The 57,671-nt window shown below is 35.9% G+C and carries 41 protein-coding genes, 3 tRNA genes, 1 pseudogene and 1 riboswitch (2 of these 46 running past the window's edge); of the genes and pseudogenes, 36 read left to right on the forward strand and 9 right to left on the reverse strand.

What is annotated here, in order from left to right:
* Nucleotides 1–267: the end of a serine--tRNA ligase gene (gene serS / locus BUB90_RS11115; protein WP_073287666.1), read on the forward strand. It extends 1,011 nt beyond the left edge of the window; 267 of the gene's 1,278 nt are visible here — the last part of the coding sequence; its start codon lies off the left edge, out of view; its stop codon occupies nt 265–267.
* Nucleotides 268–417: 150 nt separating this feature from the next.
* On the opposite strand, the gene BUB90_RS11120 is transcribed toward serS, so the two are convergent.
* From BUB90_RS11120 to BUB90_RS11130, 3 genes are read right to left on the reverse strand one after another with little or no spacing between them, the layout of a single operon-like run.
* Complete coding sequence (locus tag BUB90_RS11120; RefSeq protein ID WP_073287668.1) at nt 418–951, reverse strand: hypothetical protein; 534 nt, start codon at nt 949–951, stop codon at nt 418–420.
* 26 nt (nt 952–977) lie between these two features.
* Nucleotides 978–1,820 (reverse strand): DUF5685 family protein, encoded by an 843-nt coding sequence (locus BUB90_RS11125; RefSeq protein ID WP_073287670.1) that lies wholly within the window; start codon nt 1,818–1,820, stop codon nt 978–980.
* Between the two features lie 12 nt (nt 1,821–1,832).
* Nucleotides 1,833–2,582, reverse strand: coding sequence for a J domain-containing protein (locus BUB90_RS11130; RefSeq protein WP_073287672.1), 750 nt, complete (start codon nt 2,580–2,582; stop codon nt 1,833–1,835).
* Nucleotides 2,583–2,880: 298 nt separating this feature from the next.
* Between BUB90_RS11130 and BUB90_RS23090 the strand changes: the two genes are divergently transcribed.
* Nucleotides 2,881–3,870: a polysaccharide deacetylase family protein gene (locus BUB90_RS23090; protein WP_170865480.1), complete on the forward strand. Its 990-nt coding sequence runs from the start codon at nt 2,881–2,883 to the stop codon at nt 3,868–3,870.
* 159 nt (nt 3,871–4,029) lie between these two features.
* Here BUB90_RS23090 and BUB90_RS11140 read toward each other — a convergent pair.
* Nucleotides 4,030–4,416 (reverse strand): annotated as a pseudogene (locus tag BUB90_RS11140) (peptidoglycan-binding protein); the annotation flags it as partial.
* A gap of 58 nt (nt 4,417–4,474) precedes the next feature.
* Nucleotides 4,475–5,494, reverse strand: a complete 1,020-nt coding sequence (locus BUB90_RS11145; protein ID WP_073287674.1) for a LacI family DNA-binding transcriptional regulator — start codon at nt 5,492–5,494, stop codon at nt 4,475–4,477.
* Nucleotides 5,495–5,886: 392 nt separating this feature from the next.
* On the opposite strand from BUB90_RS11145, the gene BUB90_RS11150 reads away from it, so the two are divergent.
* From BUB90_RS11150 to galE, 3 genes are all read left to right on the forward strand, one after another.
* Entirely contained in the window at nt 5,887–6,804 is a 918-nt protein-coding gene (locus BUB90_RS11150; RefSeq protein ID WP_073287676.1) for a nucleotidyltransferase family protein, read from the forward strand.
* 78 nt (nt 6,805–6,882) lie between these two features.
* Complete coding sequence (locus BUB90_RS11155) at nt 6,883–8,007, forward strand: phosphotransferase enzyme family protein (RefSeq protein ID WP_073287679.1); 1,125 nt, start codon at nt 6,883–6,885, stop codon at nt 8,005–8,007.
* Nucleotides 8,007–9,020, forward strand: coding sequence for a UDP-glucose 4-epimerase GalE (galE, locus tag BUB90_RS11160; protein WP_073287681.1), 1,014 nt, complete (start codon nt 8,007–8,009; stop codon nt 9,018–9,020). Before BUB90_RS11155 ends, galE begins: the two co-directional genes overlap by 1 nt.
* A 9-nt stretch (nt 9,021–9,029) precedes the next feature.
* Here the strand turns inward: galE and BUB90_RS11165 are convergent, their stop codons facing one another.
* Nucleotides 9,030–9,944 carry an AraC family transcriptional regulator gene (locus tag BUB90_RS11165; protein ID WP_084139210.1) on the reverse strand — a complete coding sequence of 305 codons (915 nt, stop codon included), beginning with the start codon at nt 9,942–9,944 and terminating at the stop codon, nt 9,030–9,032.
* Nucleotides 9,945–10,120: 176 nt separating this feature from the next.
* Here BUB90_RS11165 and BUB90_RS11170 point away from each other — a divergent pair, with 176 nt between their 5' ends.
* From BUB90_RS11170 to gnpA, 5 genes are all read left to right on the forward strand, one after another.
* Nucleotides 10,121–11,515: a carbohydrate ABC transporter substrate-binding protein gene (locus tag BUB90_RS11170; RefSeq protein ID WP_073287683.1), complete on the forward strand. Its 1,395-nt coding sequence runs from the start codon at nt 10,121–10,123 to the stop codon at nt 11,513–11,515.
* A gap of 90 nt (nt 11,516–11,605) precedes the next feature.
* Nucleotides 11,606–12,496 (forward strand): carbohydrate ABC transporter permease, encoded by an 891-nt coding sequence (locus BUB90_RS11175; RefSeq protein WP_073287685.1) that lies wholly within the window; start codon nt 11,606–11,608, stop codon nt 12,494–12,496.
* 12 nt (nt 12,497–12,508) lie between these two features.
* Nucleotides 12,509–13,387, forward strand: a complete 879-nt coding sequence (locus tag BUB90_RS11180; RefSeq protein WP_073287687.1) for a carbohydrate ABC transporter permease — start codon at nt 12,509–12,511, stop codon at nt 13,385–13,387.
* Between the two features lie 19 nt (nt 13,388–13,406).
* Nucleotides 13,407–13,571: a DUF6903 family protein gene (locus BUB90_RS24420; protein WP_408605931.1), complete on the forward strand. Its 165-nt coding sequence runs from the start codon at nt 13,407–13,409 to the stop codon at nt 13,569–13,571.
* A gap of 116 nt (nt 13,572–13,687) precedes the next feature.
* Nucleotides 13,688–15,859 carry a 1,3-beta-galactosyl-N-acetylhexosamine phosphorylase gene (gene gnpA, locus BUB90_RS11185; protein ID WP_073287689.1) on the forward strand — a complete coding sequence of 724 codons (2,172 nt, stop codon included), beginning with the start codon at nt 13,688–13,690 and terminating at the stop codon, nt 15,857–15,859.
* Nucleotides 15,860–16,012: 153 nt separating this feature from the next.
* Here the strand turns inward: gnpA and BUB90_RS11190 are convergent, their stop codons facing one another.
* Entirely contained in the window at nt 16,013–17,464 is a 1,452-nt protein-coding gene (locus tag BUB90_RS11190; RefSeq protein ID WP_073287691.1) for a recombinase family protein, read from the reverse strand.
* A 147-nt stretch (nt 17,465–17,611) separates the two neighbouring features.
* Between BUB90_RS11190 and BUB90_RS11195 the strand changes: the two genes are divergently transcribed.
* From BUB90_RS11195 to nagB, 3 genes are all read left to right on the forward strand, one after another.
* Complete coding sequence (locus tag BUB90_RS11195) at nt 17,612–17,821, forward strand: hypothetical protein (RefSeq protein WP_073287693.1); 210 nt, start codon at nt 17,612–17,614, stop codon at nt 17,819–17,821.
* A 63-nt stretch (nt 17,822–17,884) separates the two neighbouring features.
* Nucleotides 17,885–18,394: a DUF4358 domain-containing protein gene (locus BUB90_RS11200; protein ID WP_073287695.1), complete on the forward strand. Its 510-nt coding sequence runs from the start codon at nt 17,885–17,887 to the stop codon at nt 18,392–18,394.
* 120 nt (nt 18,395–18,514) lie between these two features.
* A complete protein-coding gene (gene nagB, locus BUB90_RS11205) occupies nt 18,515–19,228 on the forward strand; it encodes a glucosamine-6-phosphate deaminase (RefSeq protein ID WP_073287697.1) in 714 nt (237 codons plus the stop codon).
* A gap of 48 nt (nt 19,229–19,276) precedes the next feature.
* Here the strand turns inward: nagB and BUB90_RS11210 are convergent, their stop codons facing one another.
* A complete protein-coding gene (locus BUB90_RS11210) occupies nt 19,277–19,615 on the reverse strand; it encodes a DUF1292 domain-containing protein (RefSeq protein WP_073287699.1) in 339 nt (112 codons plus the stop codon).
* Between the two features lie 350 nt (nt 19,616–19,965).
* Here BUB90_RS11210 and BUB90_RS11215 point away from each other — a divergent pair, with 350 nt between their 5' ends.
* The 3 genes from BUB90_RS11215 to BUB90_RS11225 all read left to right on the forward strand — a co-directional run bounded on the left by BUB90_RS11215 (nt 19,966) and on the right by BUB90_RS11225 (nt 24,047).
* Complete coding sequence (locus BUB90_RS11215) at nt 19,966–20,649, forward strand: hypothetical protein (RefSeq protein WP_139241749.1); 684 nt, start codon at nt 19,966–19,968, stop codon at nt 20,647–20,649.
* Nucleotides 20,650–20,854: 205 nt separating this feature from the next.
* Nucleotides 20,855–23,272 (forward strand): ATP-dependent DNA helicase, encoded by a 2,418-nt coding sequence (locus BUB90_RS11220; RefSeq protein ID WP_073287704.1) that lies wholly within the window; start codon nt 20,855–20,857, stop codon nt 23,270–23,272.
* Between the two features lie 103 nt (nt 23,273–23,375).
* Nucleotides 23,376–24,047, forward strand: a complete 672-nt coding sequence (locus BUB90_RS11225; protein ID WP_073287706.1) for an HAD family hydrolase — start codon at nt 23,376–23,378, stop codon at nt 24,045–24,047.
* Between the two features lie 103 nt (nt 24,048–24,150).
* Here BUB90_RS11225 and BUB90_RS11230 read toward each other — a convergent pair whose 3' ends face one another.
* Entirely contained in the window at nt 24,151–24,789 is a 639-nt protein-coding gene (locus BUB90_RS11230; protein WP_073287708.1) for a VanZ family protein, read from the reverse strand.
* A gap of 638 nt (nt 24,790–25,427) precedes the next feature.
* On the opposite strand from BUB90_RS11230, the gene BUB90_RS11235 reads away from it, so the two are divergent.
* The 20 genes from BUB90_RS11235 to BUB90_RS11330 all read left to right on the forward strand — a co-directional run.
* On the forward strand, nt 25,428–26,051 hold the full coding sequence (locus BUB90_RS11235; protein ID WP_073287711.1) for a YczE/YyaS/YitT family protein: 624 nt from the start codon (nt 25,428–25,430) through the stop codon (nt 26,049–26,051).
* Nucleotides 26,052–26,402: 351 nt separating this feature from the next.
* On the forward strand, nt 26,403–27,554 hold the full coding sequence (locus BUB90_RS11240) for an exonuclease SbcCD subunit D (RefSeq protein WP_073287714.1): 1,152 nt from the start codon (nt 26,403–26,405) through the stop codon (nt 27,552–27,554).
* On the forward strand, nt 27,551–30,661 hold the full coding sequence (locus BUB90_RS11245; protein ID WP_073287716.1) for an AAA family ATPase: 3,111 nt from the start codon (nt 27,551–27,553) through the stop codon (nt 30,659–30,661). Before BUB90_RS11240 ends, BUB90_RS11245 begins: the two co-directional genes overlap by 4 nt.
* A gap of 230 nt (nt 30,662–30,891) precedes the next feature.
* Nucleotides 30,892–37,326: a carbohydrate binding domain-containing protein gene (locus tag BUB90_RS11250; RefSeq protein ID WP_073287718.1), complete on the forward strand. Its 6,435-nt coding sequence runs from the start codon at nt 30,892–30,894 to the stop codon at nt 37,324–37,326.
* A 145-nt stretch (nt 37,327–37,471) separates the two neighbouring features.
* Nucleotides 37,472–37,544, forward strand: a tRNA-Val gene (locus BUB90_RS11255).
* Between the two features lie 47 nt (nt 37,545–37,591).
* Nucleotides 37,592–37,665: transfer RNA gene (locus BUB90_RS11260), tRNA-Met, on the forward strand.
* A gap of 199 nt (nt 37,666–37,864) precedes the next feature.
* Nucleotides 37,865–38,431, forward strand: a complete 567-nt coding sequence (gene ispF / locus BUB90_RS11265) for a 2-C-methyl-D-erythritol 2,4-cyclodiphosphate synthase (protein WP_073287720.1) — start codon at nt 37,865–37,867, stop codon at nt 38,429–38,431.
* 491 nt (nt 38,432–38,922) lie between these two features.
* Nucleotides 38,923–39,594 (forward strand): serine O-acetyltransferase EpsC, encoded by a 672-nt coding sequence (gene epsC / locus BUB90_RS11270; protein WP_073287722.1) that lies wholly within the window; start codon nt 38,923–38,925, stop codon nt 39,592–39,594.
* A 90-nt stretch (nt 39,595–39,684) separates the two neighbouring features.
* Nucleotides 39,685–41,082, forward strand: a complete 1,398-nt coding sequence (gene cysS, locus BUB90_RS11275; RefSeq protein ID WP_073287724.1) for a cysteine--tRNA ligase — start codon at nt 39,685–39,687, stop codon at nt 41,080–41,082.
* A complete protein-coding gene (locus BUB90_RS11280) occupies nt 41,067–41,540 on the forward strand; it encodes a Mini-ribonuclease 3 (RefSeq protein WP_073287726.1) in 474 nt (157 codons plus the stop codon). The genes cysS and BUB90_RS11280 overlap by 16 nt, the downstream gene beginning before the upstream one ends.
* A 92-nt stretch (nt 41,541–41,632) precedes the next feature.
* On the forward strand, nt 41,633–42,373 hold the full coding sequence (gene rlmB / locus BUB90_RS11285; RefSeq protein WP_073287728.1) for a 23S rRNA (guanosine(2251)-2'-O)-methyltransferase RlmB: 741 nt from the start codon (nt 41,633–41,635) through the stop codon (nt 42,371–42,373).
* 372 nt (nt 42,374–42,745) lie between these two features.
* Complete coding sequence (locus BUB90_RS11290; protein ID WP_073287730.1) at nt 42,746–44,059, forward strand: condensation domain-containing protein; 1,314 nt, start codon at nt 42,746–42,748, stop codon at nt 44,057–44,059.
* A gap of 118 nt (nt 44,060–44,177) precedes the next feature.
* Nucleotides 44,178–45,527, forward strand: a complete 1,350-nt coding sequence (locus tag BUB90_RS11295) for a methyl-accepting chemotaxis protein (RefSeq protein WP_073287732.1) — start codon at nt 44,178–44,180, stop codon at nt 45,525–45,527.
* Nucleotides 45,528–45,708: 181 nt separating this feature from the next.
* A tRNA-Thr gene (locus BUB90_RS11300) sits at nt 45,709–45,781 on the forward strand.
* Between the two features lie 825 nt (nt 45,782–46,606).
* Nucleotides 46,607–48,598 carry an oleate hydratase gene (locus BUB90_RS11305; protein WP_073287733.1) on the forward strand — a complete coding sequence of 664 codons (1,992 nt, stop codon included), beginning with the start codon at nt 46,607–46,609 and terminating at the stop codon, nt 48,596–48,598.
* A 379-nt stretch (nt 48,599–48,977) separates the two neighbouring features.
* Nucleotides 48,978–53,132: a DEAD/DEAH box helicase gene (locus tag BUB90_RS11310; protein ID WP_073287735.1), complete on the forward strand. Its 4,155-nt coding sequence runs from the start codon at nt 48,978–48,980 to the stop codon at nt 53,130–53,132.
* A gap of 71 nt (nt 53,133–53,203) precedes the next feature.
* A riboswitch (purine riboswitch) is annotated at nt 53,204–53,305 on the forward strand.
* Between the two features lie 55 nt (nt 53,306–53,360).
* Nucleotides 53,361–54,701, forward strand: coding sequence for a uracil-xanthine permease family protein (locus BUB90_RS11315; RefSeq protein ID WP_073287737.1), 1,341 nt, complete (start codon nt 53,361–53,363; stop codon nt 54,699–54,701).
* Between the two features lie 2 nt (nt 54,702–54,703).
* Nucleotides 54,704–55,276, forward strand: a complete 573-nt coding sequence (locus BUB90_RS11320) for a xanthine phosphoribosyltransferase (protein ID WP_073287739.1) — start codon at nt 54,704–54,706, stop codon at nt 55,274–55,276.
* 375 nt (nt 55,277–55,651) lie between these two features.
* On the forward strand, nt 55,652–56,812 hold the full coding sequence (locus BUB90_RS23965) for an AMP-binding protein (protein WP_073287741.1): 1,161 nt from the start codon (nt 55,652–55,654) through the stop codon (nt 56,810–56,812).
* Nucleotides 56,697–57,671: the 5' portion of a non-ribosomal peptide synthetase gene (locus tag BUB90_RS11330; RefSeq protein ID WP_073287743.1), read on the forward strand. It continues 966 nt past the right edge of the window; only the first 975 of its 1,941 coding nucleotides appear in the window; the start codon lies at nt 56,697–56,699; the stop codon falls past the right edge of the window. Before BUB90_RS23965 ends, BUB90_RS11330 begins: the two co-directional genes overlap by 116 nt.

The following is a 57,671-nucleotide window of genomic DNA, read 5'->3' on the forward strand; positions in this document are numbered from 1 at the left end:
ATTGACGTGGAAGCTTGGTCACCAAGACAACAAAAATACTTCGAAGTTGGTAGTTGTTCAAACTTAGGAGATGCACAAGCTCGTCGTCTTAAGATTCGTGTCGTTGGTGAAAGAGGTAAATACTTTGCGCATACACTAAACAACACAGTAGTAGCTCCACCAAGAATGTTAATCGCATTCTTAGAAAACAACTTAAATGCAGATGGAACAGTTAATATTCCAAAAGCATTGCAACCTTATATGGGTGGAAAAACAGTTATTAAATAGATATGACCCACTATAGTTGTTTCGCTATCGTTTCTTAGTCATTGTATGTTAGATAAGAAGCAGTAGACAATGTTGTGAGTTTTGCAAACTTAGTATTTGATATAAACTAAAAAAGTTATAACTGAAAATTATCAGTTATAACTTTTTTGTTTATGAGATCTTCGACCTTACATCCCGTCTATAATAATACAAACATCGTCCATACATATAATCAAACAAGAAGATAAAAACTTCCACTACAGGAATGAATAAGATAAAAGATGGTATTTTTAGTGATACAAACAGTTCCTTGCAGGTAAAATATATTGTAAATACACTGATGTTCGCCACGAGATAATTTATTGCATGTACAAGGTATCTATACTTTGTTTTCGTAAACCAATAATACCAGATTCCATAGTGTCCAAAGAATAAGATATAAGGTACAATTGCAAGCTTATTTGGTAATACCAGTAAGGCAAGTAAAGAAGACGCAACATAAAAAGCGATACCAGCTCGTAGGTTACTCTCTTCTAGAATAATAATTACGAATATTGAGCTTAGACAGTAGGATATCATCTGGATATTCGATATACTACCTGCCAAGAATAAAAACAGCAAGGTGAATACTAAGAATATACCGCATAGACTGATGGTCTTAGTGGAAAACTTCGAAGAATGATTTGTTGAATTCGTCTTAGCCATGGTTTTATTCTCCTTATATAATATAGTTAGTCGCAAGTTGTACAATGATATCTTTTGTATATTGCATCTGTTTTTTCACGAATGGCAATACATAAGATATTGAATACAATTCCTTTGTAATCCACAAAATCCATCTCTGTATAGAGATAAACAATCTGAAGTAATAAGGAATTGATATGTTGTTCCACTTCTTTTAGGAATGTTTCTTTATCCTCTTGATAAGCTGCAAGCATTGGATTGAAAGCATGTTCTTTTGCATCTTTCACTAAATCATCTAATGCATCAATACAATAGACCCATTGTCCAAGATAATCGAATAGCTTACTCACGGAATCTTCCTGTACAGTAATTACTTGATTGAACATATCACGAAGTGTTTGACCAAATAATTTGCCAAGTTCAATATAATCAGTACAGTTTGCAGACTCCATTTCATGAAGCCTTTTGGTGTATTGCTCAAAACATTTTACCTCATTTGGATACTCTTTGCAGATCTTTTTGTAATTTCTATGATAAACTAGCTTACTAGTTCTGGCTTTCATTCCACCTTCGTCATGTAAATTATCTTGTATTTTACCATAAGCAAATATCACATTCATATCTGCCATGAATTTGGTATAGGTGTTTAGACGAATGGGCTTTTTTTGATAAGCATGAAGAGCACAACGGTGAGTAGTCTCTACAGTATTCGTATCTGCAAGGGATGACAGTAAGAGAGCAAAGAAGGCCACGTCATTACTGAGGAGTAATCTTGGTAATTCACCTTGATGTTTCTTTAACTCAACGCAGACGCCACAGTAGAAGGAACGGTATTGTTTATATTCATAAACACGAAGATCATCTACCTTCGGTTTTAGATATCCTATCATCTCATGCCTCCGTTAACAACAATTCATACAGTCGCAACACATCATGCAAGTGAGGCATTGGCAACAATCGTCGCACCCATCATTTCTAGGGGGATAACTAGAATTTTGACCGGAGCCATAGAAGCCACGATTACCACCATAGAAAGCACCGCCAGATTGTTTTGCAGCGAGAATCTGATCTTTTACGGTATTACCAACAGCACTATATAGGTCACCAAGTTCTTGATCTAGATTGTGACCATATTGTCTACATGCAGATTCATAAGTCTGTTTCGTAGTACGGCGAACATTCTCAAGTTCACTCATAAGACCGATGAATTGATAATTAGCTTGAGCAGCAATAGGAGTTCTTTGCATCTCTTCGTAAGCTACTTTTAGCACGGTAGGTATATCATTATAGATACGAGCTGGATCATGAGCGATTAATTTATCATATTTTGATTGAATGGCTGGGTAGATACGTAATGCTTGGAGTACAACTGTGATGGTTTTGTTCATCTCTTGTTCGATAATAGGACGAACCATGTTACTGAAATCATCAGTTGAGGTATAGGCGTTGTTATTGCCATATCCAGAATAAGACGAATAATCAGAATAACCAGTAGCGCCTTTTTCAAAACGATCACATAATTCATTGTATTCCACATTGATTTCTTGCATCTTATCTAAGTCACCACCATTATCGGGATGGTAAACACGTATGAGAGCTTTATATTGTTTTTTGACTTCATCCATAGAAGTCGGATTATTAAACCATTTCATGGAGATTCTCCTTTATTTTAACAATTGGGGTTGCCCTTATTGGAAAGCATATTTGATTATAACATGACATTGAAATGTTTTGGTAGTAACAAATGTCATATTTAATAAAATTATAAGATATATCAAGAAGGGCAAAAAGCCAAAAGTGAACGATTGATAAGTTTTGCACTTTTATACAGTTAGTGTTTACATAGTGTAATTGTAATATTAAATAGAAGCACAATTAGAATCTAACTCATGATGTGACTTCTTTTTGCATACAATGAGAGTAAAGAAGGTTACTAAGGAAGTAAGAAATATGGGAGAGAAAAGGATTATCCTTATATTAGTTATTATCCTACTGCTTATAATGGGTAAATTGTTTAGAGGAGATATCTTTGAACCAACGATGCAGTCGGATACAATAGAGGATTCAGCGATAGAGGTGGAAAAGACAAAACAAGAAGTAAAACAAGAAGCAAAACAAGAAGCAAAACAAGAAACAAAACAAGAAGTAAAACAAGAAACAAAACAAGAAGAAACCGTTAAGAAGGAAGATAGTGCTGAGATTGCGCATAAAGAAGAGTATATGGAACTATACCCTGATATGTATGTTAAAAGCAGTGCTAAGATTCCATTAGCAGCAATTGATACAAATGTTCTTGATTATAGAAAGTACATATTTAAATACCCAATGAGTGATATTCAAAGTGATAAGAAAGTAGCTTATCTTACATTTGATGATGGACCAAGTGAGAATACACGTAAAGTTTTAGAAATCCTTAAAAAGTATAATATTAAGGCTACTTTCTTTATGATTGCGGGGTCAGTAACGCCAGAACGCTATGATCTTATTAAAGAGATGATTGATCAAGGACATGTGGTTGGCATCCATACATATTCGCATAACTATAAGAAAATATATGCTTCTGTTAAAGATTATCTTGACGATTTTTATCTTGCTTATACAAGAATGTATGAAGTTACTGGAGTACAACCAATTGTATTTCGTTTCCCTGGTGGCAGTTACAATAAGTATATGAAGGGAATAAGAAAGCAAGTAATGGCAGAGATGGAGAGACGTGGATTCACATATTATGATTGGCAAGTATCTGCTGAAGATTCCATTGGTAAACCTACAAGAGCCTCTATAACTAGGAATGTGTTAAAGGACTTAAAGAGGTATAGAAAACCTATTATACTTCTACATGATTCTTCTGTAAACAAGGCAACAGTACAATCCTTAGAGACTATTATTCAAACAATTAAAGAAGAAGGGTATACCTTTGATACTGTGGATAAGAGATAAGAGAAAGATAAATTTAAGTTATTAAGTATTCTGCTTTAGATGACTTTAAAGTTATATAATATATAAAATTAAAACACGGCATATCCGCATGTTACTTATATAAGTTACATAGGGAATGTGTCGTGTTTTCTTTTTAGTACTGCATCACATTAATCTAACTTAAACGAGTTCAGCGATTCTTGACACACCAACATAGATTTGTGAAATCTTATACCAAGTTGGAAAATCAACAACTCCAGTAGCAGGAAGATTGAAGATTCTTTGGAATTCTGCTACGGAATCTTTTGTCATTTGACCAAAGATTCCATCAGCAGCAATCTTTGGAATTAATGGATAAGCTCCAGCGATAACATTCAATTGTTCTTGCATTTGTTTTACTTTAGCACCACTACTACCTACTGTTAAATCGTAACCTGGCCAAGAAGAAGGAACGCCAGCAATCTCGTCAGCAGTATTAATGTACATGTTTTCTCCATAGAAATTACGAAGAATTTCAATTGCAGTATATCCCTGATCTCCAAGAGTTTTAGAGCCCCATTGGGTCAGCCTTATTGCAATAAGGGGCGTAATAGTAGAAGTGTCCTTATGTTGAAATAGCTCTGTATCAGGTCGAGAATCTTTCAACAAAGTTTGTTGGTAATATAATTTTTTGTGGCAGTGATTGATATCCTTTGATTCTTGAAAGAAGTAAGTTCGCTGCAACCGTTCCAATTTCTTCTTTCGGTACATGAAAAGTAGTCAGTGGAGGATTGGAATATTGGGACATCTCAATATCTGACATACCAATGACAGCAACTCTTTTAGGAACAGGAATTTGATTGGTATAGAAGCTTTTCATTGCAGCCATAGCCATTAAGTCACTTGCAGCAAAAAATGCTGTTGGATAGTGGTCACTTTTACATAATGCATCTACTTTCGCAACACATTCATCTTCATTCCAGTTACAATCAATGATCCATTCATTATGGATAGGTAAGCCAGCTTTATGCATAGCAATCAAGTAACCTTGGTATCGCTTACTATCTTTGATATCTTGGGACTCACCGCTCCCTCCGATAAATCCGATTTCTTTATGTCCTTTCTTGATTAGATGATTGGTAGCTAAGATACCATTCTGCAAATGGTCATACCCAACATCATCAATATCATCTCTTAAAGTATCAATACCTACAATATGAGGAACACGCTTTTTAATATAGTGGTAGCTATCATCGTTTAAAGGGTCCATTAGAATCAAACCGTCTAAAGAGTCGCTGAAGGTTGTAATCAAAGAATTCTTATCATTTAATACTGTTGATGATTTAATAAAAGCTAAATCAATTCCTACAGATCGCAACTGTTTCTCTACGCCCGCTAGAATAGACATGTAGTAGGGGTCGTTATACCCTTTTTTGGTAACTCTTAAGATGCAGCCGATCTTTACTGTAAGTTCAGTAGTAGGGAGGGAATTTGATGATTTCTTATGCTGTGCCTTGGTAGGTACATAATTTAATTGTGTAATGGCATCAAGCACTCTGGCTTTAGTTTCCTCGGTCATTTTATATTTGGTATCTTGATTTAGAACACGAGAGACGGTAGCAATGGAGACATTTGCTAGTTTTGCAACTTCTCGTATAGTACTCATAACTGAAAACACCCTTCCATTTCGTATAGTCTATATATAATTTACCTTGTGTTACGTTATGTTTACTTTACCTTATCTATAGTAAATTGTCAATGAAAAGTAGTAGATATCAGTCTGGTAATAGCGTTGATTTTCGTTATTAGCCTTATATAATTCATTGTACTAATTATGTAACAAGAAAAAACACTTTGATTATCGATGTTAAGAAAATAATTTATGAATTCACATTTTAACTGTTTACAAAGCATGTAACAAATGCTAATATAAAAGCGTAACAAATGAAAATGATACGTAACAGAACAACTGTATGTTACGTAATCTGTTCTAAAATTTAGTAGAGGATAGAGAAAACGATACAGTGAGTAGAGGCTAAGTAGAAAGGAAGTAAGATTATGGAAAAACCGGTTTTAGTAATTATGGCTGCGGGTATGGGAAGTAGGTACGGTGGTTTAAAGCAGATTGATGCTGTTGATGAACAAGGACATATAATTATTGATTTCTCGATCTTTGACGCAATACGAGCAGGATTTAGAAAAATAATTTTTATTATTAAGCATGAGATGGAAGAAGAGTTTAAAGAAGTAATAGGAGATCGAATTGAAAAAATTGTAGAGGTTGAATACGTTTTTCAAGAGGTTACAAAAGTGCCAGATAACTTTACTGTTCCAGATGAGAGAGTGAAACCATGGGGGACTGGTCATGCAATCTTGTGTTGCAAAGACAAAGTCAAGGGACCTTTTGCAGTAATTAATGCAGATGATTTCTATGGGAGAGAGGCATTTACTAAGATTTATGATTTCTTAGATACGATCAAAGAAAATCAGAGTACTGTTTATACCATGGTTGGTTATCAGTTAGAAAACACTTTGACGGAAAATGGCTCTGTTGCAAGAGGAGTATGTGATGTTAATGAAGAAGGCTTCTTAACAGAGATTACGGAACGAACGAAAATCGAAAGATTTCCTGATGGTGCGAAATATTTTGATAGTGAGCAGGATACTTGGGAAGATATTCCTTTCGACAAAACAGTATCTATGAATCTCTGGGGATTCAAAGAAGATATTATGAAGGAACTTGAGGAAGAGTTTAATAAATTTCTAGAGAGAGAAGTTTCGATTAACCCGACAAAAAGTGAGTTTTTCTTACCAACGGTGGTTCAGCATATGATTGAGAAGCAAAAGGTACAAGTAAAAGTATTGAATTCGGATGATAAATGGTTTGGTGTTACCTATAAAGAGGATAAAGAGGTTGTCCAAAATGAAATAGCGAAGTTAAAAAAACAAGGAGTTTACCCTACGAACTTATGGTAGAAAGTAAACTCATAGTGTAGATACTAGGTAGAGAAAAGATGTAAGTATCAGGACTTTGGAAAGGGGTATAGTAATTTTATGGCAAGTGAAATAAAGGTAGAGTTAATTGAGAATGCAATCACACAGTTTTGTGTAGAAGGAGATGTTGTGAATTATGAAAGGTATGGTAACGGGCATATTAATGATACGTTTGTCGTAGTCTTTCAGAAGAATTCTGAACAAACAAGGTACATATTACAACGCATCAATAACAGTATATTTAAGAATCCAGAGCAATTAATGTTTAACATTACTCAGGTTACCTCATTTTTAAAAGATGAAGTGAAAAGGCTTGGAGGAGATAGTAGAAGAGAAGTGATAACGGTGATTAATACGAAGGAGGGAGCCTCATTCTATCAAGATACTGAAGAAAATTACTGGAGAATGTATCTATTTATAGAAGATGCAAGCTGTTTTGAGCAGGTAAGTAGACCAGAAGACTTCTTTCAAAGTGCAGTTGCTTTTGGGAGATTTCAGAAATTATTATCTGACTTTGATGCATCAAGTTTGTATGAGGTAATACCAGATTTTCATAATACACCGTTACGTTATAAAACATTTCTACAAGCTGTGAAAGAAGACAAATGTAATCGTGCCAAAGAAGTACAGGATGAGATTATGTTTTTTATCAAAAGAGAAGAGGATATGGAGTATTGTAAAAGATGTTTAGAAGAAGGCAAGCTCCCACTTCGTGTAACCCATAATGATACGAAGCTTAACAATGTAATGATTGACAATAAAACAGGGAATGGTCTATGTGTTATTGACTTAGATACCGTAATGCCTGGATTATCTATTTTCGATTTTGGGGATTCTATTCGCTTTGGGGCCAATACCGCTACAGAGGATGAAAAGGATTTGACCAAAGTTAATTTGGATCTTGAATTATTTGAAGAGTATGTTAAGGGCTATCTAAAAGGCTGTGAAGGAAGCTTGACAGATGCAGAAATTGCTATGTTACCTTTTGGAGCAAAAACAATGACATTGGAATGTGGTATGCGCTTTCTAACAGATTATATAGAGGGTGATGTGTATTTTAGAATTCACAAACCAGAACATAATTTAGACCGTTGTCATACACAGATGTCACTGGTACTTGATATGGAACGAAAATGGAATGAGATGAATGAAATCGTGTCAAAGGCAAAAGGAGGTAATTTATAATGGCTATATTAGTTACAGGTGGAGCAGGATACATAGGAAGTCATACCTGTCTTGAGTTGTTAAGCAAGGGTTATGATGTAGTAGTAGTAGATAATCTCAGCAATTCTTCAGAAGAGTCACTGAAGAGAGTAGAAAAGTTAGCGGGTAAAGACTTAACATTTTATCAATTCAATGTTGAAGATAAAGATAAGTTAATTAAGGTATTTGAACAGGAGAAGATTCAAGCTGTAATTCATTTTGCAGGTCTAAAAGCAGTTGGGGAATCCGTACATAAGCCACTTAACTATTATTATAACAATTTGGTTTCAACTCTTGTGCTTTGCGAAGTGATGACACAGTTTGATGTGAAGAAGTTAGTATTCAGTTCTTCTGCTACCGTATATGGTAATCCGCAGACAGTTCCAATCAAGGAAGATTTTCCGCTTTCTGTTACCAATCCATATGGTAGAACAAAGCTAATGCAGGAAGAGATGTTAAGAGATTTGGTGGTTGCTGATAGGGAATGGAAGATTATCTTATTGCGTTATTTTAACCCAATAGGTGCAGATCAAAGCGGTATGATTGGAGAAGATCCACTTGGTATCCCTAACAATCTAGTTCCATATATTACGCAAGTGGCGGTTGGTAAGTTAAAAGAACTTCAGGTATTTGGTGATGATTATGATACAAAGGATGGTAGTGGGGTAAGAGATTATATCCATGTTACAGACCTAGCAATTGGTCATGTGAAGTCAATTGAGAAACTTAGTCAGATCGAAGGTGTTAAGACGTATAATCTAGGTACCGGTAAAGGTTATAGTGTATTAGAAATGGTTGCTGCTTTTTCGGAGGTTTGTAAAAAACCGATTCCTTATGTAGTGAAAGAAAGAAGGCCAGGCGATATCGCAACCTGCTTTGCAGACCCAAGTTTAGCAAAAGAAGAACTTGGATTTGTCGCAGAGAAAAAGCTTTCCCAGATGTGCGAGGATGCATATCGCTGGCAGTGTAACAATCCGAACGGATATCGAGATTGAGAAGGTTCCCTAACGCAAAACGGATATTGAGGCTTGGCACATTCGCTTATATTCCTGAGGAGTAGTATTGGTCATCTTCTTAAACGCTTGTGAAAAATAGCTTGGTGACGAAAATCCAACGATTTGAGAGATGGACGATAAGGAATGGGAAGTATTTGCTAAAAGGTGTTTACTTTCTTCAATTCGTCTTTTATTCAAGTAATTAATCGGTGAGGTACCAAATTGTTTTGAAAAGTTATGTACAAAGTAATACTTATTTAAGTGAACCAGAGAACTTAGCGTATCTACCGTGATATTCTCTCTGAAGTGTTCCTCGATATATTTTTTAGCTATATTACATTCTCTAGTTAAATTGGGACCTGTGACCATGGAAATCTTAAAAGCTTCATTACGAAGGATAAGTGTGAAGATGATATTTAATAAATTCTGACAAACAAAGTCACGATATGGCTGGTCGCGTTTCATCTCATGAGCAAGCGTATTGAAGTACAGATGCAAATCAGTTTTATAGGTAGAACTATTTAAGATGATATAATCTTTGTCCTCAGCTTGAAACTTAATTCCCTCTACTCCTAATACAATATACTCCATTGGCTTAGCGGAATTGGAGATTTCAGTATGTACAATGGTTGGGTTAAGAATAATTAAGTCATTTGCTTTGACATCTAAGATCTCCGACTCTACGGAGAACTGCCCTGTACCATTTGTAATATAGAAGAATTCTGTAAAGTTATGAGAGTGTGGGAGACTAACCCAGTCATTCCCGTATTTCGATAGTGCAACATAGAGCAAATTTACATTAATTGATTGATTACCATGCTTGACATCAGGGTTAAACGTATAGGAAAGGGTTGAATCATCTTTGTGAGTTATGGACGCTTCACAGTCATTATCTGTTGTAAAATTGTATCGACTATTACTCATATATTACCTCCTACTTATTATGTGGAAAATATACAAAAAGATTCCTTTAATGTAATGGTTGGTTGTTTATATTATATATTATACAGCAAGATTCATAAAGAAGAAAGCAATATTTCTATTGTTTATTTAATTAAATATTGTATACTACTAACATAGTCATAAAGGAGGATAAATATATGAAAAAAATTGGTAGTATTTTATTAGTACTTGCATTGATGATGAGCTCCCTTGCTGGTTGTTCTAAAAAGGACACAACAAACAACGGAGCTACAACAACACCTGCAACAACAGAATCTACGGATACGTCTCAAACGGAAGAAACTACTTCACCTGAGGAAACAAAGAAAGATGTTACAATAAAAGTAGCAGCAATCGAAACCGCTTATGGTGCTGAGATGTGGACAAAGGTTTGTGCAGCATTTGAGGCTAAGACAGGAATTAAAGTGGAACTTACAACAGATAAGTTATTAGAGGATGTTATTGGAGCAGGAATGAAAGCTGGAGATTATCCAGATGTTGTACATTTGGCTACAGGCCGTCCAGCAGCTTTAACAGAGACTTTAATTAAAGAAAATGGTTTAGAAGACATAACAGATGTATTAAGCATGACTGTTCCAGGGGAAGATAAGAAAGTTATTGATAAGATTGCTGGTGGGTTTACAGAATCTTCTTTAACAAATCCTTATAACGATGGAAGAACATACATGGCACCTATGTTTTATAGCCCATGTGGATTATTCTTTAACCAAGGCTTATTCAATGAAAAAGGCTGGACAGTTCCAAAAACTTGGGATGAGATGTGGGAACTCGGAGAAAAAGCCAAAGCAGAAGGTATTGCATTGTTTGCATATCCAACAGCAGGATATTTTGATGCATTCTTCTACGCTCTTCTATACGAAGCAGGCGGTGCAGACTTCTTCGAAAAAGCAACTACATATACAGAAGGCATTTGGGATACTCCGGAAGCAAACACAGCATTTGACATAGTTGAGAAGTTGGCTTCTTACACAGAGAAATCAGTTCCTTCCAATGCAAACAATGATAACTTTGTAAAGAATCAGCAATTAATCTTAGATAACAAAGCATTATTCATGCCAAATGGTACTTGGGTTGTTGGAGAAATGGCCGATGCTCCTCGCGCCGATGGCTTTGAGTGGGGGCTTACAGCACTTCCAGCTATTACTGAGGGAGGGGATGCTTATTCCTTTACTTGGTTTGAACAATCATGGATTCCAGCAGCAGCAGAAAACAAAGATGCCGCAAAACAATTTATAGCGTATATGTATTCTGATGAAGCAGCTCAGATCTTTGCAGAATCAGGTGCTATCCAACCAATTGTTGATTTTGCTGATACACTAGAAGGCGACAACAAGATGTTTTACAGTATCTATGATAATGGTGCTAAAGCTGCTTTAGGTGGCTTCGCAACTACCGATCCAGTTGAGGGTGTTAATTTCTCTGATACCGTATTCGGTACAGTAAACTCCTTAGTAAGTGGAGATAAAACAAAAGCTCAGTGGATAGACTTAATTAAAAAAGATAGTGACTTGCTCCGTGCTGCATTAAAATAAAACATAGAAGGTATACTTCTTAGTAACAAGTAGGCGAATACAAAACGGCGAGCAGAATTTTACTCGCCGTTTTTTAAATAGGAGATAGACATGAAAAATAGAGAAAAATCTATATTTATATTCTTATGTGTAGCACCTGCAGTAATTTTGTTTACGATCTTTATGATCGTGCCAACGATTAATATATTCAAAATGTCTCTATATAAATGGGGTGGATATTCGCCGGATAAAACCTTTGTTGGTTTTGATAACTTTAAAAAACTTGCGAAAGATATGAAGTTCTTGCAATCCTTTGAGAATACGGTGCTATTAATTATAATTGTTAGTGTAGTAACGATAGCGTTAGCGCTTGTATTCGCCGCAATATTAACTAGAGAGAAAATCGTTGGTCAGAATTTCTTCAGAATAGTTTTCTACATACCAAACATCTTATCTATTGTAATCATCAGTGCAATTTTTAGTGCAATCTTTGATTCACAAAATGGATTATTTAATAGTATTTTATCTTTGTTTCGGGATAAAGGCAGTGAACCAATTTATTGGTTAGGAAATCAGAAAATAGTTATCTTCTCCATTGCAATTGCAATGATATGGCAGGCCATCGGTTATTACATGGTTATGTATATGTCTAGTATGGCAAGTGTTCCAGAAAGCGTATATGAAAGTGCTAGTATTGAAGGTGCTAGTCGCATTCGTCAGTTCTTTACATTAACAATTCCACTGATTTGGTCCAATATCAGAACGACATTAACGTTCTTCATTATCAGTAGTATTAACCTTAGCTTTATGCTTGTAAAGGCAATGACAAGTGGTGGACCAGATGGTAGTACCGAGGTGTTCTTAAGCTATATGTACAAACAAGCTTACACCAATTCTAGTTATGGATATGGTATGTCGATTGGTGTTGTAGTATTCTTGTTCTCGTTCGCATTAAGTGGAATAGTGAACTTGATTACTAAGCGCGAAACGATAGAACTGTAGGAGGTGGGGCACATGAAAAAAAGAAATAACCTTTCATTAACGAAAATAGTTATTTATATCATACTGGGTTTATTAGCAATTTCAATAATTGTACCAGTAGGCTGGGTATTCATAGCTTCAATTAAGCAAAATAGCGAATTTTATCAAAGTCCATGGAAACTCCCTGCGTCCTTTTACTTAAAAAACTTCAGTGAGGCTTGGAACAGTGCTCATATGGGAGAATATATGCTAAACAGTGTGATTGTCACAGCTGTTGCGCTTGCCATACTTTTAGTCGTAGCTCTACCAGCTGCTTATTGTTTAAGCAGATTTAAATTCAGACTTCGTAAAATATTAAATATACTTTTTATGGCCGGACTTTTTATCAATGTGAATTATATTGTAGTTCCAATCTTCTTGATGTTTATTGATGCAGATAAGGCACTCAAAAGCTTCGGATTGTCTCCACTTTTCTTGAATAATATATATGTGTTAGCTCTCGTTTATGCTGCAACAGCACTTCCTTTTACCATTTACTTATTATCTGGTTATTTTGTAACGATACCAAAGACTTATGAAGAAGCTGCATATATTGATGGAAGTGGATATCTAAGAACGATGGTGAAAGTTATATTACCAATGGCCAGACCAAGTATCATTACAGTAATATTATTTAACTTCTTATCGTTTTGGAATGAATACATCATAGCAATCACCTTATTATCGGATCCAAAGGGGGCAAAGACGTTACCAGTTGGACTTATGAATCTGATGAAGGCACAGAATGCTGCAGCTCAATATGGTCAAATGTATGCAGGCCTTGTTTTAGTAATGTTACCAACCTTGATTCTATATATTATAGTACAAAAGAAGCTAACTCAGGGTATGACTCTTGGCGGATTGAAAGGATAGGTGCTATATGGAAAAAACAATGAAAGTTCTAGGAATTATTCTAAAATGCATATGCCTTGTTGTTTGTGTCGGCTTCGTCATTCTTGGCCAAAAAAGCGTTAGTTATCAAGGCTTAGTTACAATGCTTGCAGGTTTATGTGGAATATTAGTGTTGTTATATCTTTATAACAGAAAATACAAGTAAATGTAGTTTATATAGATATCTTCTAGTGGATTGTGCCTTTCCTTGGCATAGTCTTACTAGATGTGTGCAAAAAAAGAGTAAGTGCGTGGTAATCATGCGCAGGAATAGAGGTTAATATGAATAAAGATAGAATACTATCTGGACGCGTCACTATACCAACAGATGTTGACGTTGTTCCGGAAACGATAGAGCTACTGAATAGATGGGGAGCGGATGCCATCCGTGATTGTGATGGTACCGATTATCCAGAAGAATTAAAGGCAGTTCAGGCTAAAGTGTATAGCACATATTACACAACTCGTAAGGATAACGAATGGGCGAAAGCACATCCGGAAGAAGTGCAACAATGCTATATTATGACAGCCTTTTATACCGCTACAGATAGCTCTTTACGTATTCCCTTGTTAAAAGGAATCGCATCGGATCTAATGAAGGTCAATGACCGTGACGACAAATATCGCTGGTGGGAAGTGATTGATCGTAGTACGGCTAGTGTAGTTCCTAAAAAGGATTGGACTTATGATACGGAAACAGGAGAAGTTGTAATCACGAATTGTAGTCCATTTCATAATTATACAGTTAGTTTTCTAGCGTATCTAATATGGGATCCGGTACATATGTATAACGCGGTAGTCAATGGATGGCAGGGAGTAGAACACCAGATAACCTTTGATGTTAGGCAGCCAAAGACACGCGAGTATTCCATGATACGACTTCGTAAGTTTATTGAAGAGCATCCTTACGTGGATGTTATACGATACACAACCTTTTTCCATCAGTTTACCTTAATCTTTGACGAGATGTTACGTGAAAAGTATGTAGATTGGTATGGATATTCTGCATCGGTATCGCCTTATATCTTGGAACAGTTTGAGCAAGAAGTGGGTTATACCTTCCGCCCAGAGTTTATCATTGATCAGGGATATTATAATAATCAGTATCGTATACCAAGCAAAGAATTCAAGGATTATCAAGCATTTCAGAGACGCGAAGTAGCAAAACTAGCGAAGGAAATGGTGCATATTACCCATGAATATGGGAAAGAAGCCATGATGTTTCTTGGCGATCACTGGATTGGTACAGAACCTTTTATGGAAGAATTTCAGTCAATTGGTCTAGATTCAGTTGTTGGTAGCGTTGGAAATGGTAGTACCCTGCGTTTAATCAGTGAAATCGAAGGGGTAAAATATACAGAAGGAAGATTCCTGCCATACTTCTTCCCAGATACCTTCTATGAAGGGGGAGACCCTGTTAAAGAAGCAAAAGTCAACTGGGTTACCGCTAGACGTGCCATTTTAAGAAAGCCAATTGATAGAATTGGATATGGTGGATACTTAAAGCTTGCATGTCAGTTTCCTGAGTTCATTGATTATGTGGAATCTGTTTGTAACGAATTTCGTGAGCTATATGAAAACATTAAGGGTACAACACCGTACTGTGTCAAACGTGTTGCTGTGTTAAACAGCTGGGGTAAGATGCGAGCTTGGGGCGCTCACATGGTACATCATGCACTATACCAAAAACAGAATTATAGTTATGCGGGAGTAATTGAAGCATTAAGTGGAACACCATTCGAAGTATCCTTTATTAATTTTGATGATATAAGAAATAATCGAGATTTATTAAAGAATATTGATGTTATTATTAATGTGGGAGATGGAGATACTGCACATACCGGTGGAGATGTTTGGGAGGACGCCTCTATCTCAAGTGCAATTCGTCAGTTCGTTTATGAAGGCGGTGGATTGATTGGAATTGGTGAACCAAGTGGACACCAATATCAAGGGCATTACATTCAGTTAGCAAATGTACTTGGAGTGGAGAAAGAAACAGGATTTACCTTAAACTACGATAAGTATAACTGGGAGGCGATTGACTCTCACTTTATCACGAAAGATTGTACGAAAGAAGTGGATTTTGGTGAAGGTAAGAAGAATATGTATGCCTTAGAAGGAACCACAATTATAGTACAAAAAGACAAAGAAGTACAGATGGCAGTGAATGAATTTGGTAAAGGAAGAAGTGTTTATCTAAGTGGTCTACCATATAGTTTTGAAAACAGCAGAGTCCTTTACCGAAGCATACTTTGGAGTACGCATGAGGAAGATAATTTGAAGAAATGGTTCTCTAGTAACTTCAATGTAGAAGTGCATGCTTATGTTAAAAACAATAAGTATTGTGTGGTTAATAATACGTATGAGCCACAAAAAACAACGATTTATAGAGGAGATGCTAGTAGCTTTGAACTTGAGTTAGAGGCAAACGAAATCATTTGGTACGAGATATAACACTTAAGATAATATAAGATTTGATAAGATAACAGTGGCACAAGAATGCCAAGAAGCAACGTAAAACTATCTTCAACGAATTGTCTGTTAGAGGAGTAGACAGGTAGTGTCTTCTAGACAGACAATTCGGGAAGATTATTTTTAATTTAGTACCTACTTGCTTAAATTAGGGGCATTGTAGTAGAAGCGTAGTGTAGCATTGGTTTTATCATATACAATATGGTGAATTAAGCTTGATAATATGTTTTGTTTATCGGATTCGGAGACGATTTCAGATTGCAGTATCTCTGCAAGAGAAAGGTATATTGGGTTTGATAATTCGGTATTCGTGGAATTAAGAGCCTTTTGTATATTTTGTTCTATTAATGTAATCTCTTTCGTTACTGCCATTTTCGTTACTGTGTATTCCTCTAAGGTATCAACACCGTTAAGATAAGCATCTTTTGCACGTTGTAATCGTATAGAATGTTTATGTAGGGCTTCTTTATTAGCCTGCATATCTTCGGTAGGGGTGTTCATAGTGTGCACAGATAGTTGGTAAATATTACTGTTTTGTGGATAAACCTCCATTAAAGATGAGGTCAATGTGGATAACAGCTTCTTCTCACTCAGTTGATGGGATTGAAGACAGCGCCCCTTTTGATAACCGCAACATTGTAGATTATAATATGTTTTGTTTTGAATTTCAAGAGTTCGTTTAAAAACAAGAAGCGAATTACCACAATTGCCGCATTTAACCATTCCAGATAACCAGTGTTTACATCCTTTGGAATGTTCTCTTGGTTTTCTAACTCTATTTGTATAATAAGCTTTAACAGTTTGGTATTCTTCTTCGGTTATAAGTGACTCATGAAGTCCTTTCGTAAGTATGGAAGCTTCGGCATCTCGTTTTAGTTGAAAGCGTATATAACCTGCATAGAATGGGTTTTTTAGGATGTATTCAATGGTACGTTTTTCGAAGGGGTTGCTACGTTTGGTTAGGAATCCTTTGCGATTTAGTTCCTTTGCAATTTCATATGGGGATTGGTGAAAGTTTATGAATCGATCAAAGATTGACCGAACAATTTGGGCCTCATCCTCCTTAATCTTTGGGATTTCTCTAGCATACTTAATTTCGTAGCCAAGTGGAGGAGCAGCTTGATATCCACCACGAATAGCTTTTTCAGTCATACCTTTTAAGACTTCATCTGATAGATTTAGGGAATAGTATTCCGCCATTGCTTCTAATATTGCTTCGAGAATGATGGAGAATTTGTCGTCATCTAAGTGTTCAGTGGTACTTATGACACGTATTCCGCACTCTCTTTTTAACAATGATTTATATAAGATACTATCTTCCCTTGAACGACTAAAACGATCGAACTTATGAACTAGGATAACATCAAAGGGACGTGGCTTTTTCTTAGCCATACGAATCATCTGCATGAAAGCTGGGCGTTTATCGGCTCTTCTTCCGGAAATTCCTTCATCGATATAGATATATTCCTCTGGAACTAGGAAATCATTTTGTTTGGCGTAAGATAATAGAAGACGTTTTTGAGCATCGGGAGAATAATCAGTTTGATCCTCTGTACTAACCCGTATATATATAGCAGCAGTATTCATAGCTTATAATTCCTTAGGTATTCAGTTATTATATGATATTACGTAATATTTGACCAATATGCTTGATATACTATTTTAAGAGGAATAACTATGATGTACTCCACTTATTCATAGTTATTTAGAAGTTAAATTAGGGAGTAAAATTCCATGGAGAAGCTGAAATTTGAGAATTATATATATTTCCCGGATAAAATCATTAAGTTTGACGAGTTAAATGACGATGAAATGGATGAGTTTCGCAGGCAGATGATAAATATCTTGCAAGAGCAAACGAATCTGGAGTATAGGGAAAATAGTGAAGAGCTAACGAATAAAAAACTAGAAGATGGAGAAAATATTCCCAAAATGAATAAGTGAATAATTAATTGCGAGCCCGTATACTTCGCAATTAATTAACTTAGCGAGGTAGAAGGAGAACGTATGAAAAAGATTATTTCAGTTATGCTAGTAGTAATTATAGCGGTTGGTTTAGTTGGGTGTAAGAAAGCCAAGGAAGTAGACGTGAAGACGCAAGATTTAATTAACTCTATTGGAGAGAGTATTGCAAAAGATGCGAATGTTGCCTCTAAAGAGGAACTTGGCTGGAACGAAGTTGATCTATTAAGCGAGAATGGTTCTGCTATTCTTGAGATGATGAATCTTGATCCAAATCTACTAGAAGAGGCAATCTATTATGAGAATCCGATGAATGTGCGAGCGGATCGTATTATTATAGCAAAAGTAAAAGAAGAGAAAGATGTGAATACTGTTAAACTTGCATTTGATGAATTGAAACAGGCACAAGAAGCTGATTGGAAACAATATCTTCCTGACCAATATCAAAAAGTAAAAGAAGGTCAGGTCATTGTTAAAGATAAATTCGTATTCTATTTTGTATATGATGATATCGCTAGTATTAAGAAGATCGTAGACGATGCATTGATACAATAACTAGTAAAGAGTTATTAGTTTATAAGAATCACTATAACAATTACTATAATAAGAAAAGATAGGGAGAGGGAAAATCCTTCTTCCTAATTATACTGTTTAGTTTATTACAGGAGGAAGCAAATGAAGATTATATATGCAAAAGATTATTCTGATTTAAGTCGTAAGGCAGCGAATATTATATCGGCACAAGTAATTTTAAAGCCAAATAGCGTATTAGGTTTAGCAACAGGCTCTACGCCAATAGGTACCTATAAGCAGTTAATTGAATGGTATGAGAAAGGGGATATTGATTTCTCTGTAGCAAGGTCCGTAAACTTAGATGAGTATGTAGGGATTAATTCTGATAATGAACAAAGTTATCGGTACTTTATGGATACACACCTATTCTCACATATTAATATTAAGAGAGAAAATACATATGTACCAAGTGGAAAAGCAGTGGATTTACAAGAAGAATGTAAGGCATATGATGATTTGATTCAAAAAGTTGGTGGTATTGATATGCAGTTACTTGGGATTGGACACAATGGTCATATCGGTTTTAATGAACCCGATCAAGCATTCGAAAAAACAACCCACATTGTAGAGCTTGGAGATACAACAATTAGTGCCAATGCTAGGTTTTTTGATTCTATCGAGGAAGTCCCAAGGAAGGCAATCACAATGGGAATTAAATCTATTATGCAAGCACAGAAGATATTATTAATTGCTAATGGCAAGGATAAAGAAGAGATTATTAATAAGGCTCTTAACGGACCAGTAACTCCAGCTATACCAGCTTCGATACTGCAATTACATCCGGATTTGACCGTGATTTGTAGTTTTGAATCATAGGATAATAAAAAGGTGCCCTCTACCAATGTAGTAGAGAGCACCTAAGTACTATTCTTCGTCGTCTATAATGTCTTGGAATTCTTCATCATCAAGAAATTGATCGAATGCGTCAGCAACAGCTTCGTATTCATCATCATCTTCGATGTTAAGAAGTTCGATTTCTTCGTTTTCTAATTGTTTGAAACGGTATAAGAAAACTTCACCTTCTTCATCACTTTCTGCTTCTTCAACAGGTAGTAATGCAATATAATCGTTTCCGTTAACTGGGAAGATTGTTAATACAATACATTCCATCTCCGTACCATCATCAAGTGTTAATGTTACCATTCCTTGTTCTTCTTCGTTGCATCCGCAATCGCAATCGATATCATGACGTTCGTCGCTCATTAAAAATACCTCATTTCTTTATAATTGAGATTGTCACAGTAAGTATCATAGTTATCTTCTGTGCATTAATTTACTGTAACTTATTTCCTATTGTAACAAGTGAAAAATTAATTCAAGTAAGCTAATGTTTCTCTTTATTATGAATGTATCAGATTGAATAAAAAAAAGCAAGGAGTTATTTTGTTAAAGTCTCATTAAATTCATTGATTTAATTGCAAAAAACAGTAAAAATATATTGACTTTATTGTAAAATAGCATAAAATAATTAAGAGCGGTATATTATGCTACTAAAAGGTATAATTGAAAATACCTATTTATTGAACATTCACAGTTTAGGAGGAGAACATTCAGTGGTTACAAGCAATGCTAATGATAGCAGACCAAGAGAAAACCGTAGCAACGAGACGAGAAGCAACAATTATAAACCTAGAGTAAATCGTGATAATGAAAATCGCGGTGAAGGTAGAACTTATAATGGAAACCGTGAGAATCGTCCGTTTAATAAGGAAGGAAGACCTTATAACAAAGACGCTAAACCATTTAACAAAGAATCAAGACCTTATAACAGACAAGGGGATTCAAACAATCGTACTGATAGACCTGCAAGACCATATAAAAGAGATGGTGAAACGTCTGAACGTACAGGTGGTTATCAAAGAGATAACAATGGATTTAGAGGAAAAGATACAAGAGGTGGGAGCTATAATAGCTACAATAAGGATCGTGGTTTTAATAAAGATCGCGATGATGCGGACAGAAATGAAGGTAGATCTGGTAAAAGCTACGGCAGCAAAGACCAAAGAATGAAAGATGCACCTACTAAAGAAAAAGAACAACAACCAGACAAATTTGAGACTATTAAGCGTTTAGAACGCGAAAAGAAGGCAATGCAAAAGAAACAAGAAAGCAAGAAAACAGAGAAACAAGCAAAGCCTCAAATGAAGCAAAAAAGAACAAATAATATCGATTGGACTCGTGGATATCAGAATGGTCTATATGACGATGATGATGAAGATTACACAATGTTAATGTAATACAAGTATTCGATATATAAGATAAAATTCGTTTGATATAGTTTTAATATATCACGTATAAGAATAGAGAAAAGAAGAATTCTAATTTTCATAAGGATTCTTCTTTTTTATTTACCGTTGCATTGCGGATTGCGAACAAATGTACTATAATTGTAATTAATTGAAAGAGGCTTAATATAGTATTAGTTACGAAAGGGATTGCAGAATGTACAAGATTGTTGATCATGTTATTAAAGTTTCTGTACGAAATCTTGTTGAGTTTATTCTCCGAAGTGGGAATATTGATAATACACAGGTAACGACAGCAGACGCCGACGCGATGCAAGAAGGCAGTCGTATTCACCGTAAGATTCAAAAGCGAATGGGAAGTGAATATCAAGCCGAGGTACCGCTTAGCATAACTGTACCTGCATTTAGTCTAGACGAGGACTATACGCTTTGTGTGGAAGGACGTGCAGACGGTATTATCCACACAAGTAAATTAAATGAAGATAATAACTTATATGAGAATGTAGTAATCATTGATGAAATAAAAGCCATATATATGGAACTTAGCTTCTTAAAAGAGGCATCCCCGGTACATCTTGCGCAGGCTATGTGCTATGCCTACATTACCGCTAAGCAGGAGAAACTTGACTCCATTGGTGTAAGGATGTCTTACTGTAATATTGAAACGGAGCAGATGAAATATTTTGAAGAGACCTATACCTATTCTTTCTTAGAATCATGGTTTAAGGATTTGACTTCTGAATTTGCTAAGTGGATGGAGTGGCAGTGTAATTGGATGCAGAAACGAAATCGTTCTATTAAAGGTATAGATTTTCCGTTTCCTTATAGAGAGGGGCAAAGAGATCTAGTAACAGGCGTATATAAAACAATTATTCGTGATAAGAAGCTTTATATCGAGGCACCAACTGGAGTTGGCAAGACTATCTCAACTGTGTACCCATCTGTTAAGGCTATAGGTGAGGGCTACAGTAATAAGTTATTCTATATGACAGCTAAGACGATAACAAGAACTGCCGCGGAGGATACATTCCGTATCTTGCAAGACAAAGGTATGCAGCTGAAAGTAACTACGATTACAGCGAAGGAGAAATTCTGTATCTTAGAAAAGACTGACTGTAATCCAGGGGCTTGTGAAAGAGCAAAAGGACATTATGACCGTGTCAATGATGCTGTATACGATTTGATTACCCATGAGAACGCCATCTCGAGGGAGTTGATACTAGAATATGCAGAAAAGCACCTCGTTTGCCCTTTCGAAATGTGCTTAGATGTTACGAATTGGTCAGATGCAGTAATTTGCGACTATAATTATGTATTCGATCCTAATGTATATCTTAGAAGGTTCTTTGCGAATGACACAAAGAATGATTATATCTTCTTAATCGACGAGGCGCATAATCTTGTTGAGCGTGCTAGAGAGATGTATAGTGCACAAGTATTTAAACAACATTTTCTTGACGTGAAGAAATTTGTTGCTGGATATAGTAAGAAGTTAACAAAACGTTTGGAAGCATGCAATAGCAGCATGCTCAAATTAAAGAGAGACTGTGAAGAGTGTGAGATTGTTGAAAGTATAGGTGACCTTGTACTAAATCTGATGAGACTACTTGCTGAGTTTGAAGAATTCTTGGTAGAGTGGAAGAATTTTGATAATCGAGATCGTTGTATGGAGTTATATTTGCAGGTCAGACATTTTCTTAATATGCATGAGCTGTTAGATGAGAACTATCTTATATATACGGATTATGATGAGAAGGAAGGATTTCGAGTACGGTTACAATGTATGAATCCTGCAAGAAATCTAGCAACTTGTTTAGCAAAAGGAAAAAGTGCAATTTTCTTCTCTGCAACTTTGTTACCGATTCACTATTATAAAGACCAATTAGCAGGATCAGAGGAGGATTATGCAATCTATGCACCTTCTCCATTCGATAAGGAAAAGCGTTTACTTGTTATCGGCAATGATGTTAGCACCAAATATACGAGAAGAAATCAGAGTGAATATCAAAAGATTGCATCGTATATAATCCAGTTGGCGGGTGCAAAAGTAGGTAATTACATGGCATTTTTCCCTTCTTATCAATTAATGAATGAAGTCGGGAAAATACTGGAAGAAAAGATTCTTATGGGGGAACTTAAAGCGCAAGTTGAATTGCAACATAATTCTATGACAGAGCGGGAGAAGGAGCAATTCCTAGAAGATTTTGTGGAAGATCCAGATGAAACGAGAATTGGCCTGTGTGTAATGGGCGGAATCTTTAGTGAAGGAATTGACCTACGTAGCAATCGTTTAATTGGAGTGATCATTGTAGGAACAGGACTTCCTATGGTGTGTAATGAGAGAGAGCTCTTTCGTTCTTACTATGATAGATGTAATGGCAATGGCTTTGATTATGCGTATCTATATAATGGAATGAATAAAGTATTACAATCCGCTGGGCGTGTTATTCGGACGCAGCAAGATCATGGTGTTATAGTATTACTAGATGAGAGGTTTACCAATAGGCAATATCAGAATCTGTTTCCTAGAGAATGGTTCCCTCATGAAGTGACGGGGTATACGAAGTTCCCATCTTTGGTTGAGAAGTTCTGGAATGAAGTGAGTATAAGTTAAGAAAGTAGCTATTCAGAGATCTAGTGAATGAGCTTGCTTTATAATAAGTCAACTGGATAGCTATGAGTAAGACTTTATTTTTAGAAGAAAGAAGGATAAACATATGAAGAAGAAAGCAGCAATATTTGATTTAGATGGAACAATTGCAGATACAGTAGAATCAATAGCATATGCAACGAATGTGACATTAGAATCATTAGGACTAAAAAAAAGACCAGTTGAAGAGTATAACTACTATGCTGGTGATGGCGCAGATGTATTAGTTATGCGTGCTTTAAAAGCGGCAAGTGAGAATGAGGAGCAAGCAGAGGCGTTATTCCTACGCGCCAAGGATAAATATAAAGAAGTGTTTTTAGAGTACTGTATGTATAAGGTGAAGCCTTTTGATGGAATGGTTGAGTTACTTGGTGAATTAAAAGCTAGGGGAATTAAAATTGGTGTTTTATCTAATAAGCCACATGATAGAGCGGTAGATGTGGTGAATGAGCTTTTTGGAGAAGGATATTTTGACCTTGTTTGTGGGCAAAGAGAAGGAGTACCGAAAAAACCAGATCCAAGCGGTGCAAGAAAGATGTTAGAGGAATTTGATATAGGTCCAGCGGAATGTCTTTATGTTGGGGATACGAATGTAGATATGCAAACGGGTAAGAATACTGGAATGTTTACCGTTGGTGTATTATGGGGCTTTCGTGACAGAGAGGAATTAGAGAACAATCATGCGGACGCTATAATTGCACATCCGCATGATTTGTTAGAATATATTGATTCGTTATAAGTAAGTTTTAGACATAACGCAAACTTCGCATCTGAAGATTCATGGAGTAGTTAACTGCTATCAATGAAGTCATTTATGTGCGATGTTTGGGCGAGTAACGATATTACCAATTAAAATGTTTTCTACCTTCTAAAAATTCATGCCGTTTGAGATGATAATATCTACTATTAAGTAGAAAGAAGAAGGAAGATCCAACTAGACCGCCAAGTACACCGAGTAATATATGTTCAACATCTGCAACTTCATGAGCAATATACTGTTTACATACTTCCATTACTATAGGTAACAAGAAAAGTAAGAATAGTCTTAGTATGTGCCCTTTGTTTTTGAATAATAAGCTAATGTAGAACCCATAAGGTAATGTAATAAGAATGGAAACGAATATATACTGAATGAGTGGACTAATATCAGTTTGATTATAGATGGAATCTTCGATATAGCAAGCAATACGATAAAAAGGTATTACATTGCGATAGCTATCTTGATTAATCGACTGCCACATTGTGTCACTGATACAGGGCAACGTAATGGGTTTTATAACAATAATTAGTGCCAAAAATCCAATATAATAGATGATAAATTGCGTTGTACTCTTGTTAAAGAAACTAGTAAAATGAGCATACTGTTCTCTTGAATCATGAAGGTCATGTAAGATGGAGCAGATCATAGGCATTAACCAATTAAGTAATACAAGAATAAGTAGTTTTTGACTATATTCCAAAGAGAAAGTATCTCCATTCATGTAGATAAATCCTATAATACATGAACTGAATAAGACAAGAATAAAGCTATATAAGAACCCTGAGTCAAAACTTTTGGATGTTCGAATGAATATACTAGTACAAAGTATGAGAATAAAACTAATTATAACAAGTGATAGTACAGTGTTGGCGCAATAATAGATTATAAAGAACTCAAGTCCCAAGGTAAGTAAACTTATAAGGTCAATAATTGTAGTGAGTCGCACAGAAAGTCGATTCATTTATATTCACACAACCTTTCTTTTATTAATTATCTGGCGAAAAACTTAATAATCTTTTGTTCAGATACCTAGAAGGATTGGATTATTAAGCACTGGAATATTATAAAATTAATTAATGGGTAATGTATATCTAATACTAATTTACTATAGAATTAAATATTTGTATAGGGCAAAAATGGATAAATTGGTAAAAAATGATGAACATAGGGTTCGCTATGCAGTATCTAGTTAAGGAATTTATACTAGAATATGATAAACTTTTTTAGGAATTTATAGTAACATAAGGTATTCGATTTTTGGAGAATATTACATTTGTAAAAAAGAAGAGAATCCTTTAAAGTAAATAGCAAGTATATGTTTGGTGGTTACGTGCTTATTGCAAGGAAAGGATATATTGAATGAAATATTATAAAAGAGTTTTGATTGCGATTATTGGTATCTTCTTTGTAGGACTCGGTATTGCGTTTAATGCGGGAACCATGTTTGGGAATGATCCGATTGCAATATTATATGATGGCATGCGTAGTGTGCTAAGAATGGAACCAGAACAGTTGGGATTGATATCTAATATAATTAATGTAGCTATGATAGTTATTTTATTCTTTCTAGGGAAAAGATACATTAATATCGGAACCTTGATCTATATAGTACCATTTGGTTTCTTTGTTTCAATAGGGACGTATCTTTATAATGTGGTAATAAATCAAAATAGTTTTATACAAAGAGTTATAGGTGCAATAATCGGATGTTCTGCAACGTATTTTGGAGTGTCACTATTCATAGTTGTGGCTATTGGACTTGACCCATTCACTGGAGTAGTTATGGCAATAGCAGATAAGATAGGTTGGAACTTTAGAAAAACAAAAATATGTTTTGATATAGTAATGGTGTTAATCGGATATCTAATGGGTGGTACATTAGGTATAATCACGTTACTAACAGTAGCGACAGCAGGACCGGTAATCCAATACTTCTCAGATGTGATGAAAAAATATATAAAGATAGATAACGAAATAAAGTAGTAAAGTGGAAGCAGTCAGCCTGTCGATAAGGTTGGCTGTTTTCTGATATTCTCTAATGAAAAAAGCAAAGAATTAATGTATAATGTAACTAATGAGAAGCAGCTTGCTGCTTCTAGGGCTTGAACGAAGAGAAAGACCGTAACTCCGTAGGAGTCATTAGTTAACGAGGGAAATTACAAAGTAATTTCTCGAGTCTATTGTAAAAAGATGAAGAAATAAGCAAATGAGAAGCAGCTTGCTGCTTCTAGGGCTTGATAAATGTGTCAAAGTGCGTTAGGTAAGAAGTTATGATAAATATGGCTGGAGTTTTGCGATAATAATAGATCAGACAGAAAGAAAGGAGTGAATCCAATGAAATTTATTCATACAGCAGATCTTCATATAGGAAAAGTAGTGAACGAGTTTAGCATGTTAGAAGAACAAAAACATGTTTTAAACCAAATACTTACCATTGTGAAGGAAGAGAAGGCAGATGGCTTAATCTTAGCGGGTGATATCTATGACAGGTCCGTTCCATCTGCAGAGGCGGTGGTTGCCTTGGATCAATTCCTAAGAGAAGCAACAAAACTAGGAATACAGATTTTTATGATTAGCGGGAATCATGATTCTCCTGAGAGAATTGGTTTCGCTCAGAGCATATTAGTGGACAAAGGATTACATATTGAAGGTATGATACGAGGTAATATGAATCCTGTTGTAATGGAGGATGAGTATGGTACACTAAACATCTATATGCTTCCATTTGCCAAACCAGCAATTATAAGACATTTATACCAAGATGAAACCATTGTAACTTGCGAAGATGGTGTACGTAAGATGATTGAAGAATCTAACATAGATGCGAGCAAGCGTAACCTAATGATTACCCACCATTTTGTTACCAATACAGGTAAACCACCGGAACAAAGTGAGTCGGAATCGAATCTGTTACTAGGTGGAGCGGAGAATGTAGATGTAAGTGTGTTTGAAGCATTCGATTATGTAGCACTTGGGCATATACATGGACCACAGCGAATGGGAAGAGATACCATACGATATAGCGGATCACCTATTAAATATTCGTTTTCGGAAGTTTTTCATAAGAAGAGTGTTACCATTGTTGAGCTAAAGGATAAAGGCGATGTAACCCTATCAGTAAGAGAGCTTAAACCAATTCATGACATGAGGAAAATAAAAGGTACATTAGATGAACTCATGAAAGAAGAAGTGTATTCGTTAGCGGATGTTAATGATTATCTTCATGTAACCTTATTAGACAAGCAGGAATTATTTGATCCTATGGGTGAGCTTAGAAGTGTGTATCCGAATGTAATGCAGATTACGTTTGAGAAGAATGAACGTAAAGAAAATGAAAATAGTGTGAGTATAACAAGTACACGGAGTAAATCAATCTATGAACATTTCAGAGATTTCTATGCAAGTGTTGCAGGGGAAGAGCTAGCTGGAGAATATGATTCTTGCATGAAGGACGTGATTGAAGAGGTTGGAGGTGATATCGGATGAGACCATTACAAGTAACTATTGAAGCTTGGGGTCCCTATAAGGATAAAGTAGTTGTGGATTTCACTAAGTTTAATCAAGGAAGTTTGTTCCTAATAACTGGTCCGACGGGAGCGGGGAAAACAACGGTATTCGATGCTATAACCTTCGCCCTTTATGGAGATGTAAGTGGTAAGACAAGGGAGAAAGGAACACTTAGAAGTGATTTCGCCAATGCGGGAGAAGATACGTATGTAGAGTTGTTGTTTGAACATAGGGGGAAGAAGTACCGTGTGTACCGTGCACCCAAATATGAACGGCCTAAGAAACGTGGAGAAGGAACAACAGTGTCGCAAGAAATTGCAGAACTGTATATCGAAGATCAAACTCCGATTGTTGTAATAACAGAAGTCAATCGAAAAATTGAAGAACTGCTCGGGATGACATATCTTCAGTTTAAGCAGATATCCATGATTGCACAGGGAGAATTCTTAGAATTGCTTGTTGCAAGTTCCAAAGACCGTGTAGAAATCTTAAGAAATATATTCAAGACCAATCAATATGAGAAATTACAAAGGGCATTAACAGACAAAGCGTTACGCTTACAACGAGAGTTAACGGAACAAAATAACCGTCTTGATGAAATCATGAATACAATCGAGTGTAATCGTGACGATGCAGAGGATACATTAGCACAGTTGCTTGTGGCACCACCCTATCATTATGAACGGATTCTGACCATTTTGAAAGAGGGAATGGCCGATACGAAGAAGCAAGAGGCACTGTTAGAGACTAGTATTAAGGAATATGAACAAGCAGAGAAGGTATATATCGAGAAGATTACAAAAGGTGAGAAAATTAATGAAAGTCATCAAAGACTAGCAAAGTTAGAAGAGGAGTTACAACAACTAGAAAGCCAGAAAGAAGTATTCGTAACTAAGAAGCATAGATTAAATCAGGCACTGCAAGCAATGAATGTAGAATCTTATGACAAGATGTATGAAGCTTCCGTTGTTCGGTATAACACAGCCAAATCAAAGTGGGAACAAATCAAAGCAGAACTAGAGACTGCTTTACCAGAATATGAAGCTAGGAAGGTAGAATTTGAACAAGTAGGCCTTCTTGAGAAATCCTTGTTAGAAAATCAGATGAAACAGAGGCAAATTGAAAGTTATCTACCCCTTGTCGTTGAAGTGAATAACTTACAAGAGAAGATAGCGTTAAGCAACAAGGAAATTACTGCGCTTCAAATTAAACAAGAAAATCTGAAAAGCAAGCAAGTGCAAATAGAAGATAATCTTAAAAAGTCAAAAGAAGAATTTGGTTTATATGAGAATGTAGAAGTTTTAATTGAACAAAATAAGGCAAGTCAAGAGCGCCTACGGATTCAATTAACAAGGATTAAGGAAGTGCAAGCCAAGAAGGAAGTGCTTGATGCAACAATTCATAATAGGGAAATGAAAATACCAGAATTTAAGAAGGCAGAGCAAGAATCCTTAGAGGCAAAAAAAATATATGACGAGAAAGAAGCACAGTATCGCAGTGCGTTAATTGGTATCGTGGCAAGGGAACTTGAAGAAGGTAAACCTTGTCCTGTATGTGGCTCTACTTCGCATCCTATGAAAGCTACAGTTGCTGATACAGCACCAGATGAAAAAGAATTAGAAGAGTATAAGAAAGTAGCAGAGCAAAAAGCGTTACTGTATAAGGAGTGGTATTCTACGTTAGCTGCTTTATCAGAGAAAGTGAATACACTTCAAAGTGATTTTGATACGGTCTGTAAAGACAATGAAGTAGCTTCAGAACAGATAATAGAGATGATTGAAAGGTTACATCAAAATCAAGCGGCATTAGAGGAACAAGCAGCAACCTATCAAAGGAATCAAAAGCGAAAAGCAGAGCTAACAGAAAGTATTACGAATCTAGAGAGGTTAACGAAAGAACAAGAAGACATATCTATAAAATTAGTACATCAACATAATCTTATTGTACAAGAAAACAAACAGATTGCTGAACAAGTTGAGCAAAAGAAAGCCTTGCTACCTACAGAATATCAAAATAGTAATAAAATCTCAGAGGCCCTTGAACAGATAGCTTTGCAAGTTGAAAAACAAAAGCGACAGATTCAAAAAGTGAGAGAAGTATACGATGCGGCAAAGACGAAGTACGAACGATTACTTGCTCTTCGAAGTGAACGAGAGGAAGAGATGCGTATGGTACATGCGCAGGGGAAGGTAGAAAAGGAAGCGTTAGAAGCAGCTTTACGAAAGTTTGGATTTGAGTCAAGAGTGGCATACAAAGAAGCTTCTATGGAAGAAGTGGAGAGAGCTGCCTTAGAGGATGAGATCAGAAACTATATAGAATCTTGTAAAGAAAAAGACGCTAAGATGAAGACATTACAAGAGACATTAGGCAAAGAAACTGTGATTGATGTGGAGGCATTGAGAGAAGAGCACAAAGCGTTAACCATGAAGAAAGAGAAGGTTGTTGAAGAGAAACAAGCATTCCATACGAAACAAACAGTGAACGAGAAGGCTTATAAGTCCATGAAAGAAAAATTGGCTAAGCGTTCCGCTTTAGAAGAGGAATACGGAATAGTGAAGCAGTTGGATAACATCACGAAAGGAAATAATCAAGATCGTCTCGTATTCGAACAATATGTATTGGCATCGTATTTTGAAGATATCTTGGCTGCTGCTAATCTTAGGTTATTACTTATGACTAGTAGTCGTTATGAATTGCTTCGATCTACAGGAGTTAGCGACGCCCGTAAGAAAGATAGCTTGGATATCGAAGTGTTAGATCACTATACTGGTAAGAAACGTTCTGTCAAATCCCTTTCTGGAGGGGAATCCTTCAAAGCGGCATTATCCCTAGCACTTGGTATGTCAGATATCATCCAAAGTTACGCTGGCGGAATAGAGATTGATACCTTATTCATTGATGAAGGTTTTGGTTCTCTTGATACAGAATCTTTGGAACAAGCTTTAGAGACGTTATCAAAATTAACTGAAAAGAATCGTCTGATTGGTATAATTTCTCATGTGGGTGAATTGAAAGATAGGATTAATAATCAGATTGTTGTGGAACGAGGGAAACATGGTAGTACACTTGAGATGAAAGTCCTTTAGGTCTGTGAATATTGATACTGCTATCTAAGAAAAAGGCATTGGAAATCTAGAATAATATAATTACTTAAAAAGTAACGATTTAAGACTAATGTTATATTAGTTTTAAGTAGTTACTTTTTTGTTTTCTTATAAAAAGATATAAAATGAATACCTAAAACAAAAAAAAGATATGTAAACAACTATCAGAAACCAATAAGATGAGATTATATAAAGAAAAGGAGGAGATATTTTTGAAGGTAAAAAAACGTATAGTGTCAGGGGCACTAGTATTAGCAATGCTGTTGTCAACAGTCGTAAATGATACAGCGTTTAAGAGGGTGAAAGCCCAGGAAGTAGCAGTACCAGATAATATGTTAGTAAATGGGGATTTAGCAACAGATTTGACGGGGTGGAGTAACTTTAGTGAAAATGCAACTTTAACACACGAGCCATATAAGGCAATTTTTGATATCAGAGAAAATATGGCAGATTGGCAAATTAGCCTATATCAAGTTGTTAATGCTATTGAGACTGGTAGCACCTATTGCATCAGTTTTGATGTTTTAACAAGTGTAGACCGAACCGTTATATTCGGATTCGATGGTAGTAGGGATTACACTTCTAAGACGATTCCTGCGGGGGTTAAAACTACAGTATCTTGTGAGGTAACGGCATCGACTCAAAAATTTATGATTTATCTAGGGACGAATGTTGGAGCACATAGGGTAGAAATCTCAAACATTAGTTTATTTCCAAAACCAGTTGATTTACCGAATGATGAGAATGACCAAACACCAGACCCGATTACAAGTTTAGATGGTCTTAAACTAACACAAGGTACCGTACTTAAGAATGGCAGTTTTGCATTAGGAACGAATGGTATGGAGGGCTGGAGTACATATGCGGTAGATTGGATGAATACATATAATGTAGTTCGCTATTCCAAGGTAGCTAATGGTGTAAAGGTGTGGATTACTAATGTGGGAGATGGTGCGGGTAATGTTCCACAAGACGCCAAATTTTATCAGAATGTAAAGTTAGCTGCAAGTAAGGTATACACCATTTCTTTTGATGTACATTCTGAGAAGGCAAGGAGTATACAGATATCTTTAGATGCAAGAAATAATATATTAAGTAAGACAATAGCAATACAAAAAGGTGAAACAAGACATGTTAGTTTTAATATACCTGCGCAATCTTCGGATACAACCGCCGTATTCAGCGTCTTAATGGGAAGCGTTGGAAGTCGTGAAGTTAGAGAAAACAATCTTACATTCTCTAACATGAAGTTAGAAATCAATGGGTTTACAAGGCTTGTTCAACTTATTGATGACGGAGACTTTTCAAATGGTATAGGAACATTTACATCACAAGGCAATGTTATCGTAGATGCAGATAGGGAAAAGTCCGCAAAACTTACGATAGGTGCAGATGGTATGTTAGAAGACGTATCCTTTAATAGAGGGGGATTGCAAATCGCTGCAAATCAAAGTTATGATATTAGCTTTGTAGCTGGGGCAAGACATAACAGAGATATACGGGTAGTGTTAGAGGATGCCTTAGGAGAAGTAATTGGACAACTAGACTATACACTGACAACAGATCCCGTGCGTTATACGATGCAAGTGAATACGACGAAAGAAATTGTAGGCGGTACTCTAAGATTTATGATCGGTGGGGTAGCAGATACTGTATATATTGACACGATTAGAATGGATGCTACAGGATATGCGCAAGTACAAGGTGTGGATTTAGAAGCTCATGATATAACAGAGCTTATTAAGCAGAAGCCACCTATTATCAGTGAAGATACCGATGCAGTAGTAGGAGATAATGTTACCCTTACTTTTCCGGATGATGGAACGTACCAAGTAGGAATTGATTCTATTACCGTTAATGGAGAGGAAGTACAGGGAACTAATTTATGTTCAGTTCAAGCTGGGAAAATAGTTCTAGATCAATCTTTATTCACGATAGAGGCGGGAAAGGACCGTAGCATATACGAAATCGTTATTCAAGCGCCATGGTATAGTGAAACAGTAATAAAGCAGGTTATCTATCCAAATAGAATATGGAATCTTACTTGGTCCGATGAATTCGATGGGACTGGTAATAACCTAGATTCTAATAATCTTGATTTATCGAAATGGTCTTATCAAGAAGGAAATGGTGCAGAATACAATGTAGCAGGTTGGGGAAACAGTGAATTAGAGTATTATACAAGAGATAATATCAAAGTAGAGGATGGTACCTTAAAGATAGAAGCTAAGAAAGAAGAGAAAGGTGGACAACCTTATACATCTGGACGTATTTGGACGATGGCAGATGATAAAGTAACAGCGCTATTCTCACAAAAATACGGTAAATTTGAAGCAAAGATTAAGATGCCAGGAAAAGAAGGCAGCCAAGGTTTATGGCCAGCATTCTGGATGCTTCCGGCTGATACGGAATATGGCAGTTGGCCTTTATCTGGCGAAATTGATATTATGGAAGCAAGGGGAAGAGAGCCAGACAGAGTAGATGGTACCATTCATTTTGGACAGCCATATCCGAATAATCAGGCTATAGGTGATTCATATGTTTGGGAAGAAGGAAAAGGTTCCATTAACGATTATCATGTATATTCATTAGAATGGGAGCCGGGCGAGTTACGTTGGTATGTAGATGGTGAACTATACTATACAGAAAATAACTGGTACAGCCTCTCAGATGAGAATCCAGTAGATTTCGCTTACCCAGCGCCGTTTGATCAGGAATTCTATATAATCCTTAACTTGGCAGTGGGCGGAACCTATGATGGTAATCTTATCCCAGACGATTCCGTAATACCAGCAGAGATGTTGGTGGATTATGTAAGGGCATATGAATACACTGGAGAATATGAGGTGCCTGTAAAGCCAACGCTTCCTAAGGAAGAGATTCCAGCGGGTGCAAAAGTTCCGAATGCCCAAGGGGATTATATAGTAGATCCACAATTTAATAATGTGAAGATTATTAAGGATTATGCGACAACGCAAGACCCTAAAGGATGGAATTTTGCAACACTACCTGATTTTGGTGGAACTGCAAGTTTCAAGAAGGTGGAAGAAAGTGGAATTACCCTTGGAGAAATTGATATAACTAATAGTGGTAACGCAGCTTATTCTATTCAATTGATACAAAATATTCCCCTAGTGAAAGGACGCTATTACAAGATAAGCTTTGATGGAAAGGCCGAAAAAAATAGGGAGTTATCAATTAAGTTCGGCGATGTAGGGGATGATAAATGGGGAGTATATGGCTCATATAGTCCAACATTAACGAAGGAACTGGAACATTATGAATATATTTTCCAAATGGGAAGTGAAACGGATGTTACATCAAGAATAGAGTTTAACTTAGGATTGAATGCCACATCTGTTTGGATTGGTAATGTTAGTTTCACCGAAGTAGACGGTATAGTTATTGATGATGATTGTATTAAGAAGCCATTAAAAAACGGAAATCACATTTATAATGGAACTTTTGATCTTGGTAATAGTCGATTGGTATACTGGAACCTAAACCAAGTGGATGGTAAGGTTAACAATAATGAAGTTGTATTAAATACATCAGCAAATAATATGGAATCGTTGAGCCAGCAAGGTATAGAATTATTACAAAAGGATACCTATAAGCTTGTCTTTGATGGCAGTAGTAATGTAGAGAGAGATATTAAAGTAAGGTTTAGTAGTGCAGATGATTCTGTGATCTATGATGAACAAACAGTTTCGTTAAGTACAACAATGGAGAAACATGCTATTACTTTCAGTATGCCAGCAGGGATTACTGACAAGAATGGAAAGGTAGCGTTCTTAGTGGGAGGGACTTCGTCTGTCATCAATATTGATAACACGATATTGACAAGGGAGACAAATCGTAACGTAGATTTTAGTGATATAAATTGTTACCCATTACAAAATGGTGATTTTGAAGAGGGGACTACTGGCTGGAGTACTTATGGAACGAATGTATCCGTTGTTAAAGAAGGTGAGAATAAGGTTGGAAAAGCGGTAGGAGCAGCTGGAGGACAGACGTATGAAAGTATGTTGATGTATTCCGATTTAGAAGTTGTTAGTGGCTTTACCTATAACTTCTCCTTCCGAGCAAAAGCCAATAAAGCAGCTGATATATCGGTAGCAATGGAAGATGAGTATTATAATCGACTCTTTCCAGGTACAACTCTACACCTTACTACTGAGTGGCAAACATTCTCTTATGAGACCAAATTCAATGTAGATGCTGTTGTTACATTAAAGTATCTATTAGCTGGTACGGGATCACAATTAGATTTCTATATAGATGATGTTGTGTTCGAAATAAAGGGAGCGCCTAAAAAGTCTGGTACCTTAACATCAAAATCTGATTTGAATTATGTAGATAGTGATCTTGTTTTTAATAGTTCTGGGGATAAGGAGTGGATTCAATCAGCAGAATTCTATGTAGATGGAGAACAAGTTGAAGGATTGAAGATTTCAGTTGAAGATTCCACTGTAACACTGGATAAAACACTGTTCAAAGAAGCTAGAGTGTATGAAATACTTGTAAAGGCAGAGGAGTATTCTAATTATCATACTACAATTAAAGTATATGGACATGATAAGAATCTGTTATTGAATGGTAACTTTGATTATGGACTTAATTCTTTTGAAACTTATGCTCATCAAGGCTGTGCGGATTTTACTGTTGAGAATGGATATCTTAATATTCACTCTAAATACCAAGCACTGGAGAATAATCAACCAATTACTTGGTCCGTTCAATTAGGACAGAGTAAGATTCCTGTTGTACCAGGTGATGAATATATCCTTACTTTTGTAGGGTACTCGACGGTAGACAGAAAAGTTATCTTGGAAGGAATCAATAATAAGGTTGTAACAATTACGAAAACGCCGCAAGTGTATCAAATTCCGTTTACTCCGAATACATTTGATTTGAGCTTGAAATTCCTTATGGGGACAGTAGAGCAGACTGGAGATAAAGAACATAATATTTATCTTGCCAATTTTGGATTATATGCAAAGGCTGATTATCATGCTACAGAAATTACAAAGCCTGGAGAACAATTAGATGCACCTTTACAGGTATTTGCAGAAAATGCTTCTAATGGAATTGCACTACACATTCTTCCAGCGTTATCAACTCCAAGTGGTGTATTATATCAGATATATATTAACGATAAGTTAGTAGAACAGACAGAGTCTACAACATATCTTTACGAAACGAAGCTCACAGGAATGTGCAAGATACAAGTAAAAGTTGTAAAAGATGGATATAAGGATTCAAAGGTAAAGGAAATTACCATTCAATTAAGGGATGTGTTTGCACCTGATATACCGAATGATTTCACAGTAAAGTCTGTAGCAAAAGGCGAAGTAAATATATCGATTACACCACCATATGATAATGTAGGAGTAGCTGGTTATCTGATTTATCTAGATGGTGTAGAATATGCTAACAGTAGCACGGCAGAAACCAAATTAAAAGGAATAACACAAGGCGAGCATCTGATTAGTATAAGAGCATATGACATAGCAGGAAATAAGTCTGGTATGACAGTAGGTAAGTTGATTTATGTGGCTGGTGAAACCACGGGTGAAGGCTCACAAGGCGGTGGTTCTACAGGTGGCAATACGAATGGTGGAGATTCAGGACAGAGTGGTTTGAATGCAATTTGGTCTCAAGTACTTGAGACGTTGAAGCAAATAAATGGGAATGCTAAACCTACTGATATTGTAGCTTTGAATGATGCAATTATACCAAAAGAGATTTTAGTAGCAATGAAGGATAAACCAGTACGTCTGCTTATTGACATGAATACATATTCATGGAGTATTAACGGAGAATCAATTAAAGATGTACAGATGGAGAAGATGTACAATTTAGCAGTTACAGAGCTTGAAGAAGAACAATTAACAAAACTGCAACAAGTAATTAATAAGGCAAAAAAAGAGAATAAAGTGGATGTATTGACGGTATTAAAAGAATTCAAAATAAATCATAATGGTGCGTTACCATTTGAAGGAGAGTTAAACTTACCACTAGATCTCAAATATGCCAATACATATGTATATATCTACTATTGGAATGAAAAACTTGACAAACTAGAACTTAAGGATATTGTAAAAGTAAATAAGGCTGGAGAGGTTGTTATACCATTTAACCATGCTTCTTCCTATATCATTACCGAACAGGCATTATTACAACCAAGTGTATCTTCCAAATTAACGTTATATACAAAGCGTCAGAACAGTATAGCTGTGAACAATGTAATTAAAGAGGCACAAATCACATATAAGAGTAGCAACAGTAAAATTGCTTCTGTTAATAAAGATGGTAAAGTGACAGGAAAGAAGGCAGGTAGTGCAACGATTACTGTAACAATCAAACAAGGTGGTAAAAAATATGTTTGTAAGTCTAAAATTACAGTAAAAACAAGTGTCTTTAAATTTAACAAAAAGACGAGTCAGCTAAAAGTCGGTAAGAGCTTTACATTTACACTAACCAATAATGGCTACCCTAAGGATGTAGTTTGGTCAACGACGGATCCTTTAATTGCAACTATAACTAAAAGTGGAAAGCTGACTGCGGTGAAGACTGGTACGGTTACAGTGTGTGCAACGGTAGAAGGAAATACCATAGTATGGAAGGTCAAAATTATAAAGTAAAGGGAAGAATGGAATAAATATAGTTATAATAATAAATTAAGATATAAATCTATAAAAAATATAATTTACTGCTTGACTTTCTAGTCGAAAACCAATATAATATCAAAGTACTTACGACACAGTGCTGTTGTTAAGTACTTTGTATGGGATCATAGCTCAGCTGGGAGAGCATCTGCCTTACAAGCAGAGGGTCATAGGTTCGAGCCCTATTGGTCCCATTACCTAACAAAATATAGTTAGGGACAAGCTAATGACAAACAAATATGGCGGAGTAGCTCAGTTGGCTAGAGCATGCGGTTCATACCCGCAGTGTCGGCGGTTCAAATCCGTTCTCCGCTATTATAAGTTGTAATAAGACGTCAAGTAATAGGAATACTATTACTTGACGTTTTTGTTTTATGATTATATTATGAATGTAGAAGATGCAAATGTATCTTTGGAAAACAAGATGATATTAACTACTTAGTATGTAGTTGTGAATAACATATATTTATTAGAGGTCGACGTTGCCGTCGATCTATGAGAAGGAGGATTTGAGATGCGCGTAGGAATGGGATATGATGTCCACAAATTAGTGGAAGATCGAGATTTGATAATAGGTGGAGTGAAGGTTCCATATGAGAAGGGCCTGTTAGGGCATTCGGATGCAGATGTATTATTACATGCAATTATGGATGCGTTACTTGGTGCAGCGGCACTTGGGGATATAGGAAAACATTTTCCAGATACGGATGAACGGTTTAAGGGAGCTTCAAGTCTTACATTATTAGGCGAGGTTAAAAAGTTATTAGATAATGAGCTTTATGTAATAGAGAATATCGATGCTACTATTATCGCACAGAAGCCTAAGATGGCCCCACATATTGAACAGATGCGTGAGAATCTAGCGAAGACCTTACAAATCGATGTGAATCAAGTTAATATAAAAGCAACAACAGAAGAGGGGCTTGGTTTTACCGGTGAAGGTAAAGGAATCTCTTCACAAGCAATATGTATGCTTACAAGTGTAAGCAATTATGCATATGATCATATAATGGAGACCTTCCAACCATCTGGAGGATGCAGTGGATGCAGTGGTTGTAGTGGTTGCAGCAAGAAATCGTAATGGTAAAATTAATTATGTTGTTGACAAATCTCGAAATAATGAATAGAATATAGCAAGGCTATTATTATTGGTCTATAGTTATATATATGGACATATATTAAAATAATAGACACTTAAATTCAATTATATATAGAAAAAGTGAAGAACAGAAAAGTAGCAGATACAAAGATATCAGAGATGGAATGTCACCGGCTGTAAGCATTCCTTATTGGAGTATAGGAGATTCTACTTAATTATTATGATTAAGTCTGTGAAGTGCATCTGGGAGCTGATTTGGTGAGGAGTGATCTTAGCTAAGTCCGGTAGCAGCCGTTATATGACAATAAGATGTTAATTTAGAACTGTTTACACCTTTTACGAAGGGAGCCAGTTCATTAATAAATATAGAGTGGAACCGCGAATGAATCGCCTCTGATATGTGAATGCATGTTAGAGGCGATTTTTTTGCTCTATTAATCCCACAATATTTAAGGGAAGGAAAGTGGTTTTGAATGGGATTTGTTAAGTTTGTGAAGGAAGAAATACAGTTAATTAAAGAACGTGACCCAGCGATTAAGACTCCAATGGAAGTTTTCTTGTACCCAAGTTTTAAGGCAGTAATGAGATACCGCGTCGCTCATAAGTTATATTTAAAAAAACATTATTTCTTAGCAAGATGGTATTCTCAAAGAACAGTTCGTAAAACAGGTATTGAAATCCATCCGGGGGCAACAATAGGAAAAGGGTTATTTATTGATCACGGTAATGGTGTTATAATAGGTGAAACAGCCATTGTTGGTGACAATGTAACTTTGTATCAAGGTGTTACGCTTGGTGGTACAGGTAAAGAAACAGGTAAGAGACATCCTACCATCGGTGATAATTGCATGATTAGTGCTGGTGCTAAAGTTTTAGGATCTTTTACAGTTGGTGCGAACTCGAAGATCGGTGCAGGTAGTGTTGTATTATCAGAAGTACCACCGAACTCAACTGTAGTTGGTGTTCCAGGAAGAGTAGTAAAACGTGATAATATGAAGATACCTTGTGAAGATCTTGATCAGGTACATTTACCAGACCCTGTACTCAATGATATATCAAAACTAGAAGCAGAAAACAAATCATTACGTGAAGAATTGAATACCCTTAAGAAACAAGTTGCTGAGCTAGTTAACAAAGCGAAATAAGTGCGCTACAAAAGATTCACGTATGTCTTTAGGTATACAAAGATTAGCTAGTGTCTAAAGTTATTATAGTATGAAAGGAATGGTGAAGAGATGAAGTTATATAATACATTAACGAAGAAAAAAGAAGAGTTCAAACCGATAGAAGAAGGAAAGGTACGTATGTATGTCTGCGGTCCAACTGTTTATAACTATATTCATATTGGGAATGCAAGACCTATGATTATGTTTGATACTGTAAGACGTTACTTTGAATATAAAGGCTACGACGTAAATTATGTATCTAACTTCACAGATGTAGACGATAAGATTATCAAGAAAGCAGTTGAGGAAGGTGTTTCCACAACGGAGATTACTAAGAGATATATCGATGCTGTTAAGGAGGATATGATAAACCTTAATGTTATGCCAGCTACAACGCATCCATTAGCAACCCAGGAAATCCCAGGAATGATTGAGATGATCCAAACATTAATCGAGAAGGGGTATGCTTACGAGAAGAATGGAACTGTGTATTTTAGAACAAGAAGCTTCGAAGGCTATGGTAGATTGTCAAAGAAGAACATTGATGATTTGGAAGCGGGTGCAAGAATCGCAGTTAGTGATGAAAAAGAAGATCCTATGGATTTCGTATTATGGAAACCTAAGAAAGAGGGGGAACCATATTGGGAATCACCATGGAGCCAAGGTAGACCAGGTTGGCATATTGAATGTTCTGTTATGAGTAAGAAATATCTCGGAGAACAAATTGATATACATGCAGGTGGAGAAGACTTAATCTTCCCTCACCATGAGAATGAAATTGCACAAAGTGAAGCTGCGAATGGTAAGAATTTCACAAAATATTGGTTACACAATGGTTTCTTAAATATTGATAACAAGAAGATGTCTAAGTCAGAAGGTAACTTCTTTACAGTAAGAGAAGTTGGTGCAGAATATCCTTATGAAGTACTTCGTTTCTTCATGCTAAATGTTCATTATAGAAGCCCAATTAACTTTAGTAGAGAATTAATGGAATCAGCAAAGAATGCATTAGAGAGAATTAAGAATGCAGTAAGTAACTTAACACATTTATCTGAAAAGGCAGAGACTAGAGAATTAACAGAGGATGAAAAAACATTCTTAGATTCTATTGTTACCTTAAAAGGCAAGTTCGAAGCAGCTATGGATGATGATTTCAATACAGCGGATGCAATTGCAGCAATTTTTGAGATGGTAAAAGCTGCGAATACGAATTTATCAGCAGATTCTGCAAAACAACTACTTGATGATACAAAAAAATATATTGTTGAACTAACGGCTGTATTAGGTGTTGATGTTGATGTGAAGGAAGAATTATTAGATGCAGAGATTGAAAGCTTAATTCAGGATAGACAAGATGCAAGAAAGAATCGTGATTTTGCGAAAGCAGATGAGATTCGTGATTTACTATTAGAAAAAGGTATTATACTGGAAGATACGAGAGAAGGGGTAAGATGGAAGAGAGCGTAAATTCGATGAATGAATCGGCTATTGCTGAGATATCCTTTGCAACATATCTTAGAAGTGCATTTCAATTAGAAGAGGTAGATATTAAGACGTATTCACCATTAACACTTGCATATATAGGGGATTCTATATATGATGTTATTATACGTACCTTGTTAGTGGAAAAGGGAAATGCACCCGTGCAGAAACTTCATAAGAGAGCAAGTTCTCTTGTGAAGGCATCTGCCCAAGTGGCTATGTTCCATGCTATTAAGGACGAGCTTACAGAACAAGAGATGGGCTATTATAAAAGAGGTCGTAATGCGAAATCTTTCACTTCAGCGAAGAATGCCACAATTACAGATTATCGTACGGCCACTGGTATAGAGGCACTGGTAGGATATCTATATCTAACAGATCAGATGCCACGCATTATAGGATTAATGAAATTAGGCCTTTCTTTGATGGAAGAGGTAAAGTAGAGAAATTGCAATAATTATTGTCAATGAATCCTTGTCTAACTATAGAGTAGATGGGTTCATCGCAAAGGTGCCAATAGGCGGATAGGAGTTTTATGAGATACGAAGAATTAACAATAGAAGGTAGAAACCCTGTATTAGAAGCATTTAGAGCAGGTAAGACAGTAGATCGTTTATTTATCTTAGACGGTTGCCAAGATGGTCCAGTTAAGTCGATTCTAAGGGAAGCGAAAAAAGGTGATACAATCATTAATTTCGTTAAGAAAGAACGTTTGGATCAGTTATCTGAAACTGGAAAACACCAAGGGGTTATCGCTTATACAGCGGCATATGATTACGCAACAGTAGAAGATATCTTACAAATAGCAAAAGACAAAGATGAACCACCATTCATTATTGTGCTTGATAACATAGAAGATCCTCATAACCTTGGCGCGATGATTCGTACTGCAAACCAAGCTGGAGCGCATGGGATTATTATTCCTAAGAGAAGAGCAGTTGGACTTACTGCGACTGTAGCAAAGGTTTCTGCAGGAGCTATCAATTATACACCAGTTGCAAAAGTAACAAACCTTGCGGTAACAATTGAGGAACTTAAAAAAGAAGGTTTATGGTTCGTATGTGCAGATATGGACGGCGAAGTTATGTACAAGCTAGATCTGAAAGGACCAATCGGTCTTGTTATAGGTAGCGAAGGAGAAGGCGTTGGTAGATTAGTAAAAGAAAAATGTGATTTCATAGCTAAGATTCCTATGCTTGGTAACATCGATTCTCTTAACGCATCAGTAGCTATGGGTGTACTATCCTATGAAATTGTAAGACAGAGAATGAGTTAAAAACAGTAGCAAATGTAGATACATTACTTTGCCCAATTTGTTATAAATAGAATAATTATAAGTCAAAACTTTGCAGTTCATTTAGGGCATTTTTTAGAAAAAACCTGAATGAAATGCAAAGTTTTTTTATGTGTAGATTATGAAAAATAGGCTCTCTGAAAAGAGTGTCAATTGATAATTAAATATAATATATTCAACGTATTTTCTGATAAAATGTATTAATTATAACCTATAGTTGTGAAAACATCTTAAATGTAAAATAATTAATTGAAATTTATCTAATTTTCTGTTATATTAAAATGGTTATATTACTAAAAATGACAAAATATGCTACTGTAAGCCTAAGACTTCAAGTAGTCAGGGAGGGAATTTTTGGAATCGAAATATGAAATGCTAATTGAGCGAAACTTCTATCAGAATCCATCTATGTATCTTGTTACAAAAATTACTGTTATTGGGGAATATAATAGTAAACGATTAGAAGATTCAATTAAGGAGATGGAGAGAGTTCATCCAATCATATCTTATGTATTGGAAGAAGGGGATGAAGGAAAAGTCTATTTCGCGAAGAAGGAAGATATCAAGATAACTGTAAAGTACTTTGAGAGAAAGAATCAAAACGATTGGCTGAGAATTACAAGAGATGAGGAGTTTATTCCACTTGAATTTGATAAAGAGCCGCCTTTGCGTTTCTTAATCATTCATGGAGAAGAAGAGTTTGACATTGTAATACTTGGACATCATTTGCTTGGGGATGGAAAGTCATTCCAGTATCTAATGCAGGATTTATTAGAAGTATATTGTAACAAAACACAGAATTTACCGATTCAAGAAACAAGATGTATTCGCAAGACAGAGGATATGCCAAGAGAGAGTGCGTTACCGATAGAATTTGTTGAAGCAATACAATCGGTCAATACGGAATGGTCATCAATCCGACGTCAATTTACAAGAGAAGAATATGAAAAGTTATTTAATGATTATCATGAAGTCCATGGTCTAGGTTTGTTAGTAGAATCCTATGATAAGGAAAAATATCCATCACTAATAAGACGATGTAAGGAACATGGAGTTACTGTTAATTCTGCGCTTGTAACTGCCTTTGTAGCTGTTTTATATAAAGTTAAAAAGGAGGAGCAAAAAGCTACGGTTGCAATTGATTTACGTAATCAGATGAAATTTGAAACGAATCGTTGTATTGCAAACTATTCTTCAGCAATTTCACCATTGCTACAATATGATGTAAAGGACACATTTTGGGGAAATGTTAAACATATTCATAAGCTATTGAAGGAAGATTTAAAAAATCCTTCTAAAACTTTTACTATTCTTCAACTATTTAATCAACTAGATGGAAGTATCTTTGATCCATTATATTATGCAGAAAATGGAACTTATCAAGGTGAAATTCTAATGAAAGTTGCCAAACTTCTTGGGTTTGAGAATAGAGAGCAAGGTTTTGATATATCCAATTTAGGAGTTGTTAATAGTAATCCTAATATGGGAGAGTATGTTATTCGGGATTATGTGTTTTTTGCTAATCCAACTACCGTATATGATTTTACAGTAGGAGTTGCAACCCTTAATGAACAATTGAATCTAGCAATTTGCTATAAGAAGAATAGTATTACAGAAGAGACGATACGAGAATATACAAAAGGTGCAATAGAATTGTTATGTTCCTAAGAGTTATTACTGATTGATTGAAAAGAGAGTACTAGGACAATCAGATTAGTAGGAATTTCGTGATTACGAGAAAACTTTGGTAAAAATATGAATAAGAGATACATAAAGGAGGAAAACAATGAAGAAAGGAATTCGTTTTAAAATCTTAGTTTCAATTATTGTATTAACAGCATTTAGTATTTGGGCGTCGATCACTAATCTTGATTATATTCATCAAGTGCATGATGATGCACAACAGGCTTATGAAAAAAGTGGAATAAGTGCTGATTCGTTTACCCACGTACAAGATACATTTGAGGCAGCAGTACAGGCTAATAACATCGGTATTGCAATAATGATTATCTTAGCGATTATAGTAATCGTGATACTTACTAGGAGTGTTATATCACCAACCAAAAGAGCATCAAAAAAACTAAATGAAATTCTAACTGATATGAATAATAATCAAGCAAATCTGAAAGTTAGGATACCAGTGGAGAAAAAAGATGAGGTTGGTGAACTCGTGAATGGAATCAATACATTCATGGAAAGTCTAGATAATATTATGGAAGAAGTTAAACACAATTCCATTCAATTAAATCGTAGTGTAGACAATGTTACAACGAATGTGGCAGATGTCAATGCCAATACCAATGATATATCAGCTTCTATGCAAGAATTAGCAGCAAGTATGGAAGAAGTATCTTCTACAATTACAACCGTAATAGAAAATACAGTTACAGTCGATGATAATATATCCGATATGGCAGAACAAAGCAAATCAGTTATGGGTTATGTTGAGGAAATGAAAAAACGTGCTTATGAAATGAAAGAAGCAGCAGAAGGAAATAAAGTATCAACTAGTGAAATCGTATCCACAATAGGTGCTGATTTACAAATAGCAATAGAGAATGGTAATAAGGTTGAGAATATCAATGAATTAACAGGTGAAATATTAAGCATATCGAATCAAACGAATCTGTTAGCCTTGAATGCATCAATTGAAGCAGCTAGAGCTGGTGAGGCAGGAAAAGGATTTGCGGTTGTTGCAGAGGAGATTAGACAATTAGCAGATAGTAGTAGAAACGCTGCAACAAAGATTCAAGAGATTAGTTTAATGGTAACAGATGCTGTTTCCAAGTTAATGAATTGTGCTAATGATATGATGAATTATATTGATAGTAAAGTTCTACCTGACTACAATGATTTTGTATCGAACGGGATTCAATATGATGAAGATGCCCTATATATTCACGAAGTAATGGGTAACTTCGAGCAAAAGACAAATAAGTTAAATGATACAATGGCTAGTATGGTAGAATCCTTCCATGGAATTTCCAAGGCTATTGAAGAGAGCACAATTGGTGTAACTAGCGTAGCGGACAACACGTCTGATCTAGTTAAGAAAGTTAGCGATATATCAGAAGAAATTACAATGAATAAAGAAATAGCAAATACATTGCGAGTAGAAGCTGAGAAGTTTGCTTAATATAATACATAGAAAGGGAGTTATTATTAGCTCCCCTTCTATATAAACGTGTTATCCTAAGTAAATGAATTATTTTAAAAAGGAACTTAACCATGTAAAATAATTAATATTGACAAGGTTATCTCAATTTGATAAAATAGTTTCGTTAGCGTTTGGTGTGCTAACGAATCTTATATAAGATGCTGCCATGGCTCAGTCGGTAGAGCGTCGCCTTGGTAAGGCGGAGGTCGGCGGTTCAAGTCCGCTTGGCAGCTTAGTGTGAAACCCTTGATGATTCAAGGGTTTTTTGTTGTTTCTGAGGAATGATTAATGGCTTTATAAACGGTTCGATTTAACGATTTGACTAACATTTGACTAACACTTAAATCAAAAAAATAAAAAGATAGCAAACAAAACTATAAAATACTAGGTTTTTCGTTTGAATGCATCTTCTAATACACTAGCTGTTTTTACGTCCATTTGCTCTAATGCATGGGCGTAAATATCCATGGCAAAGGAGAACGGAAGAGTTTGCTAATGGATTTTGCTATAATATTCCTGGACACATAATCGGAAGCTGGTATAAACTAACTAATATGGGGAAAATACTAAAACATATTGTATTGCCGGATTGTGAGAATGTGCATATTTTTGCAATAACAACCGCTGAGAAATAGTTATAGCAAAGACACATAACCTAATTATACAAGTATCTTCTTTATCGCCTTGAACAATAAGATAATCCAAGCAGAATTCCACGTAGACATTGCTCAAAATTTAGACATTTTTTGATTAATGTCTAGTTTTTATACACTGCGCTTTTTTTGATTATATGAAATAAAGAAGAATTTTAGTATGATATTAGCAAGCAGAAAGAAACTAGACAAGATGTAACAGATTACAATTGTTAAGAATGCATACTGCATTTTGGCAGTGAGTCTTGTAATTCTTAGTCTTATGCTATTGTTCTAGTCAAAGATAACACTGGTAATTGTAATATTTTTGTATCATTCTTTTGGTATGTGGAATGATAAAGGTGATGGGATTCCTAAATCAATAGGTGGTACAAAATACAGTGAAATTATAAGGAGGAATGTAATATGGGTAAGAAATTAGTAAAGATAGGTGCAGCTTCTTTGTTAGCAGCTGGAGCAGGAGCAGCAATTATAGCAAAAAACAAAAATAACGAACAAAAGAACGAAGTAAAAGAACAAAAAAAGAAATTAAAAGAAAAGAGAGCTAAAGAGCTTGAAACTTATCGCAACACAGAAAGAGGAAAGAATGGAAAGAATAGCAAAGGAATCTATTATTCCAATGGTAACTATGAAGCATTTGCTCGTCCTGAAAAACCAGCGGGAGTGGATCATAAATCCGCTTACATCGTAGGTAGTGGACTTGGTGCGTTAGCTGCCGCTTGTTTCCTTGTAAGAGATGGACAGATGAAAGGTGAGAATATCCATATCTTAGAAGCAATGGATATTGCTGGTGGTGCATGTGATGGTATTAATGATCCAATGAGAGGTTACGTAATGCGTGGTGGACGTGAGATGGAAAACCATTTTGAATGTCTATGGGATTTGTTCCACAGCATTCCATCACTTGAAAAACCAGGAGCTTCCGTTCTTGATGAGTTTTATTGGTTGAATAAGCATGATCCAAACTATTCTCTTTGCCGTGCAACTAAGAACAGAGGTGAAGATGCACATACCGATGGTAAGTTTAATTTGAGCCAAAAGGGATGCATGGAGATTATGAAATTGTTCTTCACAAAGGACGAAGACCTTTATGATAAGACTATCGAAGATGTGTTTGATGAGGAAGTATTTGATTCTACCTTCTGGTTATATTGGAGAACTATGTTTGCATTCGAAAACTGGCACAGTGCTTTGGAAATGAAGCTATACTTCCAGAGATTTATCCATCACATTGGTGGTCTACCAGATTTCTCTGCTTTAAAATTCACAAAATACAATCAATATGAATCTTTAATTCTTCCAATGCAGAAATATTTAGAGGCAGCAGGGGTAGAGTTCCAATTCAATACAGAAGTTACGAATGTATTGTTTGATTTTGTTGGAGATAAGAAGATTGCAAAATCTATTCAATGTAAAGTAAATGGAGTGGAAGAGGAAATCGTTCTTACAGAAAACGATCTTGTATTTGTAACAAACGGAAGTTGTACAGAGGGAACAATCTATGGCGATCAAGATCACGCACCAGTTGGTAATGCAGAGGTTCGTACTAGTGGTTGTTGGAGTTTATGGAAGAAGATTGCTGCGCAAGATGAAGCATTTGGGCATCCAGAGAAGTTCTGTTCTGATATAGAAAAGACCAATTGGGAATCCGCTACTGTCACAACTTCTAATGACAAAATTATCTCTTATATTCAACAAATCTGTAAGAGAGATCCAAGAAGCGGTAGAGTGGTTACTGGTGGTATCGTAAGCTGTCAGGATTCTAGCTGGCTTCTTAGCTGGACCATCAACAGACAGGGACAGTTCAAAGAACAGGGTAAGGATGAAGTTTGTGTATGGGTATACAGCTTATTTACTGATGTACCTGGTGACTACATTAAGAAACCAATGAAAGAATGTACTGGTAAGGAAATCACAGCAGAATGGTTATACCATATGGGCGTTCCAGTTGATGAGATTGATGATCTTGCTGAAAACCATGCACTCTGTGTTCCAACGATGATGCCATATATTACAGCATTCTTTATGCCAAGAGCTAAAGGCGACAGACCAGATGTCATTCCAGATGGTTGTGTAAACTTTGCGTTCTTAGGTCAATTTGCAGAAACACCAAGAGATACCATCTTTACCACTGAGTATTCTGTTCGTACTGCAATGGAAGCAGTATATGGATTGCTTTCGGTAGACCGAGGAGTACCTGAAGTATGGGGAAGTGTATATGATATCAGAGAATTACTAGACAGTAGTGTGAAGTTGATGGATGGTAAATCTCCACTTGAAATCGAACTTCCTGGACCACTTAACGCATTGAAAAAACCATTGCTTAAGAAACTTAAGGGAACTGTAATTGAGAAGGTTCTTAGAGACCATGATATTATTAGAGATGGAATGATGTAAGAAGTAGTACGACATTTGAAAAAGAAATCATGAAGAAGTTATAAAAACTTTAAAAGAATAGCTGGCATAGTGTGGTATTATAATTATCACACTATACCAGCTATTTTATTTGTATCTTAATTAAGAAATCCAGAATGAAGTATTACATGTATGGGAGATATCTATTTTATAATTATACAAACTTCTCACATAAAAATCTTCCAAATCTCCAAGTGCAAAATTGAGCTTTAGAATGAAAACATTAATAGGAGAGAAACCTTTATTATAATATTAATAGGTTTCTCTTTTACTATAGGCAGAAATTGGGATATAATATAAGTAGTAACGATAGCTATAAAAATATAAAACGAGGTTCTTATATAAATTAGGAGGAAGCATATTGTCTGCAAATTCGCTTGATCTATTCAATATAGTAACAAAACAATGGTTTTCAAAAAAACTAGGTACACCTACAGCAGTACAACAAGAAGCATGGCCGGCTATTGCTCTCGGCAAACATACATTAGTTTCCGCGCCAACTGGTACTGGTAAAACCTTATCTGCTTTTTTAGTGTTTATAGATCAGTTAAAAGAGCAGGCTCGCAAAGGTACGTTAAAACAAGAATTGCAATTGATATATATATCACCACTTAAGTCGCTTGCAGGAGATATTCGTGAAAATCTACGTCGCCCGCTTAATGGTATCTTTGAAGAAGAGAGAAGCTTGAATCCTGGCACTAGAAGTATGCCATATGATATAACGGTTGCAATTCGTACCGGGGATACATCGGCCAGTGATCGACGGAATATGATAAAGACACCACCTCATATTCTAATCACAACGCCAGAATCATTATATTTAATGCTTACAAGCAAATCAGGCCAATCCATTCTCCACACTGCCAAAGCAATCATAATTGATGAATTACATGCAATAATCGATACAAAACGAGGTGCTCATCTGATGCTTTCCTTAGCCAGATTGGACAAGTTATGTAATAAACCATTACAACGGATTGGCCTTTCTGCTACGATTGAACCTTTAAGTAAAGCTGCAGAGTACCTCTCCCCTGATCCAGTGACAATCGTTTCACCGAAGATGCACAAACAGGTCAAACTAATTATTACAAGCCCTATGTTAAATTCCCATGAATACTTACGAAACACCGTATGGGAAGAGGTAGCAAGAACTGTCTATGAGCATTGTACTGGTACCCGTAGTGTTATCGCTTTTGTTGAAGGTCGAGCATATGCAGAGAAGCTTGCTTATTATGTGAACCAAATCGCTGGTGAAGGATTTGCTAGAACGCATCACGGAAGTTTATCAAAAGAACAACGTTTTATAGTAGAGCAGGCATTAAGAGAAGGAAGTTTACGACTTCTATGTGCTACCTCATCCATGGAACTTGGTATTGATGTTGGTGATATTGATCAAGTATTTCAGATTGGTACACCAAGATCCATATCAAGTACCTTGCAAAGGCTAGGACGTGCAGGGCATAATCCAGGCCGAGTTAGCATCATGCATATCTTTCCACGTGAGGCTTCGGAAGGTCTTTATTGTGGATTAACTGCAGAGGTTGTAAGAAACGGTGGAATTGAGTATTCCAAACCTCCAAGACTGTGTCTTGATGTATTAGCACAACACTTAGTTTCGATGGCTACAATTAGTGGTTACGATTTGGATGAAGTAATGGGAATACTATCACGAGCATATCCGTTTTACGAGGTCACAAAACAGGATGTGAAAGATGTATTATGTATGCTTGCGGGAGATTATGAACATGAGCAAGAGATACCGGTAAGACCTAGAATTCTATATGATCGAATTCACGATTATGTAGAAGGTGATACGTATAGTCGCATGTTGGCGGTTTCAGCCGGAGGTACCATTCCTGATAAAGGGATGTATACCTTACGAACCGAAGATGGTGTGAAAGTTGGGGAACTAGATGAGGAGTTTGTATTTGAAGCTCGGATTGGCGATAGATTTTTGCTTGGTACTTTTGCGTGGAGGATAAGCCGGATTCAAAAAGATGCAGTAATTGTAACTGGGTCATCCATAAGTGGTGCTCGTTTACCTTTCTGGAAAGGCGAAGTGAAAGGGCGATGCTTACAGACTGGAATAGCCTTTGGAAGAATATTTCACAAGCTTTTTAGAGCGTATGAGGCTGGAGAATTATATGAAGAATTACAGGGTCTAGGACTTGATGAAGTCGCAACAAAAGGTGCTGAGGAATTTTTGACACGGCAAATAAATGCTACGAAAGTGCTGCCAGATGATAAAACAATATTAATAGAACATTTTTCTGATGAAACAGGTAACCATCAAGTAATGGTACACTCTGTATTTGGTAAACAGGTGAATGCGCCACTTTCGTTATTAACAAGTGTAATTGCGAAAGGCCTTGTTAATACCAATATCAATTTTGTCGATGATGATGATGGCTTTTTATTATTTCCATATGACGGCTGTTCTTTACCAGAAGGACTCTTACAAAGAATTAATCCGGATACGGCAAGGACTATTTTGACAGCATTACTGCCCTCTACTTCATTGTTTAACATTACATTTCGTTATAATGCTGCACGTGCACTTATGATGGGAGTTAAAAATGCAAAGCGTCAGCCACTCTGGGTTCAACGATTACGAAGTTCGCAAATGCTTGATTCGGTAATAAAAGAGGATAAACATCCTCTTATAAGGGAAACAAAAAGGGAGTGTTTAGAGGATCATTGGGATCTAGAGGGAGTGGAGTTTGTTTTAAAGGGAATTCGTTCAGGAACCATTCAGGTACATGAGATGTATATGGATACGCCATCTCCAATGTCGCTGCCATTGCGAAGACAGACAGAAGCCTCTATGATGTATGATTATGCCCCTACTCCTCATAGCATTCACCGAGCAACAGAAGATGCATTACAACAAGTGGAATTAGCACAGGCTGGAACATTAATTACACCTGCTAAAGAACAACTTAAGCAACAGATGGAACGGAAACGTTTACCACAGGATGAAAACCAATTACACTCTCTTCTTATGATAGAAGGAGATATAATAGCTGGTGAAGTTGATGTACCAATTGATTGGTTTGAATCATTGGCGCGGAAGGAACGGGTAAAATATATTGAGCCTGGTTTATGGATTGCAGCGGAACATTCTGATGCGTATCAGGCAGCGTTAGATGATAAAGATGTAACCGTTAGAATGGATATCGTTCGTCGCGTTTTGCGATATCGACAGGCGCAGTCCCTAGAATTAATCGCAGAACGCTACTTATTTACTGACGGGGAGGCATTAGAGGTTTTAGAAGCATTATGTAGGCAAGGCAGTATAGTAGAAAGCAATGGTCTATATTATCATGCAGAATTATATGATAGGGCCAGAAAAGAGACAGTAAAAAGCCTTAGAAGACAGATTAAAACCTTACCTGCAGAACGTTATGCTGCCTTGATAACAAGCCGTATACGTAGTATGACACCAGCAAAAGAGCAACTGGAAAAGGCGATGAAAGTATTATGTGACCAAGCATTTCCACCAGAAGTGTGGGAGGACATTCTTCTACCAGCAAGGGTATCTGGTTATCGACCTGAATTATTGGAAGAATTACTAGCAAGAGGCGATCTTTTTTGGCGGATTACTTCTGATAAGAGAATTAGTTTTCATTTATATAACGATATCAATTGGGATGAGGAGCTTTCAAGTGTAGTAGAAGAATTGGAAGAAAATGAGAAGGTTATTTACGAAGCGTTACTAAAGCGTGGTGCGAGTTTTGCACAGAGGCTTTCGCCTCTATTAAGTGGTGTTTCCCCATATGATATCTTATTGAATCTAGCGGAAAAAGGCTTGGTGTCTGCAGACAGTTTTGTACCAGCAAGGCAATGGATGGCTAGGGAAAAGCAAAAGAAAATTACAGTAAGGCAAAAGGTGACTGCACGTGTTAAGGCAATGTCAGCTGGAAGGTGGGAAGTATTACGGCCTCTAAAAGAACTCTCGGTAGAAGAGCAGTTAGAACGCTTGTTTGACAAAGTTATCATTGTCTGCCGTGAAACAATACAAGGGATTTCATGGAATATGGCATTAGAGACATTACGTGTGTGGGAATATACAGGAAGAGTACGCAGAGGGTATTTTATCGAGGGACTGTCGGGAATTCAATTTATTAGAACGAAAGATTTTGAAGGGGTAATGACAGAGCTTATTCATCCTCTTGATCAGGTGGTTTGGTTATGTGCAGTAGATACCGCACAGCCATGGGGTAAAAGTCTGCCACATATGAAAGATCGATCGTTTCATAATGTGTCTGGAACTACTGTGGCACTTAGGTCGGGTGTACCGATTGCCGTTTTTGAAAGACAAGGTAAAGTGCTTCGTATATTTGATAGCAGCAACTTACAAGAAGTTTTACGTAATTTTAGTCAGGATTTTAAAGCTAATCGTATCTTACCTAAGTCCAAACGGATTACAGTAAAAGAGTATCAGGCAGAGGCTGTTGATGCTTTGATAGATGCTGGATTTTCACGGGAAATGCAAGATTATGTATTGTATAGATAAAATAAAAAATTATTATTCGACATAATCATTTAATACTAGACATTTTGCGATTTCTATATTATGATAAAAAACATAACTCAAAATAAGTACATCGTATAAAGTTGAAAATATGGTTCAACAGTTTCTACCAAACTACCTTAAATAGTTTGACTACGATATGAAAATTAAAAACACATATCTTAAGAGACTCCATTATACGTGTATCCAATTAAGCGTGGAGGCATTGTAATGAAGAATTATTCTAGTATTTATGAACTTGATGGAAGGGTTCCGGTTGCTAAGGCAATTCCATTTGGTTTACAGCACATCCTTGCTATGTTTGTAGCAAACATTACCCCAATTATTATCGTAGCAGCTGCATCTGGTTTATCCAGTTCACAAACTGCAAAGTTAATTCAAGCGGCAATGATTATTGCAGGAATCGGTACAATAATCCAGTTATATCCGGTCTGGAAAGTAGGATCAAGATTGCCAATTGTAATGGGAATCAGTTTTACCTTTGTGTCTATTCTTTGCTTTATAGGTAGTCAATATGGTTATCCTACGGCTATAGGTGCCATTATAGTAGGCGGGATTATTGAGGGCGTTTTAGGATTATTTGCCCGTTACTGGAGAAGAATTATTACTCCTATTGTGGCAGCTAGCGTTGTAACAGCAATTGGTTTTTCTTTATTAAATGTTGGTGCATACTCCTTTGGTGGAGGAAATGGAAGTATAGATTTTGGTTCCCTTTCTAATTTAGCACTTGGTGGTATTACACTTGTATGTTGCTTGGCTTTTACAATACTTGCGAAGGGACAATACAAACAGTTATCGGTTTTATTTGGACTAGTTGTTGGCTATGTGGTTGCAATCATTATGGGGAAAGTTGATTTTCAAGAAGTAGCAGTGTCTAATCTCTTCTCACTCCCAGAAATCTTACCCTTTAAGCCAGAATTCAATATCAGTGCGATTGTTTCAGTTGTATTGATTTATCTAGTTTCAGCAACCGAAACTATTGGTGATACATCAGCACTTGCAGAAGCTGGATTAAATCGAGATGCTACAGAGAAAGAGATATCAGGAGCACTTGCCTGTGATGGTTTCATTAGTTCGTTATCAGGGGTATTCGGATGTATGCCAATTACTTCTTTCAGTCAGAATGTCGGGCTTGTAGCTATGACCAAAGTAGTCAATCGTTTTACCCTCTTAATGGGAGGAATAATTATGATTCTGTCAGGATTATTCCCACCAATAGGAGCAATCTTAGCAACATTACCAGAACCCGTTCTTGGAGGATGTACCTTAATCATGTTTGGAACCATTGTAGTGAGTGGATTACAGATGATTGCAAAATGTGGTTTCAACCAAAGAAACCTATTGATTGTAGCGTTATCATTAAGCATAGGAATTGGATTTACACAAGTACCAGATATATTTCGTGTATTCCCAACAATCATTCGTAATGTGTTTGCAGAAAACTGCGTAGCAGTTGTATTCTTAACTGCAGTTATTTTAAATCTTATTCTACCGAAGAATATGGAAGTGGAGCAACAAGAAAAAGCACAATTAGTGAAGGAGATAGAGTAGATATGCAACTTTTAAAAGATCGCATTAACAAAGATGGTAAGATTAAAGAAGGAAATGTGCTAAAAGTAGATTCGTTCTTAAATCATCAGATTGATATCGAGTTACTTGAAGAGATTGGTAAAGAATTCAAACGACGTTTTGAAGGCGAAGAGATAACGAAGATATTAACAATTGAAGCTTCTGGGATTGCTATCGCTTGTATTGCAGCAAAATACTTTAATGTACCAGTTTTATTTGCTAAGAAATCGAAGACGAAAAATATTGCAGGGGAAGTGTATACCAGCAAAGTGGAGTCATTTACACATGGTAAAGTGTACGATATCATGGTGTCCAAAGAATTCTTATTAAAAGAGGATAAAGTATTAATCCTAGATGACTTCTTAGCAAATGGACAAGCACTATTAGGGCTTTCCAAACTAGTAGAAGATGCTGGCGCTACAGTAGTTGGTGCAGGAATTGTAATAGAAAAAGGTTTCCAAGTAGGTGGAGAATTAATTCGTAAGCAGGGAATTCATCTAGAGTCTCTTGCAATTATAGAGAAGATGAGTGTAGAAGATGGCGTGACATATAGATAGGATATAAACTAGGAATAACAAAGGGTGTACAATATGAGAGTATTGTATGCCCTTTGTTGTATAATCGTGTAACTCCATATAGGTGATATTTGATTGCATTTAATTTGGAGGGATTAACAATATAAGGGAAATTTGAACTTGACAAATGACAAGACAATAATTAATATAGGAATAATGTGTAAAATATAATAAAATATTGCCTATTGTTGTCTGAATATAAAGTATAAAGCTATAACAAGGATAAATATAATCCTAACTTACTCTGATAAAAGGATTTATTATCTCATAGCATTTGCAATCATTAACATTATCATAACAATTGGAGTATTTTCAATTTTTATACAGGACTTAAAATGCGTGCAGAAGGGAGTATTTATGAGAAGTGTTAAAGATACCTTTATATTACATGAAGAAGAGAAAACCCCAATAGTAACAAAATATTTTTCGCTTGTTTATGGAGTGAATAGTATTGCTAATGATGATGTAAAGAGAGAAGTTGTGTTGGGGGATATTTCGTGTGAAAATATGTATATTACAAAGCCTATTTCTGCGTTGGCCTATATAATATTCAAATATACAAATCGGGAAAAGTTTTCGATTATGTATTTTGATGAATCAGATAAATATGCGTATTGTGATATTGGAGAGAATACATTTTTGGATGAAATCAATCTTGAAACTGGTAAAATACAACCGATAGATAATAGCTTATCTGATATAATGGTCAATATTTCAGGTGAAAAACTAAAAACAAGTACAATGGATCAGTACAATATGATATTGGATATTGATGTGCAAAATAAAAAGATAGTATTTTCTGCTAAGTATAATGTAAAAGTTTACGACGAAACGTTTGTGAAACAAATAGGAACACATTGGATAAGTGCAATGAAGAGAATAAATTCCTCTGAACACAAAAAAATATGTGACTTAGATTTGGATTCTGAAGAAGAAAATCGGTTAAATTGGAAACAGATTCGTTGTTCTGAAGATCAGTATAATTATGAATATAATTATTCAATAATTGGGAGGCTTAATGGGGATATACATAAATATTGGGATAGAGTTGCTATAAGTGATTGTAAAGGAAATATGACGTATAAGCAACTGCATATTGCTTCTAATAAAGTTGCCAATTTATTAAAAGAAAATGATGTTAATAGTGGAGATAATGTGGCGATTATTGGTTCACGATGTCGTGAAATGATAATTTCTATATTAGGGATTCTTAAACGGGGAGCTACCTACATACCCATAGATATGGAACTTCCGTTGCTTAGAATTAATTATATCTTGCAGGATGCTAGAATAAAGAAAGTAATAATGCTAGAAGAAATCGAAGTTGAGAACAACTTCCCAATATTAACGTTAGACAATATTGAAAATTATTCAGAGCAGTACATTTACAATGATGTTAGCGATGATCACTGCGCATATATTTTATACACTTCTGGCACGATTGGTAAGCCAAAACGAGATAAGTATAGCTCAATTTGTTCCAGTAACTTTACAGGAATTATTGGCGGATTCGGATAAAATAGATTGCTTAAATATTGTAATTTGTGGAGGGGATAAGTTAGATAATGATTTAAAAAATAAAATTCTACAAAAAGGATATAATCTTTATAATAATTATGGACCTACTGAATTTACTGTTGATGCAATAGCATGTAAATGTGAATTAAGCCATAATGATCTGGGATATCCAATTGCTAATACAGAAGCCTATATTATGACTGAGAAAGATAAATTGCAGGTATTAGGCGCCCAAGGAGAATTATGTTTAGCAGGGGCAGGAATATCTATCGGCTATTATAATAAAAGAGATTTGACAGAAGAAAAATTTGTTTGGAATAAGGTCTTGAATAAAAGACTTTATAAAACTGGAGATTTGGCAATTATAATGCCAAATGGCATCGTAAAGTTTATAGGAAGAAAAGATGATCAGGTTAAGATAAATGGGCTTCGTATCGAATTAGAAGAAATAGAACATTACATAAATCAATTTCAGGGAATTAATGAAGCTGTTGTTGTCGTAATAGATAATACTTATGGTGGAAAAGCACTCTGTGCGTATTATCGCGCTGATGCTACTGTTTTATATGATAAGTTAAGGGCGTATTTAATCAATTATTTACCTCAATATATGATACCTAGTCATTTGATAAAGATTTCAAAATGGCCTACGACACCTAATGGGAAAATTGATAAAAAGGCACTTTGTATGTGGAATAATAATGATGAAAAGAAGAAGTATGTTGCACCTCGAACTAAAGTTGAGAAAGAAATTTCACATATATGGAAAAAGATACTAGGAAAAAGTCAAATTAGTATATGCGAAGAATTTATAAATGCTGGCGGGGATTCATTGAAGGCAACAATTTTTTCTACTCTT

Source organism: Anaerosporobacter mobilis DSM 15930 (assembly GCF_900142955.1).
GTDB classification, from domain to species: domain Bacteria; phylum Bacillota; class Clostridia; order Lachnospirales; family Lachnospiraceae; genus Anaerosporobacter; species Anaerosporobacter mobilis.

Coding starts and splice junctions, on each gene's coding strand:
- rlmB (WP_073287728.1), top strand. CDS start 41,633: ATGAGATACGAAGAATTAACAATAGAAGGTAGAAACCCTGTATTAGAA.
- BUB90_RS11220 (WP_073287704.1), top strand. CDS start 20,855: ATGTACAAGATTGTTGATCATGTTATTAAAGTTTCTGTACGAAATCTT.
- BUB90_RS11150 (WP_073287676.1), top strand. CDS start 5,887: ATGGAAAAACCGGTTTTAGTAATTATGGCTGCGGGTATGGGAAGTAGG.
- BUB90_RS11170 (WP_073287683.1), top strand. CDS start 10,121: ATGAAAAAAATTGGTAGTATTTTATTAGTACTTGCATTGATGATGAGC.
- BUB90_RS11200 (WP_073287695.1), top strand. CDS start 17,885: ATGAAAAAGATTATTTCAGTTATGCTAGTAGTAATTATAGCGGTTGGT.
- BUB90_RS11165 (WP_084139210.1), bottom strand. CDS start 9,944: ATGAGTAATAGTCGATACAATTTTACAACAGATAATGACTGTGAAGCG.
- BUB90_RS23965 (WP_073287741.1), top strand. CDS start 55,652: ATGAGAAGTGTTAAAGATACCTTTATATTACATGAAGAAGAGAAAACC.
- BUB90_RS11315 (WP_073287737.1), top strand. CDS start 53,361: ATGAAGAATTATTCTAGTATTTATGAACTTGATGGAAGGGTTCCGGTT.
- ispF (WP_073287720.1), top strand. CDS start 37,865: ATGCGCGTAGGAATGGGATATGATGTCCACAAATTAGTGGAAGATCGA.
- BUB90_RS11280 (WP_073287726.1), top strand. CDS start 41,067: ATGGAAGAGAGCGTAAATTCGATGAATGAATCGGCTATTGCTGAGATA.
- BUB90_RS11305 (WP_073287733.1), top strand. CDS start 46,607: ATGGGTAAGAAATTAGTAAAGATAGGTGCAGCTTCTTTGTTAGCAGCT.
- cysS (WP_073287724.1), top strand. CDS start 39,685: ATGAAGTTATATAATACATTAACGAAGAAAAAAGAAGAGTTCAAACCG.
- BUB90_RS11180 (WP_073287687.1), top strand. CDS start 12,509: ATGAAAAAAAGAAATAACCTTTCATTAACGAAAATAGTTATTTATATC.
- BUB90_RS11245 (WP_073287716.1), top strand. CDS start 27,551: ATGAGACCATTACAAGTAACTATTGAAGCTTGGGGTCCCTATAAGGAT.
- BUB90_RS11210 (WP_073287699.1), bottom strand. CDS start 19,615: ATGAGCGACGAACGTCATGATATCGATTGCGATTGCGGATGCAACGAA.
- nagB (WP_073287697.1), top strand. CDS start 18,515: ATGAAGATTATATATGCAAAAGATTATTCTGATTTAAGTCGTAAGGCA.
- BUB90_RS11190 (WP_073287691.1), bottom strand. CDS start 17,464: ATGAATACTGCTGCTATATATATACGGGTTAGTACAGAGGATCAAACT.
- BUB90_RS11145 (WP_073287674.1), bottom strand. CDS start 5,494: ATGAGTACTATACGAGAAGTTGCAAAACTAGCAAATGTCTCCATTGCT.
- gnpA (WP_073287689.1), top strand. CDS start 13,688: ATGAATAAAGATAGAATACTATCTGGACGCGTCACTATACCAACAGAT.
- BUB90_RS24420 (WP_408605931.1), top strand. CDS start 13,407: ATGAAAGTTCTAGGAATTATTCTAAAATGCATATGCCTTGTTGTTTGT.
- BUB90_RS11240 (WP_073287714.1), top strand. CDS start 26,403: ATGAAATTTATTCATACAGCAGATCTTCATATAGGAAAAGTAGTGAAC.
- BUB90_RS11295 (WP_073287732.1), top strand. CDS start 44,178: ATGAAGAAAGGAATTCGTTTTAAAATCTTAGTTTCAATTATTGTATTA.
- epsC (WP_073287722.1), top strand. CDS start 38,923: ATGGGATTTGTTAAGTTTGTGAAGGAAGAAATACAGTTAATTAAAGAA.
- BUB90_RS11155 (WP_073287679.1), top strand. CDS start 6,883: ATGGCAAGTGAAATAAAGGTAGAGTTAATTGAGAATGCAATCACACAG.
- BUB90_RS11235 (WP_073287711.1), top strand. CDS start 25,428: ATGAAATATTATAAAAGAGTTTTGATTGCGATTATTGGTATCTTCTTT.
- BUB90_RS11130 (WP_073287672.1), bottom strand. CDS start 2,582: ATGAAATGGTTTAATAATCCGACTTCTATGGATGAAGTCAAAAAACAA.
- BUB90_RS11120 (WP_073287668.1), bottom strand. CDS start 951: ATGGCTAAGACGAATTCAACAAATCATTCTTCGAAGTTTTCCACTAAG.
- BUB90_RS11195 (WP_073287693.1), top strand. CDS start 17,612: ATGGAGAAGCTGAAATTTGAGAATTATATATATTTCCCGGATAAAATC.
- galE (WP_073287681.1), top strand. CDS start 8,007: ATGGCTATATTAGTTACAGGTGGAGCAGGATACATAGGAAGTCATACC.
- BUB90_RS11175 (WP_073287685.1), top strand. CDS start 11,606: ATGAAAAATAGAGAAAAATCTATATTTATATTCTTATGTGTAGCACCT.
- BUB90_RS23090 (WP_170865480.1), top strand. CDS start 2,881: ATGGGAGAGAAAAGGATTATCCTTATATTAGTTATTATCCTACTGCTT.
- BUB90_RS11230 (WP_073287708.1), bottom strand. CDS start 24,789: ATGAATGGAGATACTTTCTCTTTGGAATATAGTCAAAAACTACTTATT.
- BUB90_RS11125 (WP_073287670.1), bottom strand. CDS start 1,820: ATGATAGGATATCTAAAACCGAAGGTAGATGATCTTCGTGTTTATGAA.
- BUB90_RS11320 (WP_073287739.1), top strand. CDS start 54,704: ATGCAACTTTTAAAAGATCGCATTAACAAAGATGGTAAGATTAAAGAA.
- BUB90_RS11225 (WP_073287706.1), top strand. CDS start 23,376: ATGAAGAAGAAAGCAGCAATATTTGATTTAGATGGAACAATTGCAGAT.